General features: G+C 52.0%; 37 protein-coding genes (1 of these 37 cut by a window edge). 33 read left to right on the forward strand and 4 right to left on the reverse strand.

Features of this window, described 5'->3' with window-relative positions:
* Positions 1 to 49 precede the first annotated feature (49 nt).
* From cntE (WDY75_RS15415) to WDY75_RS15510, 20 genes are all read left to right on the forward strand, one after another.
* Entirely contained in the window at positions 50 to 1,282 is a 1,233-nt protein-coding gene (cntE, locus tag WDY75_RS15415) for a staphylopine family metallophore export MFS transporter CntE (RefSeq protein WP_231888088.1), read from the forward strand.
* 145 nt (positions 1,283 to 1,427) lie between these two features.
* A complete protein-coding gene (locus WDY75_RS15420) occupies positions 1,428 to 2,309 on the forward strand; it encodes a hypothetical protein (protein WP_006210267.1) in 882 nt (293 codons plus the stop codon).
* Positions 2,290 to 3,081: a hypothetical protein gene (locus WDY75_RS15425; protein WP_063479665.1), complete on the forward strand. Its 792-nt coding sequence runs from the start codon at positions 2,290 to 2,292 to the stop codon at positions 3,079 to 3,081. Before WDY75_RS15420 ends, WDY75_RS15425 begins: the two co-directional genes overlap by 20 nt.
* Positions 3,082 to 3,115: 34 nt before the next feature.
* Positions 3,116 to 4,414, forward strand: coding sequence for an opine metallophore biosynthesis dehydrogenase (locus WDY75_RS15430; protein ID WP_006210265.1), 1,299 nt, complete (start codon positions 3,116 to 3,118; stop codon positions 4,412 to 4,414).
* Between the two features lie 72 nt (positions 4,415 to 4,486).
* Positions 4,487 to 6,064 (forward strand): staphylopine-dependent metal ABC transporter substrate-binding lipoprotein, encoded by a 1,578-nt coding sequence (gene cntA, locus WDY75_RS15435; protein WP_063479664.1) that lies wholly within the window; start codon positions 4,487 to 4,489, stop codon positions 6,062 to 6,064.
* A gap of 41 nt (positions 6,065 to 6,105) precedes the next feature.
* Positions 6,106 to 7,038, forward strand: coding sequence for a nickel/cobalt ABC transporter permease (gene opp1B, locus WDY75_RS15440; protein ID WP_063479663.1), 933 nt, complete (start codon positions 6,106 to 6,108; stop codon positions 7,036 to 7,038).
* On the forward strand, positions 7,038 to 7,925 hold the full coding sequence (gene cntC / locus WDY75_RS15445; protein WP_006210263.1) for a staphylopine uptake ABC transporter permease subunit CntC: 888 nt from the start codon (positions 7,038 to 7,040) through the stop codon (positions 7,923 to 7,925). The genes opp1B and cntC overlap by 1 nt, the downstream gene beginning before the upstream one ends.
* On the forward strand, positions 7,906 to 8,715 hold the full coding sequence (gene cntD, locus WDY75_RS15450; protein WP_036638936.1) for a staphylopine uptake ABC transporter ATP-binding protein CntD: 810 nt from the start codon (positions 7,906 to 7,908) through the stop codon (positions 8,713 to 8,715). Before cntC ends, cntD begins: the two co-directional genes overlap by 20 nt.
* A gap of 1 nt (position 8,716) precedes the next feature.
* Positions 8,717 to 9,463, forward strand: a complete 747-nt coding sequence (locus WDY75_RS15455) for an ABC transporter ATP-binding protein (RefSeq protein WP_006210261.1) — start codon at positions 8,717 to 8,719, stop codon at positions 9,461 to 9,463.
* A 30-nt stretch (positions 9,464 to 9,493) separates the two neighbouring features.
* Positions 9,494 to 10,714, forward strand: coding sequence for a staphylopine family metallophore export MFS transporter CntE (gene cntE, locus WDY75_RS15460; RefSeq protein ID WP_006210260.1), 1,221 nt, complete (start codon positions 9,494 to 9,496; stop codon positions 10,712 to 10,714).
* Positions 10,715 to 11,414: 700 nt separating this feature from the next.
* Entirely contained in the window at positions 11,415 to 12,146 is a 732-nt protein-coding gene (locus WDY75_RS15465; protein WP_234972957.1) for an HAD family hydrolase, read from the forward strand.
* Complete coding sequence (locus tag WDY75_RS15470) at positions 12,133 to 12,990, forward strand: MurR/RpiR family transcriptional regulator (protein WP_063479662.1); 858 nt, start codon at positions 12,133 to 12,135, stop codon at positions 12,988 to 12,990. Before WDY75_RS15465 ends, WDY75_RS15470 begins: the two co-directional genes overlap by 14 nt.
* A gap of 29 nt (positions 12,991 to 13,019) precedes the next feature.
* A complete protein-coding gene (locus WDY75_RS15475) occupies positions 13,020 to 13,754 on the forward strand; it encodes an MBL fold metallo-hydrolase (protein WP_006210257.1) in 735 nt (244 codons plus the stop codon).
* Positions 13,755 to 13,800: 46 nt separating this feature from the next.
* On the forward strand, positions 13,801 to 15,384 hold the full coding sequence (locus WDY75_RS15480; RefSeq protein ID WP_063479661.1) for an ABC transporter substrate-binding protein: 1,584 nt from the start codon (positions 13,801 to 13,803) through the stop codon (positions 15,382 to 15,384).
* Positions 15,385 to 15,401: 17 nt separating this feature from the next.
* On the forward strand, positions 15,402 to 16,346 hold the full coding sequence (locus WDY75_RS15485) for an ABC transporter permease (protein ID WP_006210256.1): 945 nt from the start codon (positions 15,402 to 15,404) through the stop codon (positions 16,344 to 16,346).
* A gap of 6 nt (positions 16,347 to 16,352) precedes the next feature.
* A complete protein-coding gene (locus WDY75_RS15490) occupies positions 16,353 to 17,171 on the forward strand; it encodes an ABC transporter permease (protein WP_063479660.1) in 819 nt (272 codons plus the stop codon).
* Positions 17,172 to 17,183: 12 nt separating this feature from the next.
* The gene (locus WDY75_RS15495) at positions 17,184 to 18,179 is read left to right on the forward strand and encodes an ABC transporter ATP-binding protein (protein ID WP_063479659.1); all 996 of its coding nucleotides are present in this window, start codon (positions 17,184 to 17,186) and stop codon (positions 18,177 to 18,179) included.
* Positions 18,176 to 19,156: an ABC transporter ATP-binding protein gene (locus WDY75_RS15500; RefSeq protein ID WP_036638944.1), complete on the forward strand. Its 981-nt coding sequence runs from the start codon at positions 18,176 to 18,178 to the stop codon at positions 19,154 to 19,156. The genes WDY75_RS15495 and WDY75_RS15500 overlap by 4 nt, the downstream gene beginning before the upstream one ends.
* Entirely contained in the window at positions 19,153 to 19,965 is an 813-nt protein-coding gene (locus WDY75_RS15505; RefSeq protein ID WP_036638946.1) for a metallophosphoesterase, read from the forward strand. Before WDY75_RS15500 ends, WDY75_RS15505 begins: the two co-directional genes overlap by 4 nt.
* 261 nt (positions 19,966 to 20,226) lie before the next feature.
* The gene (locus WDY75_RS15510) at positions 20,227 to 20,832 is read left to right on the forward strand and encodes an HAD hydrolase family protein (RefSeq protein ID WP_231888129.1); all 606 of its coding nucleotides are present in this window, start codon (positions 20,227 to 20,229) and stop codon (positions 20,830 to 20,832) included.
* A 110-nt stretch (positions 20,833 to 20,942) separates the two neighbouring features.
* Here the strand turns inward: WDY75_RS15510 and WDY75_RS15515 are convergent, their stop codons facing one another.
* The gene (locus tag WDY75_RS15515; RefSeq protein WP_036638948.1) at positions 20,943 to 21,776 is read right to left on the reverse strand and encodes an ABC transporter permease; all 834 of its coding nucleotides are present in this window, start codon (positions 21,774 to 21,776) and stop codon (positions 20,943 to 20,945) included.
* A gap of 2 nt (positions 21,777 to 21,778) precedes the next feature.
* Entirely contained in the window at positions 21,779 to 22,735 is a 957-nt protein-coding gene (locus WDY75_RS15520) for an ABC transporter ATP-binding protein (RefSeq protein ID WP_197477135.1), read from the reverse strand.
* Positions 22,736 to 23,452: 717 nt separating this feature from the next.
* Between WDY75_RS15520 and WDY75_RS15525 the strand changes: the two genes are divergently transcribed.
* From WDY75_RS15525 to WDY75_RS15585, 13 genes are all read left to right on the forward strand, one after another.
* Positions 23,453 to 24,514, forward strand: a complete 1,062-nt coding sequence (locus WDY75_RS15525; protein ID WP_063479656.1) for a glycosyltransferase family 2 protein — start codon at positions 23,453 to 23,455, stop codon at positions 24,512 to 24,514.
* A 665-nt stretch (positions 24,515 to 25,179) separates the two neighbouring features.
* Positions 25,180 to 25,563 (forward strand): aspartate 1-decarboxylase, encoded by a 384-nt coding sequence (gene panD / locus WDY75_RS15530; RefSeq protein ID WP_063479655.1) that lies wholly within the window; start codon positions 25,180 to 25,182, stop codon positions 25,561 to 25,563.
* Between the two features lie 27 nt (positions 25,564 to 25,590).
* Complete coding sequence (locus WDY75_RS15535; protein ID WP_063479654.1) at positions 25,591 to 37,758, forward strand: non-ribosomal peptide synthetase; 12,168 nt, start codon at positions 25,591 to 25,593, stop codon at positions 37,756 to 37,758.
* A gap of 81 nt (positions 37,759 to 37,839) precedes the next feature.
* Positions 37,840 to 38,712 carry a CPBP family intramembrane glutamic endopeptidase gene (locus WDY75_RS15540; protein ID WP_063479653.1) on the forward strand — a complete coding sequence of 291 codons (873 nt, stop codon included), beginning with the start codon at positions 37,840 to 37,842 and terminating at the stop codon, positions 38,710 to 38,712.
* A gap of 4 nt (positions 38,713 to 38,716) precedes the next feature.
* Entirely contained in the window at positions 38,717 to 39,526 is an 810-nt protein-coding gene (locus WDY75_RS15545) for a CPBP family intramembrane glutamic endopeptidase (RefSeq protein WP_063479652.1), read from the forward strand.
* The gene (locus tag WDY75_RS15550) at positions 39,523 to 40,326 is read left to right on the forward strand and encodes a CPBP family intramembrane glutamic endopeptidase (RefSeq protein WP_063479651.1); all 804 of its coding nucleotides are present in this window, start codon (positions 39,523 to 39,525) and stop codon (positions 40,324 to 40,326) included. Before WDY75_RS15545 ends, WDY75_RS15550 begins: the two co-directional genes overlap by 4 nt.
* Before the next feature lie 14 nt (positions 40,327 to 40,340).
* Entirely contained in the window at positions 40,341 to 50,609 is a 10,269-nt protein-coding gene (locus WDY75_RS15555) for a non-ribosomal peptide synthetase (RefSeq protein WP_063479650.1), read from the forward strand.
* A 33-nt stretch (positions 50,610 to 50,642) separates the two neighbouring features.
* Positions 50,643 to 51,614 (forward strand): hypothetical protein, encoded by a 972-nt coding sequence (locus WDY75_RS15560; RefSeq protein WP_063479649.1) that lies wholly within the window; start codon positions 50,643 to 50,645, stop codon positions 51,612 to 51,614.
* A gap of 88 nt (positions 51,615 to 51,702) precedes the next feature.
* A complete protein-coding gene (locus WDY75_RS15565; RefSeq protein ID WP_006210232.1) occupies positions 51,703 to 52,371 on the forward strand; it encodes a thioesterase II family protein in 669 nt (222 codons plus the stop codon).
* Between the two features lie 20 nt (positions 52,372 to 52,391).
* Positions 52,392 to 53,672: an ACP S-malonyltransferase gene (gene fabD / locus WDY75_RS15570; protein ID WP_063479648.1), complete on the forward strand. Its 1,281-nt coding sequence runs from the start codon at positions 52,392 to 52,394 to the stop codon at positions 53,670 to 53,672.
* Positions 53,673 to 53,686: 14 nt separating this feature from the next.
* Positions 53,687 to 55,060 carry a M20/M25/M40 family metallo-hydrolase gene (locus WDY75_RS15575; RefSeq protein ID WP_063479647.1) on the forward strand — a complete coding sequence of 458 codons (1,374 nt, stop codon included), beginning with the start codon at positions 53,687 to 53,689 and terminating at the stop codon, positions 55,058 to 55,060.
* Positions 55,061 to 55,520: 460 nt separating this feature from the next.
* Complete coding sequence (locus WDY75_RS15580; protein ID WP_036638996.1) at positions 55,521 to 55,868, forward strand: DUF1048 domain-containing protein; 348 nt, start codon at positions 55,521 to 55,523, stop codon at positions 55,866 to 55,868.
* Between the two features lie 10 nt (positions 55,869 to 55,878).
* Positions 55,879 to 56,205, forward strand: coding sequence for a DUF1048 domain-containing protein (locus WDY75_RS15585; RefSeq protein WP_006210227.1), 327 nt, complete (start codon positions 55,879 to 55,881; stop codon positions 56,203 to 56,205).
* A gap of 210 nt (positions 56,206 to 56,415) precedes the next feature.
* On the opposite strand, the gene WDY75_RS15590 is transcribed toward WDY75_RS15585, so the two are convergent.
* Together WDY75_RS15590 and WDY75_RS15595 are read right to left on the reverse strand one after the other, a co-directional pair.
* Positions 56,416 to 57,336 carry a TIGR03943 family putative permease subunit gene (locus tag WDY75_RS15590; RefSeq protein WP_006210226.1) on the reverse strand — a complete coding sequence of 307 codons (921 nt, stop codon included), beginning with the start codon at positions 57,334 to 57,336 and terminating at the stop codon, positions 56,416 to 56,418.
* Between the two features lie 16 nt (positions 57,337 to 57,352).
* Positions 57,353 to 57,671: the end of a permease gene (locus WDY75_RS15595; protein ID WP_063479646.1), read on the reverse strand. 695 nt of this gene lie beyond the right edge of the window; 319 of the gene's 1,014 nt are visible here — the last part of the coding sequence; its start codon lies off the right edge, out of view — the gene reads right to left on this strand; its stop codon occupies positions 57,353 to 57,355.

Consider the following 57,671-nt stretch of genomic DNA (forward strand, 5'->3'; position numbering starts at 1 on the left):
AGTCACTCCTGTGATTAACTGCCAAATGAAGAAGGAGAGGGACGATATTTTGGATTCTTCAGAAGCGGCCAATGGAAAATTAAACCCCATGTCCTTTTCGTTTATCCGGTTTTATATGCTGGCCTTTTTATTTTTTGCAGCCAATTCGGCCTTGACGATTATTCTTCCCTTGCGGAGTGAAGCAGCCGGCTTGAATCAGGCTGAGATCGGGCTAATAATGGGGGCATACATGTTTACGTGTATGCTTCTAAGGCCTTTTGCGGCCCAACTACTTGGTAAGTATGGACCGCTGCGTGTGATGAAGTGGCTGCTGGTTCTGCATGCGACTACTCTGCTGCTGTTTGTTGTTTTTGATGTGAAATCGTATCTGTGGCTGCGGGCACTGCAAGGTGCGGCTACCTCATTTTTTTCTATGACGATGCAGGTTGGCATTGTCGAGAAACTGGAGGATAAAGACCGGGGGCAGGGGTTATCCATGTATACCCTTTTTACAATGGTTCCTTCTCTGGTTATCCCTATACTCGCCATACAAATTTGGGAGCACGCAAGCGAAATCTGGTTTACCGTACTGATGATCGGTTTAGCGGTGTTCCCAATCCTGATCGGATACAACGTGGACATGCCACGAAGCACGGTGCAGAATAAATCGTATTCACTCAGAGATATAGCAGGGTCATTCAGAGGAATGTTGAACAGCACACCACTGCTGATTAGTAGTTTGGTTATGCTGTTTGCTTCATGCGTATATGGAGCAACCGCAACTTTCCTACCACTGTATATGGTATCGGCAAGGGTGGCGAGTCCAGGAATATTTTTGACGATTCAGGGGTTTGTGGTTATTTTGTGCAGATTCAGCTTGCGCAAAAAAATCCCTTCTGACGGAAGCTGGAATACTTGGCTGATAGCGGGTTTACTTATTTCTGCCTCATTGGGAACCCAATTGCTCGCTCTGCTAGAGATGATTGGGCCGCTTGTGTACCTTTCTGCAGTGTTCAGTGGTTTTGCCGTAGCACTGCTGTACCCAATGTTAACCACATATTTGTCATTTGTATTACCTGCTGATTCCAGATATGTTCTTATGGGCATTTTCATGTCAGCCTATGATCTGGGTTTCTCCCTGGGCGGACTCCTAATGGGTATAATTGTACAAACAAGTTCGTACTCTACCATGTTTACAATCTGCACGTTTCTTACTATCACAGCCATGATTATGGTCATGGTTTTCAGGAAACAGATGGAAGCAGGCAATGAGATCAGATCTGCAATGAATGCTAAATCGTAAAGCCGCGAAAGTGCGGCTTGTTTTTTTTGGAAATTTCTGTTGACTATCTCATAGTGACATGCTATATTACACTTGTCCTTAATCGTAATGATTACGATTAATAAACAAACCAACTGATCACATATTGTAATCAAGGGAGCCCGGTATGAAGCATAAGATCGATTTTGTGAAATGCAACCCTACACAGAATATGACGGTACTGATTAAGAGCAAGCTTCCTCCCGATGACTATAAAGTCATTGCTGCTAAAATCATGTCCTACGACAATGTTTATGCTGAACAGGTTGGATTTATTGAACCGTTCCGGAAGGAGAATGCGGATGCGCGCCTACATATGGCTGGAGGTGAATTCTGCGGTAATGCCTGCATGGCTCTAGCTGCTTATTTAGCAAATGAACAGGGGTTAAATCAAAATGAAACAACCGAACTCCACTTACAAGTATCCGGTGTTGAGCGATTGGTGACTTGTCGGATAACAAAAAACAGTGGGGATTATCAGTGTCAAGTGGATATGCCGCTTCCGTTAACAATTGAACAAACTGTGCTAAACGACGGGAGTGACTCTTACGACATGATCGTTGTCAGATACAGCGACTTTGTCCATTTCGTAATTGAAGTCGAGGACATTGATACTGAAATGAAGAGGAAAATGTTAAATCTGGTTAAACTTATCGGTCCCTTGCTCGATACAAAGATGCTGGGCATTCTGTTATACAACATACGCACCAGTGAATTGGCTCCGCTGATCTATGTGTCGGATCTGGATAGCGCAGTATGGGAAAGAGGCTGCGGCTCCGGAACGGCTTCCGTAGGGGCTTACTTAGCCTGGAAGAATCAAAAAAGTATGGAGGCTGCCATCCAGCAGCCGGGTGGAACGATTCAAGTAAGAGCCTTCTACGATCAAGAGCGGTTGACTCAACTGGAAATCGAAGGAAACGTCGGCATTGTAGCACAAGGCATAGCATTCATCGAACAGGATGCAGACCATGTGGAGGGAGTGAGGAATCGTGAAATTAGCATGGTTTGAGCAGTCCGTGACCGATTATCTCTCAAGTTTTAAGTATTTCGCGGACCAGTTTGATTATTCGGCTGGACATTGTACGGAATTGGAGCAGCTCATTGACGATTATTCTGCGTTTATCATTGATGAGTCCAACCTCAGTAACTGGGAATTGCTGAAGGAACAAGGAATGGGTGGAATAAACGATCTTGTGGATGAGGTGAGAAAGCACTCTGCGAGATGCGTAGCCATTCTGGAGAAATATCGTGCGATGAAATTATTACAGGGAGATGCTGAGATCACCAATTATTTCAGAAATATTGAAGAATGCATCGAGAAGGAGTTCGGCAGCTTCCAGGTAACTTCCGCATCGAGTGTATTGCTGGTTGGCTCCGGCTCGTTCCCGATGACGGCATTGTTAATCGCTCAGCGTACGGGAGCTCAAGTGGTCGGTATTGACATTGACAACGAGGCCATTGAACTCGGATTGAAGGTTACTGAGAAATTGGGCCCCGGATTGAAGATTACTTTAAAAAATACACCGGTGGATCTCCTCGATGATATGAATGCGATTACCCATGTTATCTTCAGTTCTACGATTTCTAATAAATACGAAATACTGGATCAGCTGCACCCATTGACGAATGAACACGTCGTAGTAGCCATGAGATACGGAGACCAATTAAAGTCATTGTTCAATTATCCCATGCAAGATACGGATGTAAGCAAATGGAGACTGGTTGGTAACGTATTGCGCAGGAACGATATCTTTGACATTGCGTTGTACAAGAAAAGCTAGGTTCGCCATAAGGTAATCGATGTGAGGTGTTTTTATGGAAAATATGAAGCGAGTCTTATTATTGGGGACGGGACCTGCTGCCTTGCAACTGGCGGTTACTCTTAAAAGGGAATTTCGCTGCCGGCTCGGAATTGCCGGAAGGGAATCGGTCCGTTCCGCTGATTTCTTCGAATCACTTGCAGTAAATGATCAGAAGGTTTGCGTGAGTATTCAAAACAAAAAGCATCATGCTATGGAAGGCGAAGCTTGTATTGACGATGTATTTCGAGGCTTCGAAACCATTGAAGGGGCATGGGATAGTCTCTTTCTTGCAGTGACCACGGATGCTTATATAGATGTGATCCGGCAAATTCATCCTGACGTTCTGTGCAAGGTCAAAAGCTTAGTGCTGATTTCACCGACTCTCGGCTCCAATCAGCTGGTCTCCGGCTACATCCGGCGCTTGAATCCGGATGCGGAAATCATAAGTTTCTCTACGTATATCGGGGACACGAGGTGGATGGATAACAGGGTATCCAACCATGTCATCACAACGGCGGTTAAGAAAAAAGTCTTTATCGGATCTACGAGGGGACGTTCTCCTCTTATCGATGCGTTATGCCGTCTGCACAAGGGCCTCGATATAGATTTAGAAGTCATGCGGACGCCTCTGGAAGCAGAGGCGAGGAACATCTCGCTCTACGTTCACCCTGCTTTGTTCATGAATGATTTTTCACTAAGCGCCATTTTTGACGAATCGAATGACATTCCCAAATATGTCTACAAGCTCTTCCCGGAAGGGCCCATTACACAGAATCTGATCCGTAATATGCGATCGCAATGGAGCGAGATGATGAGTATTTTAGACAAGTTAGGGATACCAAGCATCAATTTGCTGAAATTCATGACCGATGATAACTATCCCGTACGGAACGAAAGCTTGTCGCGTGAGGATATCGAAGGTTTTAACCATTTACAGGCCGTTCATCAAGAGTATTTGTTGTTCATACGTTACGCTTCCTTGTTAATCGATCCCTTCTCGCAGCCAGATCAAGACGGGAAATACTTCGATTTCTCGGCGGTTCCGATTCGGAAGATATTTGTCAATAAGGAAGGAAGCCTGGATATCCCGAGGATGCCCAAGGAGGATTATTACCGGGTAAAGATCATCCAAGGCATTGCCAGAAATCTCAAGGTGAATTGCCCCACTATCGATCGCTTCATTGATACGTATGAGAACAAAATTACAAGTGTGTCGCTAGCTAATCAAGGCCGAGTATTGTCAGACGCCTTTCAGATCCAAAGTTTCGAGGAGGATCTGAAATGGATAGGCGAGGAGATGTCTAACGTATAGCCTTTTGCGTTTACATATAACAACCAGATAAATAGGAGGAAGACTGTGAGAAGAACAACTTTATGGCTATGGATGCTTATGGTTATGACCGCGCTTTTGGCTGCATGTGGAGCTGAGAATCAGGGAAGCGAGGACACAACCAAGCTCCAAGACGAAATCATTTATGCAACAGCGAAAGATATTCATGATATGAATCCACATTTATACACAGGATCGATGCCGGCTCAAGGAATGGTTTACGAATCACTGGTAGAGAACACAAAAGAAGGAATAAAGCCGCTTCTGGCGGAATCCTGGGACCTATCCGAGGATGGGAAGACGTACACCTTCCATTTAAGGAAAGATGTAAAGTTTCATGACGGGGAACCCTTTAATGCGGAAGCCGTCAGAATGAACATCGAAGCTGTGCAGCACAACGCGGATAAACATGCCTGGATCAAACTGTCGACCAAGATCAAGAGCATCAAGGTAGTGGATGAATATACCTTTCAATTGAATTTAAGCGAACCCTACTATCCTGCACTTGTTGAATTGTCTATGACGCGGCCTTATGTGTTCCTCTCTCCCAATGACTTCATTCAGGGAGAAACCAAGGATGGGGTGCAAGGACATAACGGAACCGGCCCCTACAAATTTACAGAACATAAAATCGATGAGTATGCCACATTTACCGCCAATGAGGAGTATTGGGGAGGTCAGCCAAAAATCAAAAAAATAACGGCAAAGGTGCTTCCCGCCGGGGAAACGACCTTCCTGGCTATGCAAAAAGGAGAGGTGAACTTCGTATTCACCGATGATCGGGGCGCAGACAGCATCGACGTCCAGGCCATGAATCACCTGGTTGACGCCGGAACCTTTCAATTGGTTCGAAGTGAAGCCATGAATACAAAAATGATCGTGGCTAACAGCAGCAAAGTAGACAGTCCGGTAAGTGAAAAGGCAGTGCGCGAGGCCATTTGGCATGCGATCGATCGCGAAACGATCAGCAAGGATATCTTCGAAGGAACCGAATCGGTGGCGAATCGACTCTTCTCATCCAACGTCAACTATGCCGATGTTCAGCTGAAGGAGCGTGGTTATGACCTCCAAGCCGCAGAGCGAATTCTGGAGCAAGCCGGTTGGACAAAGGACGGTGACGGTGATGCCAGAATGAAGGACGGGAAACGCTTGACCATCAAATTATACTATGACAGTAACTCAGCTTCGCAAAAAACGCAGGCGGAATATATTCAGAATACGGTGGGCGGGATTGGAATCAAGCTGGATCTCATCGGCGAGGAGTCGAGTTCCATTGCGAATCGACGCTCTACAGGGGATTACGAATTATTATTCAATCAGACCTGGGGATTGGCCTATGACCCTCAGAGCACGATTTTTGCATTCACTTCGGAAGCGTCATATCTGCATACAACCAAGGGAATCGCAGAAGCGGATCACCTCTATGACCTGATTCAGCAGGTTATGGGTTCTACCGACGAGGAAGTCAGAAAGTCGTTGTATGCTGAAATCCTGCAAATTGTTCACGATGAAGCGGTATTCATTCCGATTTCCAACGGGAGTGTCACGGTGCTGGCGCCCAAGAGCCTGCAAGGTATTGCATTCAAGCAAACTCAGTTCGAACTGCCTTTTGAGCAAATGTATTTTGAATAGTTCGGTCTGACCGCTGAATCCTAATTCGACAAGGAGTCCTTATGGGAAGTTATGTTGTAAAAAGATTACTGATCTCTGTTCCGATCCTGTTCATCATTTCGTTTCTGACCTTTCTGCTGAATAACCTGTCGCCCATGGATCCTGCAGAAGTCGTACTCCGGGCGCAAGAAGTTCCTGAGATAACGGAAGAACTGTTGGCACAGACACGCGAAGAGTTGGGAATGAATCAGCCGTTCCTGAAACAGTATGCCGACTGGATGCTGGCCAGCCTTCGGTTAGACTTCGGGGAGTCTTATGTAACGGGACAGTCTGTGTGGTCCTTGATCAGCCCGGCCTTTGTCAATACATTCAAGCTGACGATGGTTTCATCCGTCATCATTATCTTCATGTCTATTCTTCTGGGGGTTGTATGCGCATTAAATGAAGGGAAAATACTGGATCGATCCGTAAGAGGTGTCTCTTTTATTCTAACGTCGATGCCTTCGTACTGGCTTGCCTCGATATTGATCTGGTATCTATCGGTCCGCTTGGACTTGCTGCCCACCAGCGGTATGGACTCCTATCAGAGCTATATTCTCCCCGTCACCGTGATATCGGTAAGTTATGTGGGCATTTATTTCCGAAACGTCCGAAGTTCAATGCTTACCCAATTGGATGAAGGCTATGTGGTATATGGGAGAGCCTGCGGCTTGTCAGAGAGAAAGATTACCCAACATATTCTGAGGAATTCCCTGCAGGTGGCCGTGTCCATATTCTGCATGGCGATCCCTATTATTTTGGGGAGTACTGTCGTGATTGAGAACGTATTTGCCTGGCCGGGCCTTGGACGACTGAGCGTAAAATCCATCCTGAGCAGGGATTTTCCGGTGATACAGGCGTATGTTCTTATTTTAGCGGTAACCTTCGTGCTGTTTAACACGTTGTCGGACGTAATCAACGCTGCGCTGAATCCGAAATTAAGAAAGGAATTGTGATGAGCACACTCAAAAATTTGACTAGAGACAAACTGGCCAGCCTGTCACTAGTCGTTATCGCCACAATCGTTGTTGTCGGCCTGTTTGCTCCCTTCTTTGCGCCGCACGATCCTAACCAAGTCGATATGAAACTTCGCTTCGCTCATTCATCCTGGTCGTATTGGCTTGGCAATGATCATTTGGGAAGATGCATTTTATCCAGACTGATCTATGGGATACGTCCCAGCGTTCTATGGGTTCTGGCCACCATGTTGGCATCGGTAGGTGTTGGCGCCATCGTTGGTTTCATAGCAGGTTATTTCAGAGGAAAAACGGATGCGTTCCTGATGAGAGTATGCGATGTGATGCTCTCATTTCCAGGGTATGTGATGACATTGGCCGTTGTCGGCATTCTGGGCGCCGGACTTGAGAACATCCTGATTGCTTTCGTAGCCATGAAATGGGCATGGTTTGCTCGCGTCATCCGTACATCGGTTCTCCAGTACACGGAAAAGGATTACGTTAAGTTCTCAAAAGCAATCGGTATCAGCAATCGAAGAATTATCCTCAGACACATCGTTCCCGTGACCTTCTCCGATATTGCCGTCATTGCCAGCGGTTCGATGTGTTCCATGATTTTACAAATCTCCGGGTTGTCATTCCTGGGGCTGGGTATCAAGGCTCCCAACGCCGAATGGGGAATGATGCTTAATGAAGCAAGAGAGGTTATGTTCTCTCGGCCCGAGCTGATGTTAGCGCCCGGCCTGGCTATTGTGATTGCTGTATCAGCATTTAATTTTCTGGCGGATGGACTTCAAGTCGCGCTTGATCCTAAACGCATGAAGTCCGGCAAGCAGCCGCAAATGACAGAGGTGGAGAAACCGGCTTATGAATATGCTAGAGGTTAATCATCTGAAGGTATGGGATGCCAGCGAGGGAAGAGAAATTATTCGTAACATTTCGTTTCAATTGAAGCAGGGAACCTGTCTTGCAATTGTAGGCGAAAGCGGGAGCGGGAAATCATTGACGTGCAGATCGATCATACGATTACATAGGCCTTGGATTCGTCAATCCGGGGAGATCCTGTACAAGGGTGAGCATCTGGAACATCTTTCAGATAAAGCAATGCGAAAAATAAGGGGCAAACACATCGGCATGATCATGCAGCACGGTATGGGAGCGTTTGATCCGTCCTCCGTGGTAGGCGTTCATGTCCAGGAGACACTGAGAACGCATTATGACTGGAGCAAGAGTATCGCTGAGGCCAATATGAAGAAGGCGATGGAAAGCGTCATGCTGGAGCAGCCTATGGAGATTTTGAACAAATACCCACACCAGTTATCAGGCGGCATGCTCCAACGATTGATGATTGCACTCACACTTGTACTGGAACCCGATATCATCATTGCCGATGAACCGACCACGGCGCTGGATACGATTTCGCAATTCGAGGTCGTTGAGCAGTTCATCCGTCTTCGGGAAAGAATGGGGGCTTCCATGATCTTTGTGTCGCATGATTTGGGGGTCGTAAAGAAGATTGCAGATGAGGTTGCGGTCATGAAAAACGGTATCATCGTGGAGACAGGGAGCGTTGAAGAGGTGTTTACCGCACCTCGGCATCCCTACACGCAATACCTGGTCTCTACCCGGCTTGAGCTCAGCCATCATTTCAATGTGCTCATGAACGGAGGGATGTAATGTGTTAACCGTGGTGAACGTCGAGAAATCCTACCGGACAGGCGGCATGTTTACTAGAAACAAACAACAGGTTCTGCATGGTGTAAGCTTTGAATGCGGCAATGGCGAAAGCCTTGGCATCATCGGTGAAAGCGGCAGCGGAAAATCAACGCTCGGACGCCTAGTTTTGGGTATTGAACAACCTGACCGCGGCAGTGTTCTGTATGAAGGAAAGCCTGTAAGACACCGGCATGTGCGATCCGGCAACATGAGTGCCGTGTTCCAGGATTATTCGTCGTCCATTAATCCATTCTTTACCGTGGAGGAAGCAATCCTGGAGGCACTGGCTATGCAAAAACCACTTCAGTCTGACAAGAGGAGCAAAATCGATCTGCTGCTGAAGCAGGTTGGATTGGACCCTTCATATAAAATGAAATACGCCCATGAGTTATCCGGAGGAGAGGCACAGCGAGTCTGCATTGCCAGAGCCGTTGCCACAGAACCAAAATGCATTGTGCTGGACGAGGCGATCAGTTCCCTGGACGTATCGGTGCAGATTCAAGTGCTTCGGTTGCTAAAGGAGCTTAAAGAAATATATCACATGAGTTACATTTTTATCACGCATGACATTCAAGCTGCCGCTTATCTGTGCGACCGAATCCTTATATTCAAAAGCGGCAAAGTTGTGGAAACGGTTCGTGTTGAGCAATTAAAAGAGGTCGAGTCCGACTACGCCAAAAAATTAATGAAGCATTTGATTACGTTCTGACGTTTATTCGCAAGCAGGAGGAGAGTCATTGTGAGTGGAGCCATGTCTTGGCCATTTTTACGTCTATATATGCTGGCACTTCTATATTTCAGCGCCAACGCCTTGCTCAATGTTATAATTCCGCTCCAGGGGGCCGCTTGGGGAGCGAGTAGTACAACCATCGGCCTTGTCATGGGAGCGTACATGCTTACAACCATGTTCTTTCGGCCCTGGGCCGGGCAATTGATCCAAAAGCATGGACCAGTCAAGGTGCTGCGACTGATTCTTTTGGTTAATGGCGCTGCCCTGATTTTATATACGTTTACAGGAATAGGCGGATATGTCCTGGCTCGAATCCTGCAAGGCGTTGCAACCGCATTTTTCTCGATGGCGCTCCAGATCGGAATCATCGATGCGCTGCCCGAGAAGGAACGATCCCAAGGAATATCATTCTATTCGTTATTCTCCTATATACCCGGGATCATCGGGCCGGTGTTCGCTTTAAGCCTCTGGCAGGCCAACGGCATGGATGCCTTTACCGTCATCCTGATCAGCATCGCCGTCTGTACCGGAGTATTCGGTTACACGGTCAAGATGGAGAAGGAGCCGAATACTGGCGAGAAATCGTCCGATAGTTTTGGAGTGATGGCCTCATTCGGGCAAATTGTAAAGAATCCGCATCTGTTCAAATGCAGCGTGCTGATGCTGTCCGCATCGATCATATTCGGAGCGGTAACGACGTTCATGCCATTATATGGTGCACAGCTGAATAGCGGCAGCGCCGGCATTTATTTGATGCTTCAGGCCGCGGTTGTTGTTGCCTCGCGGGTTCTCCTGAGAAAGCGAATCCCTTCCGATGGCAGATGGCATTCGTCATTTATTATGGGTACTATGCTGCTTATCACCTTGGCTTCGGCATGCATCAGTTTGTCTTCAGCGAAGGGGGCCATTCTACTGTATGCCGGGGCCATTCTTATGGGCGCTGCGCAAGCACTGCTGTATCCCACATTAACAACGTATTTGTCCTTTGTACTGCCTTCTGCGAATCGCAACGTGTTAATCGGGTTGTTTATTGCCACGGCTGACCTTGGTGTATCGATGGGGGGAGCCCTGATGGGGCCCATTTCAGATTATTATTCGTACTCCACGATGTATTTCATTTGCGCTATTTTAGGCATAGTGATGATTGTGTTTTCGTACGAGAGAAGAAAGAGTTCCGATGAATCAGTGATCCGTGTGGATTCTAATGATGGTCCGAGTACCAAGGGCTGATAAACGTTCAATTTATTTAAAAGCCATGAAGAGATTGCAAGAAGCTGACAGTTTAGAACTGTCAGCTTCTTGTGATTGTTCGCAAGGATTTGGTAAACAGCGGAGAAGTAAAGTAAAGAGTTGAAGGTTGTTGCAACAAGAGGGGTGTTTGATAATGAAAGCGTAGCCAATTCCCATTTATTTGCCCTTCATCCCGGTAGTCAAATAACCCTAAAACTTTCTGGACAATCACCCGCCGTTCCAGATTGACGGCAATTTCGGAGGAACCGCCGCTAGGGGAACGATTCGGTTTCAAGCAGAAACAGGGGCAGTATATCAAATCTCTTTAATATAAAAGTTAAGCAAAGAAGTGCTGGCGCACCGCTTGCAAGACCGCGTGCTTCTTTTTTTTGTTTTAATTACGGTACTCTTTTGCTTGACAATACGAGAAACTGATGGATAGCCCAGAATTCCTTGAAGGCTGAGCAAGTCCTTTCACAATTAACCAACACTCAAAGATCTGGTTGTGACAGAGTTATTTGTGTAAACGCCGCAAATGGAGCTTGGGCAAGTTTTTACTAAAATCATCATTTGAATTATTTTTCGACAAATACTTTAACACTAAGATGTAATCATGAGTGAAGGAAAACAAACATTCATGTAGCTTATGAAGGAAATCCTACAAGAAAGAGCGGGTGCATCTATGATTAGGTTTATATGGTTGGATCTTGGTTATACCCTGGTCAAGACCCACCGGGAAGAAGTGTATTTTAAAACCCTGCAGGTCTTTGACGTCTCCAAAACGCTTGATGAAATCACAATTGCGTATCATTTAGCAGACAAGCTGTTCATGAGAGAATTCCGGGGCGTTCTGGGTAAGGACAGTCGATCGTTCATGCCTTGGTACGTGGGCGTGCTCAACTATTATCTTCAATTGAGTTTGCCTATTGAAGAGATAATTCAGGTGCAACAGCGGATATTAAAAGATTCAGTAACGGGTTGGCGTGCATTTGATTTTAGCAAGCCTACATTGAGGTATCTAAGAGAGTTAGGATACAAGGTGGGCTTAATTTCGAATTGGGACAACACGGCAAGGGAGGTACTCCGACGCAACCAGCTAGATGAAGAGATGGCTGAAATCGTAATTTCTTCCGAGGTGAAACTGGAAAAGCCAGATCCAGCTATATTTACTTATGCTTTACAGAAAGCCGGAGTAACTGCGCAGCAGTCCCTTTACGTGGGAGACAACTACTATGATGATGTACTGGGTTCGCGCCAAGTTGGCATGGAATCTCTGCTAATCAATCCTTACGGCAAACAAGGAATTGAGGAGCTTGATTATGAACGGGTTATTTCCAGTTTGGAGGAGCTGCCCGCCTATTTGGGTCACCCGCCTAAGCTCAATTTGTCAGCGTGCTCCGTCGTTGGAGGAACTTGTCATGTCGAGAATTGAAGACAAGATTGCTGAGCAGTTTGAAAGTTTGAGCCTTGGGAAAAAGAAAGTCGCTCACTACATCCAGAGTAATCTGCGTGAAGCTGCATTACAATCGGCACAACGAATTGCCGAGAAGTCGGATGTTAGCGAAGCTACCGTTCATCGGCTGGCTCAAGCACTTTCTTATTCAAGCTTCTCCGAGATGCAACAAGATTTACGGCGCATTGTAATTCAGGACCAGCGGGCGGTCCACAATTTTATTCAATCCACGAACCGGCAGGAACATTCGTGGCTGGAAAAGCACTTTACGCAAGAAGCTGAAAATATTCGCCAAACGATGATGCAGGTGGATCGGGCACAAATTCATGAGGCTGCGTCCTTGTTGTTGCAGGCAGATCGCGTTTGGGTTGCAGGCTGGAGAATGGGGTTGTCCGTCACATCTTTTTTCAGTTTTGTCATGAAATACATGCTGGGTAACTGCGAGTTAATTCCTCAAGGGGGAGTTGCGGAGTATGTTTCGTATATTAAACCGGGGGACGTAGTGTTTGCTTGCGGCTACCCGAGGTATTGTTCCAGAACGCTGAAATTATCCAGGCTGGCCAAGGAGCAACAGGCTAAACTGATCGTTCTCACAGATTCGGGTCTGTCCCCTTTTGCCAAGCTTGCTGATTTGGTATTGCTGGCAGAATGCAAATCCAACGGTTTTCTTGATTCATATACAGCCCCCTTAGCTGTAGTCAATGCTATCATCAATGAAATTTCTTATTTGGAGAAAGAACGGGTTCAAGGCAATCTTGAACGGATGGAATTGATGCTTAATGAGTTCCAAGACAGCTTTGAGTGGGTGCACAAACTCAAATGACCTCTAAAGAAGAGTAGAAAGGAAGCATCATGGAGCTTACAGTAATCGGCTATTGGGGAGCCTATCCCGCCAAAAATGAAGCAACCTCTGGCTATCTGCTTAGGCATGCGGACAGTGCGGTATTACTCGATTGCGGGAGTGGCGTCTTGTCACGGTTGCAAAATGAAATCAATTTGGAACAACTGGATGCGGTATTTATTACCCACACACATGCTGACCATTTTGCAGATGTTTATGCACTGGAGTTTTCCGCATTGGTGTTAACTCAGCTTGGTAAACGCACTCGCCCGTTAGATGTGTATATTTATGGGGAGAATCTAGCCAGTTTGAATTTTGCTTATCCTGATTATGTCCATGTGCATCCGATTGAACCGGCAAGAACGGTGAATGTTGGAGAACTGATGTTTTCATTTTCAGAGACTGTTCATGAAGTTCCCTGTTGTGCCATCAAAGCGACAACCCGGGAAGGAGCAAATCTAATCTATTCAGGAGATACAGGATATTGCAGCAGTTTTATTGAATTTGCGGAAAACGCTGACCTGCTTGTTCTGGAGTGCAGCCTCTATGATGTGCAGAAGGGAGTGCTGGATGGTCATCTTACTGCAGGGGAAGCAGGGGAGATTGCTCGCTTAGCCAACGCCGGATATTTGATCCTGACGCATTTTCCGCATTATGGCGACCAGCGGCAACTTGCCATGGAGGCAGCACGTAACTATAGCGGTCCTATCGAATTAGCTTATTCGGGATTGAAATGGAGCTTCTAGTATTCTATTAGAATAAAAATTCATATTCAGGGAGAGGATCTTTACCATGATGAGCTTGAAGAAGACATTAGTGGCGGGTTTGTCTACACTTACTTTATTTGCGGTAATCATTTCGGGATGCGGTGGAAATGCCCAACCAGCGGCAACGGGCAATAAGCCCGAAACCTCTACAGAAACGGCGGCAGAATCGGATCAGGATAAGGTTATGGAAGGGGGTACAGTAAGAGTAGCTATCGCTACCGAACCGGATAATCTGGACCCCTATCTTTCTGCAGCAACGGATACGAACTCTATGATGGATAACGTATTTGACGGCTTATTTGAAGCGGGTGAGAAGGGTGATCTCATTCCGGCAATCGCTGAGTCGTATGAAGTATCAGAGGATGGGCTTATCTATACTTTTAATATAAAAAAGAATGTGGTGTTCCACGACGGCTCTCCTCTTACGTCGGATGATGTTTCTTATTCTTATGCGAAATTGGCTGGATTGGATGGACAAGAGCCCCTGTCCTCCAAGTTCTCCGGCATTAAGAGCATCGAGAACCCGGATGAATACACCGTTGTAGTCAAGCTTAAAGAACGTGATGCTGCTTTTATGGCAGCTAATATCGTGGGTATTGTGCCCAAAAATTATGAGCAACAAAGCGAGAAGCCTATAGGAGCGGGTCCTTTCAAATTCGTGGAATATCAGCCCGGACAGCAACTGGTACTGGAAAAAAATGCAGATTTCTACGACAACGAGCGGATGCCCAAGCTGGATCGCATTGAATTTAAAATAATGCCTGACGCCAATTCATCGATCCTGGCATTGCAATCAGGAGATATTGATATGGTGCCAGGCGTTAGCGAACAAGGGGCTATGCAGTTAGGGGATGGCTATTCCATCGTATCTGGTCCGCAGAACATGGTTCAATTGATGGCTTTAAACAATTCGGTCAAGCCGCTGGACGATGTAAGAGTACGCCAGGCAATCAATTTTGCGATTGACAAGAATGTCATCATTCAAACGGTAGCAGACGGAAACGGTACTCCATTAGGTTCGAATATGAGTCCTGCGATGAAAATGTACTATCAGGAAGGGTTAGAAAGTCGCTATGAACCGAATATCGAGCAAGCAAAATCATTGTTAAAAGAGGCAGGCTATGAGAATGGCTTTGATTTGACGATTACCGTGCCTTCCAACTATCAATTCCATGTGGATACCGCTCAGGTCATTAGCGAACAGCTCAAGCAGGTTGGCATTCGAGCGGCACTCAAGCAAATTGAATGGAGCAGTTGGCTGGAGGATGTCTATAATAACGCCAAGTATGAGGCCACCATTATAGGTTTGACCGGAAAGCTGGATCCAAACGAGGTACTGGGGCGTTATGAATCAAGCTATGCAAAAAACTTCTATAAATTCAGTAATAGCGAATTTGACGATTTGGTGGGTCAAGCTCGAACCGAGCTGGATGAGAAGGCGCGAGCTGACCTTTACAAGCAAGCGCAAGAGCTGTTGACCGATCAAGCTGTAGCGGTATTTATTATGGATCCCGGCCGGAATGTAGCGATGAAGAAAAGCCTCAAAGGCTTTAAAATGTATCCCGTGCAAAAGTATGACTTCGCTCCAATGTACTTTACGGAAGAATAATTTAGGGGACATGCATCTTGAGATTTTATATTCGAAAGCTGATTATGCTGGCTGCTACTGTGTTACTGGTTTCGGTTATCACCTTTCTTGTGTTTCAGGTGTTGCCCGGTGATCCTGCTCAGATTATTTTGGGAGTGGACGCAGATCCGCATCAGTTGGCGGCGCTACGGGATACGATGGGTCTTGATCGACCTGTGGGAGAACGGTATGTAGCTTGGATTAAAAATGCGGCTGTGGGCGATTTGGGCGAATCACTACGCTACCATCGTCCGGTAACGGAGATTTTGGCAGAGCGGGTGCCTGTAACGGTTTCACTTGCGCTATTCTCCTTGGCGCTGACGCTGCTGATTGGTATTCCCTTGGGAATTCTTATCGCCAGATACGACGGTAAATGGCCGGCCGTATGGCTGTCCGCTTTCACTCAGCTAGGAGTAGCAATGCCATCCTTTTGGCTTGCATTTATTCTCATCCTGGTCTTCTCGGTTACGTTCCGTCTATTTCCAACGTATGGATATGTTCCTTGGGGAGAGAATCCGATTGCCGCTATACGTTCTTTATTTCTGCCGTCGCTGGCTCTATCCATTCCCGGTATTGCTGTTGTGATGAGATATTTACGCAATACTTTATTGGACCAGACTCGCATGGATTATGTACGAACAGCCAGGAGTAAGGGGGTGCGAGAGAGGGCCATTATGTACCGACATATTTTGCGCAATGCCCTAATCCCGGTGGTGACGATAGTGGGTCTCATCATTACCGATACCCTCGGGGGCAGTATTGTGGTAGAGAATGTATTTGCCCTTCCGGGCCTAGGGAACCTGCTGATTACTTCCATTGGCACTCGCGATTTGCCATTGGTGCAAACCCTTGTTTTGTACATTGCTATATTGGTAGCGGGGATCAATTTTATCATTGATTTGCTGTATAAAGTGATTGATCCCCGTATTCGAATAAAAAGGTGAGGAACGATGAACGTAAAATCATGGGTCCACAGCAAGCCGCTTGTCTTCGGCGGGGTGCTGGTTATTATGCTAATGCTGTTCATGCTGACAGGATTATTCTATACCCCTTACGAGCCCAATGAAATGAATACCTCGATGAGGCTGGCTCCGCCACAGACCAGCCATATCTGGGGAACTGACAATTTTGGCCGGGATATCTTCAGCCGAATTATGGAGGGAGCACAGACTGCATTTTTAATTGGTTTCTCCTCTGTTTTTATTGGTTTGTCCTGCGGTCTGCTGTTAGGGGCAATTGCTGGATATTTCGGAGGATGGCTAGATGAGTTGATAATGCGGTTCATAGATGCCATGCAGGCCTTTCCGGGCATCCTGCTTGCTATTATGCTGGTTTCGGTGTTTGGCCCGGGTTTGAACAATACGATATTGGCTTTAGGACTGATGAGTATTCCTTCTTTTTCTCGGATAGCCCGGAGTGGATTTATTCAATACAAGGAGTTTGACTTTGTTAAGGCTTCTATAGCCAAGGGAGCAGGACCATGGCGTATTATTATTCGGCATATCTTGCCCAATATGGTATCCCCTTTGATTGTTGCGGCGTCGTTAGGGTTCTCTGGTTCAGTGTTGGCGGAAGCCGGACTTAGTTATCTGGGACTTGGCGTACAGCCGCCGGACCCAAGTTGGGGACGGATGTTGAGTGAAGCCCAACCGTTCATTATGAATGCGCCGTGGTATGTCATCATAACCGGTGTGATCATGACGGCCATGGTATTAGGATTCAATCTGCTCGGTGATGGTATTCGGGATATTTACAATAAGAAGAGTTAGGGGGGAAAGCATGTGAAATCGGAACTTTTGGAAGTACGGGATCTGAAGGTGGCGTTTACCAGTAGGAAAGCTTCCCTTCCGGCGCTTCAGAACATATCCTTTGCATTGCGGGAGGGTGAAGTGCTCGGTATCGTTGGCGAATCAGGCTGTGGTAAGAGCCTGACTTCACTTTCGGTAATGGGATTATTACCCAAGGGGGCTGAGGTTACCGGCGGGGAAATTGTACTAGCGGGGAAAAATTTGTGTGAATTCAGTGCAGAAGAATGGTGCAAGGTTCGGGGCAAGCAAGCTGCCATGATTTTTCAAGATCCCATGACGGCCTTAAATCCCCTGGTTCCAATCGGCTGGCAGATTGCGGAAACGGCTATGGTCCATATGCCGGTTTCCCGCAAGGAAGCCCATAGGCTTGCTCTCGATATGATGGAGCGGGTGGGGCTCCCTCGTGCGGAGCAGTTATTCCGTGAATACCCACATCAATTATCGGGTGGTATGCGTCAGCGGGTGATGATTGCAATGGCGCTGATTTGCACACCACAATTGTTGATTGCTGATGAGCCAACAACTGCACTGGATGTAACCATTCAAGCACAGATCTTAAGTTTGCTACAAGTTATGAAGGAGGAGACCGGAGCAGCCATGCTTTTTATTTCACATGACCTGGGTGTCATTCGTGAGATTAGCGACAGGGTTATGGTCATGTATGCCGGTTATGTTGTAGAAGAGGCCCCGGTGAAGGAGTTGCTGAATGATCCGAAGCATCCTTACACGGTGGGACTGATGAAATCCATCCCAGATATTGAGCATAAAGACAAACCGCTGTATACTATTCCGGGCCGTGTGCCTTCCCTTGCAGAACGTGGAGAAGGATGTCCGTTTACAAGCCGATGTCCTCATGCGGAGAGTCTCTGCTTAACTCATGTGCCTTCGCTCACAGAACAAACAGCTAACCATTTCGTTCGTTGTCACCTGTATACGAATCCGGGGAGGGATTGGGAGGGGGACGAATGAATACGGCGTTGATTGAGGTTGAGGGATTGGTCAAATATTATGCCGTTCCAAGGCAAGGTCTATGGGAAAGCCAGCAGTATGTGAAAGCGGTGGATAACGTGTCGTTTACAATCCGTGAAGGCGAAACCTTTGGGCTGGTTGGGGAGAGCGGCTGCGGCAAATCTACAACGGGTCAATTGCTGGTGCGGCTGCTGCAGCAGACCGGGGGCAGCATACGTTACCGGGGTAGAGACGTTACGGGACTGGACCGCCGAGAAATGAGGATATTGCGGCAGGAAATACAAATCGTATTTCAGGACCCCTATGCCTCCCTAAACCCCAAAAAGCAGATTGGCTGGATCCTGGAGGAGCCGCTAATTATACATCGTATTGGCGATAAGCAGGAAAGACGGAAGATTGTCGCCTCTGTGCTGGAGCAAGTGGGGCTGGATAACAGTTTTCTGAAGAGGTATCCACATGAATTAAGTGGAGGTCAAAGGCAACGCGTCGGAATTGCTGCGGCGCTTGTCTTGAACCCTAAATTTATCGTTATTGATGAAGCGGTGTCAGCCCTGGACGTTTCCATTCAATCTCAAATACTCAATCTGCTTAAAGAATTACAACATCGGCATGGCTTGACGTATCTGTTCATTTCCCACGATTTGAATGTAATTCAGTATATGAGCGATCGAATCGGGGTGATGTATCTGGGGCGATTGGCAGAAATCATTGATGTTGCTCAAGCAGGAAGAGAACCGGTTCACCCCTATACACAGGCCTTATTTTCATCCATCCCCCAAGTGAAGGCAACACAGAGGGAGAGGATTTTGCTCCAGGGGGATTTACCAAGTCCACTTACTCCCCCAACGGGATGCACATTTCATCCTCGCTGTCCCTATGCCATGGACAGATGCCATCAGGAGATGCCGGAGCTGAAGCCCTATTCGACGGGAAATATGGTAAGTTGTCATCTATATGAAGGGGAGGAAATCAAATGAATCTGGGAATCATATCGGATCTCCATGTCGATTTGAACAAGCAGCCTCAAGATCTTCCTGTTCAGGAAGCACTGCTTGAGGTTGTGAAAGAGCGGGAATTGACTCATCTAATCGTTGCTGGAGATATATCTAATGATTCGCACCTCAGTTTGAGCGTGCTTCATGAACTGCGTGAGAGAAGTGGTATCCCGGTATTGTTTGTCCCTGGAAACCACGATTACTGGAGCAAAGAGAATGGGATTACCGATACTTGGGAAATTTATAAAGCCTATCAATCCTTCCCGGGCTGCTTAAGTGAGCAGCCATATATTCTGAACGATGAGTGGGTCGTAATCGGCAATACGGGATGGTATGATTACACATTGGGAGAGCCCACGTATGGGTCTGCCGATTTCGAGAAAATGAAATTTGCGGATCGCACATGGCAAGACAGCATCTATGTTCATTGGGGAAGAAGCAACTCCGACATGCATCGTTATTTCTACGAGGCAATGGAACGGGAGCTTGCCGAGCATCAAGGCAAACAGATCATCCTGGTAACCCATATGCTGGGGCACCCGTTCTTCAAAGTGCCGATGCCGCATCCAAGGTGGGAATACTTCAATGCCTTCCTGGGAAGTGCAGAATATGCGGATTTGTACGTCAAATATAATGTTCATTACGCCGTGATGGGACATGTGCATTATCGAAAAAAGCATGTCCACCAAAATACGGAGATGGTTTGTGCTTGCTTGGGGTATCGCCAAGAATGGACACAAGAAGTCGCATTAGATGAAATACGCAGCTGCCTGCAAGTCATCTCTCTTTAGAATCTATCATAAACTATCGTCCATATAAAAAAGAAGCGTCGCGACTGGATTAACCGGATGTGGCGCTTTATTTTAACTAAGATGGGGTATTTCCAGCATCATCTTAATAGGACCGAAAGAAAGGTACCTTAACTCGAAATTCGATGAGCTTGTTTGAGGTCGATGAGACTAATAATCTTTTCAGCAACCTGATGTTCGGATAAGGGAGTTTGTTCAGCAGCGGCTAATCAATTTTTGAAGGTGTTCCCTTTTGTAGACTACATGGTTTATTACAACGGTGCTTTAGCTACTTGCAAATCTAAGCAAAATGAGCGGCACATTAGTATCCCTATGGAGATTAGCCAACAGATTCATAAATTCATCGAGTTACGAGTACCTCATTCGATAATCTCATACGAGGTTCATGATTCATGGTATACGTGTAGACCAGTTCCCGATTCACAATGTGCTCAATTAGGTATCCGCTCGAATGACCCGAAACCCCAGGTTGTTGATAAAGATTATATAAGTTTGCTTTCCCCGACCAAAATATTGGTTCTAGGTTGCAGCACATGGGGGGATATATGCGAGCAATTCGGTGACCATGTGAACGTAATCGCAACCGATGGAGGAGTATTGGTCCAAATCATGCATAAATCAGCCTCAAAGGAAAAAGCCGTGCAATGGGTGTTAAGCGATATCGGAGTAAGATCAGAAAATGTAATGGTATTCGGGGATGACTTTAACGATTTAGGCCTGTTTCATATGTCGGGAGTTCCAGTTGCAATGGAAAATGCGATAATCGAACTGAAGAATTGTGCAGCCCACGTAACCGATTCAAATGATCATGATGGTGTTGCTGTTGCAATTGAGAGATTTGTAGTGTAATGCAGACCATCCATGACACTATACCGCAATAACTAGTAGGAAACAGGCAGCCGATACTATCGGCTGCCTGTTTTCTCGTTTTTTTTCGAAAAAAATGAACTGCGCTTTCTCTACTTCTCAACACGCCAATCTACCTTTTTCAAGATCAATATGATGGACAACAGCGAGAAAAACAAGAGTATAAGCGTGTTCCAGGCGACAGAGCCGGACCAGCCCGATATCAGTACCTCCCGCATGGCTTCAGCGGCGTAAGTGGTTGGAAAGATATAAGAGAACCATTGCAGGATTCCAGGCAATTGATTCATATCCACCATGACTGGTGTCAAAAACGAGATGAACATCATCAACGCCTGGACGAGCATATTTGTCAGTTGATGGCTAGGAGACCAGAAGCCGATCAGTACACCAGCGCCAACCACGCTAAAAACGGTGAGCAGCAATACAGGGACAAGTCCCCAACTGTAGTGGAATTGAATGCCGTAAGCAAGCTGACCAATCAGGGCCAGGATAATAAAAGACGGTACGCTCATGATCAAGCCGCGCAGCAGATTGGCGAAGATGAAGTTTACCTTGGCAATCGGCAGGGACGAATAGTACGTGAAGTGGCCTTGATGCTTCTGCCAAGATATCTCCTGGGCCATGGAATTAAGTCCCATAACGATTAAGCCGAAGAGCATATTCCCTGTAATAATACGTGTCATGACGGCTGGCGTTGGGTCAACCGTGAAAAATTTGAGAAACAACAGCGTTGTTAACGGAAACATGCATGCCATGATGAATATCCAAACCCACGCCTCGCGGATAATCGTGAATTGAATACGGGCCAGGATCAGCCATTCCGTAATTCTGCGTTGGATGATACTCTGCTCCTGGTGCCCTTGGAGAAAGACCGCTTCTTGCAGCTGCAAGTCATGGCTTTGCATGGATGGTTTTGCCTTTTCCATGTTTAGACCACCTCCGCTGTGACAGGTTTATCCTGTTCGTCATCGATATGAAAATAAACATCTTCAAGATTCGGAGGGACCAGCGAATATTCTTCAATCGGCAAATGCTGGTTGGTCAGGCAGTCAATCGCGTAGCTGGCGTTTTGCTTCTCAATCAGTGCCCGGATTCGGTTTTCTCCTATTTTGGTCCACTGTCCCAGCGCGCTTAAGCTTTCGCAAACATAATCGCTTTCGCCTAAGGAAGTCGTAATTTCCAGTTTCATCCGCTGATCGACCCTTTGTTTTAAGACAGTGACATGATCGATGGCCAATAGCTTGCCGTGATTTACAACTGCTACTCTGTCCACGACCTGTTCGGCCTCCAGCACGTTATGTGTCACCAAGATTACGGTTACTCCTTGGCGATTGCGTTCCTGAATCAGATCCCATACGAGCCTTCTCTTTTTAGGGTCCAGTTCATTGGTCGGTTCATCCAGGATCATGACGGGGGAAAAGCCGATCAAACATGTACCAATCCCGATTAAACGCTTCTGTCCGCCGGAAACGTTTTTGAGCAGCTTATGACGGAGGTCCTGCATTCCAAAGCGTTCCAACAATTCCTCTGATTGCTCTATGGAGGACTGCTTTGTCAATCCCCGCAATCTTCCTGTAAAATACAAGGCTTCCCAGGTTTTTAAACTGGTCAGGGCGTGAGGCTCTTGTGAGTAGTAGGCCACCTCTTGGGCAACTCGCTTGGTTTGTGTCTGTACGCTGGTTCCTTTGTAGCGTACCGTACCTGAGGTGGGAGCAAGATGACCTACCATTTGCTTGATTAGCGTGGATTTGCCTGCTCCATTCGGACCAAGCAAACCGAGAATTTCCCCTTGCTGAACGTCGAAACTTATGTTTTGATTGGCGACAACCTTTCCTTTTTTGTATGTTTTATCCACATGCTCTAATTGATAAATCATCTTCATCATTTTTCCCCTTTCAGTTCGAACTATGTTTTTGCTGCTGCGTGTCTAAATCAAGAGAGAGTATGTATTCTTTGACTGGTAAATGAGGATGCCTGAGTATACTTAACGGTATATCAACCGGCGCAATATAAAGATAACTTATTGCTATGACTAGAAGTGAGGGACGGCAGAACGGTTTTCGTCTCCGTCTCAGGACGGAGGCAGCATGCTGAAAATGTCTCTGGGGAGTATAGACGGATTAACGAAAAAAAAGATATTCGTCCAAATCTGAAGTATGAGATAGATAGGCAGGTACATTCAATTATTACAGCAGGCCAGTATTGTGCCTAGGGGAACTAATATTGTGCGAGTTCTAGTTCGTAAAACTTTGATCCTAGCATAGCAGATACACAGTCGATTTTTGCGAATTTTTTTGTAACTTACTTGCAACGGACTTCCGATAGAATGTGAGCAATCAAACAAACTTCTATTTTCGGGAGGAAATAACAGCAAAAAAAACTTATCGGCGAATATCTTAAAATGCTGCTGCGTGAGCATGGACTTAGCCCGGACGCCACTTTGTTGCTGGATGACTCCGAGTTGCGATAGATTCCAATTCAACTCACAAGCGGCTCATGCATAAACCACCGTATGCTGTTTGGACTTGACGGCTTCCCCATTCCCCATTTACACTGACGATGTTTTAAGGGCATATATTTTGTAACGATGGGAGTGAAACGAATGGAGCCGTTGATAAGCATTGTGATGCCTACGTATAATCGGGCGCACATCATTTCCGGCGCGATCGAGTCCATCTTGAGCCAGTCTTACGGCAACTGGGAGCTGATCGTCGTTGATGACCGAAGCACGGATCATACGAAAGAGGCAATCCGCGAGTGGGCGAGTAGGGATGCGCGAATTCGCTATGTGTGCAACGAACGGGAAAAAGGGCCGGGCGGCGCGCGAAACACGGGGATGCTGGCGGCGCGAGGCGAATATTTGGCGTTTCTTGATTCCGATGACGAATGGTATCCTTGCCATTTGACCGACAGCGTGAGCACACTTGCGCTGACAAAAGCAGCTATCAGCTTTGCGCTGTGGGTGGAACAGCACGGCGATATGACTTCCTACAACTTCGAGAACAAGGTGGAGCGACATTTGCTGCATTCGATGCGAACAACGTTCGAAATATGGAATGACGGAGAAACGATCATATTCGAAAAAGGATTGTTCGAGGCGTTTTTGTCTCATACACGCAATTTTTTTCAACTGAATACGATGGTATTCCGGCGGGAGCTGTTGGATGAAGTCGGCTTGATCAATGAGCATTTTTATCTGGGTGAAGATACAACCTATCTGCTCCGCTTTTTCGACAAATACAGAATTGCACTGCAAACCAAACCTCATGCCGTCTACCGGGAATCCCCCGATAGCCTCTACTTATTCTGCGACCGCTGGCAGCTTGATCCAGATACGATTCATCTCAACAAGGAAATATATATAAGAATCGAGGAGCTTAGCTTCAAATCTATCCAGGTCCGCGAGCACATACGGGAATTAGTCTCTCAGTCCGATTCCGTCAGCAAAAAAGCGAAACAACTCTATTATATCGACATCGGCATCGCAAGCAAATATTATACACTCAGCTATTTAAACCGTCACGATCGCAAAAAAGCGCTCCACTATTGCCGCCAATCCATCCGCTGTAAAGTTACGATTTTTAATATGTTTTTGTATGTTAAGCTGCTGTTTTCAAGCAAGAAAGGAAGTGCTTTTTTGCGCAGAGCTCTCAATCTCTGGTAGTACTGATCAAAAAAGTAAAGAAAATTTCCCCCTGTATTGTAAGTTTATCTCCCTATCGCAGGCAAAAGTTTAGCACTACTATAAGGGTAGGTTACAAGAAATTCCCTAATTTATGAGAATTATATTTTTTTACTGTAACACTTTAATTCATTACCGCTACACCTTAATACACACCAATTTCCCTCTTTGCAGCAATGAACTGCCTAGAATGATGAGCTGCTGCTATGTACAAGCCACGTTTTTAGTTTCTACTGCCAGGATTTTCGATCTACTGGAACCCGCACGATATCCTACACCTGCCTGATCAGCATGAGCTCGTTCAACAGCATGAGCTTACTGCCAGCAAGATTCCACACAAAAAAGTATGAGCTTGCCAGTCAACAAGCCCCCTCACAATCACATGAAATTGCCTATTCACCTTGATCCCACGCATAAGCATGAACTTGCTTGTTTTGCACAAACAGCTACAGTGGCAAGAGTTTGCCGCACAGATTCTTTTTAGAACGTCTTGTTGCACCAGCCTGGTCTTTTCGTTAAGTCAGAGAAACAACGCAGGTTTGTTTCTGGGTGTTCCTTAAAAAGAATATTTGGAAAATAACGTTCGTTTTTAAGAAGTTAGCTAAGTCTTATTTTTCCAAACACCACCCCACAAGGAGAGTGTATTCATGTTTAGAGAGATGCATAAGTCCAAAATTCACCATGCTGTCGTGACGGAGGCCAATTTGAATTATGTAGGAAGCATAACCATCGATCAGGATATTTTGGATGCATCCAACATCCTGGAGAACGAAAAAGTGCAGGTTGTCAATATAAATAACGGAGCCAGGCTGGAGACCTATGTCATAACCGGCCCAAGAGGCTCGGGTATGGTGTGCTTGAACGGTGCCGCTGCGAGACAGGTGCAGCCGGGCGACCGCGTCATTATTATTTCTTACGCGATGATGGAGGAATCGGTAGCCCGAACGTATCGTCCGCATGTTGTCATTTTGGACGAGCTTAATCGCATCGTAACGGAGGATTATCAAGAACTGCATTCCACAACGTTGTGATCAAACACAGAACGGGGGCTGGCGACGATGAGAACCATCCGTAATTTATCCGGCGTATTGCTGGAGCGCAAGGAAAACGATGCGGGAATTTTATTTTGCGAAAGCGGTCAGGAACGCCACTTGTCGTACGGCCAATTACTAACATTGGCCGGAAGAGCGCTCCATCTGCTGCGCGAGCAGGGCCTTGAGCCAGGCGACTTTGCCGTCTTGCAGACGGAAGATAATGAACGGTTTATCCTCCTGTTCTGGGCTTGTGTGCTCGGCGGCATTGTCCCCGTACCTGTGACCGCGGCGCGTACGGACGAAGGACGCAAAAAGCTGATCGAGGTATGCAAGCAGTTGGAAGCGCTTAGATTTTTATGCGATGAGGAGCTTTGGCCGGGAATTCAAGGCTACGCTTTGAAGCACGGAGAAGCGGAGGCGCTGGCCGGGCTTGAGTCTGGCAGCGTGCCGATTGCGGAGGTGCTTGCGGCGGCTGTGGATACTAACAGGCCCGAGGCGGAGCCTTATGACGCAGCCGAGACGGACACCGCATTCATCCAGTTTACATCGGGCTCTACCGGAGACCCGAAGGGGGTCGTGCTGACGCACGGCAATCTTCTGTCGAACATGCGAGCCATTATCCATGGAGCACAGTCGACGGAGCGGGATTCTTCCCTAAGCTGGCTGCCGCTGACGCATGATATGGGGCTCATCGGCTTTCATCTTTCTCCGCTATTTTGCGGCATGAATCAGCTGCACTTGCCGACCTCGACGTTTGTGCTTCATCCGATGAAATGGCTGGAGCTTACGCATAAGCATCGGGTGACATGCCTCTCTTCGCCGAATTTCGGTTATGTGCATTTTCTGCAGCATTGGAAGCCGGAAGGAGCGGCCGCATGGGATTTGTCTTGCGTCAGGCTGATATTTAACGGGGCCGAACCGATATCGGCTGCCCATTGCCGCGATTTTCTGGAGGCTATGAAGCCGTACGGGTTAAAGGGGAATTGCATTTTTCCGGTATACGGGCTTGCGGAAGCGAGTTTGGCCGTGACGTTCCCTGGGACGGAAGACTACCTGAATACCGCTCTGCTTGAGCGGCAATCACTCGCTGTCGGACAGCCTGTACGAATGGCTGCACACGGGGACCATACTGCGATCGAGATCGTCGAACTGGGTTTCCCCGTACAAGAGTGCGAGGTGCGCATTTGCGACGAAGCGGGAAAACCAACGGCTGCAGGCAGTATAGGCTTGCTTCATATTAGAGGCCGCAACGTTACAAGTGGCTACTATAAGCGACCTGATGTAAACAAGCAAACGATTACCCCGGAAGGCTGGCTGAATACGGGAGATTTGGGTTTCTTGCTGGAAGGACGTTTATATGTGACCGGTCGCATGAAGGACGTCATATTCGTCAATGGGCAAAATGTGTATCCGCATGACCTGGAGGCATTGATCAGCAGCCTGAAAGGGGCCGAAATCGGGAAAACGGCGATTGCTGCCGTTCAGGATGACATGACCAAACGGGATGCGATGGCTGTTTTTATTCAACATCGCGGCAAGATCAGCGGATTTGTACCGCTGATGACCGAGGTGAAAAAACGGCTGAACGGATCGGCCGGTCTGGACGTTGCTTTTGTTGTCCCTGTTCGGCGCATTCCGAAAACGACCTCCGGCAAAATTCAACGCTACGTATTGGCGGAAGCGCTGCGCGCAGGAGAGTTTGCAGAAGCGCTTGCCGAGTTGAAAGAGCTGGAAGCGGCGACCACGCTCGAGCTCTATGATGCGGAAGGCGGCGATGTCTTCCGTGGGGATGCCAGCTTGGAGCCGCTCACGGAAGCGGAAGAACGGATCGTGTCCGTCTGGCGTGAGGTGTTGAAAAAGGATGCCATAGGCCGAAATGACAGCTTTCTCGAGCAAGGTGGCAACTCGCTCAAGGCGGCTGATGCAGCCGCCAGGCTGCAAGAGGCGTTTGGCGCCCGACTTACGCTTACCGAGCTGTTTTTGCATGATACGGTGAGCTCGCTGGCCGTTTTACTGGAGCAAAGGGCACAGGAGAGCATGGGTACTGCCACAGGCGCTCCTCCACCGGTGGTTAAAGCAGAAGAGCGGACGGTTTATCCTGCGACCTCGGCGCAAAAGCGGCTGTTCATTTTGGAGCAGCTGAATCCGGGGCTGCTCAATTACCATCTGCCGTTTGCGGTTCAGGTGAAGGGCCCGCTCGATATCGAACGATTCCGCGCAGCATGGCGGGCACTAATAGAGCGGCATCCGGCGCTGCGATCGTCCTTTTATATGGAAGAAGGGCATGTGATGCAGCGCATCGAGCAGGCGATCGAGTTGCCGCTTGCGGTCGTTGACGGAAGCAGCTGGTCGGCGCATGACCTGGCGCTGCGTCAGCGCAGCTTCCTGCAGCCGTTTCCTCTGGAGAAAGGGCCGCTGCTGCGCATGGAGCTTGTGCGCCTGGAGCACGAGTCAAGCGTACTGCTGCTGGATATGCATCATATCATGACGGACGGAACGTCGATGGGCATTTTGATGTCCGATCTTACGAGGTTTTACGAAGGGAACCTACCTGAGCCGTTGTCCATACATAGTGGGGATATCGCGCTGTGGGAGGAAGCGGACCGAAATGGGGGCTGGCTTGCGGGCCAGAAGGTTTATTGGCGCGAAATCTTTCGGGATGGTGTGCCGTCTCCGGCGCTTCCGTCCCCCCGTTCAAGACCGCAGACGCCGAGCTATCGCGGGGCAATGGAGCGCTTTGAGCTGGAGCCGGAGCTTGCCGGATCGCTGCGGGCGTTGGCAAGACGCGAGGGCGTAACGTTATACACCGTCCTGCTATCCATTTATTATGCGCTGCTTGCGAAATATACGGGCGAATCCGACATCGTTATCGGCACGGCAGCCGCGAGACGGATGCGGCCGGAGCTGCAAGGCGTAGTCGGGATGTTCGTTAACATGGTTCCGATCCGCCTGCGCGGGCAAAGCGGCTTGCGCTTCGATCAATGGCTGAAGCAGGTCCACGGGGAGGCGCTGACCGCCATAGGCAACGGGGATGTGCCTTATGAAGAAATAGCCGAGCTGGCGAATGTTGAGCGGGTATATGGGCGGAATCCGCTGTTCGATTCGGTGTTTACGCTGCAAAATATGGAGCTGCCCGAATGGAAGAGCAAAGATGTTGTTTATACGCCCCAAGCGATGGACAGCGGCTCGGCCAAGTTCGACCTGACTTGGGAGTGCGTGGATAACGGCGTTAGTATCACATTTACGCTGGAGTATGCGCTGGATTTGTACGATGAGCGGGCCGCTGCGCAATGGGCCCGGCATTATGTAGCCTTGGCCCGGGCCGTCGCCGAGCAGCCGCATGCAGCGCTTGGCGAGCTTGATCCCGTCAATGCGCAGGAACGGGATCGTCTGCTCCGGCTTGGCCGTTCATTCGCCGCGCAGCCGCAGGAGCTGTCGCTGCACAGGCTGTTTGAGCGGCAAGCGGCGGAAACACCGCAGCAGATTGCCGTTGAAATGGGCGAGTGGACGTATACCTACAGCGAGCTGAACGAACGTGCCAACCGGTTCGCGCGCGTGCTTGCACGGTGCGGCGTTGCGCCGGGGGCGAAGGTGGCGTTATTGTTGCGTCGCTCGCCCGATATGATTGCGGCGATATTGGCTGTGCTGAAATCGGGAGCCGTTTATGTCCCGATTGACCCGCAATATCCCGAAGAGCGGATTTTGTTTATGCTCCGGGATACGGAAGCGCAGGTCATCGTGGCTGGAGCCGCGACGATGGAGATGGGTGCCCGGCTTGCCGGTGACAGCATCGATGTCATCGACATGGAAGAACTGGATACGAAATGGGCTGGCGAGTCCGGGCATGATCTGGACATCGATGGCGCTGGGGATGATCTCGCATATATCATGTATACCTCCGGCTCGACGGGCAAGCCGAAAGGGATTCTGACCACGCATCGCAATGTGTCCCGGATTGCCTACCATACCGATTATATAAGCATTTCGGAAAACGATGCGCTGTTGCAGCTTTCCAACTACGCCTTTGACGGTTCATCCTTCGATTTGTACGGTGCGCTGTTGAACGGCGCGAAGCTGACGCTGGTTGGCGAGGAAGAGGTTGCCGACGTTATGCGGCTGACGGAGCTGATCAAGGACAGCGGCATTACCGTGTTCTTTGTGACAACAGCGCTGTTCAATACGCTGGTCGATCATGGGCTGGAGTCGCTGCGCGGACTGCGTCATATTTTATTTGGCGGAGAGCGGGCTTCCGTGCCGCATATCCGCAAAGCGCTGCGCGCGCTTGGACCGGGTGTGCTGCTGCATGTCTATGGCCCTACGGAAACAACGGTGTTTGCTACCTGTTATCCGATTACTGAAACATGGGATGGACAAGGCACGGCCACCGTGCCGATCGGTGCGCCAATCGCACGTTCAGAAACGCTGGTGCTGAATGAGCAGGGCCGATTGCAGCCGGATTGGGTGCCGGGCGAGCTGTGGATTGCGGGCGACGGTGTCGCATCCGGTTATGTGAATTTGCCGGAGCAGACCGCTTCAAAATTTCGGCCGCATCCATTCCGGGAAGGTGAAACCGTGTACGGCACCGGGGATCTGGTTCGCCGCTTGCCTGACGGAAATTTGGAGTTTCTGGACCGAATCGACAGCCAGATCAAGCTGAGGGGTTATCGGATTGAATTGGGTGAGATCGAAAGCAGGCTGCTGGATTGTGCGGGCGTCAAGGAAGTGTTTGTGGCGCTGATCGAGAATGACGGCGCGCCTTATTTATGCGCTTATATCGTTGCGGAGCAAACAGAAGAGCAGGCAAGCGTTCGGAGCCAACTGACTGGAAAGCTGCCGGCATTTATGATTCCCGCCGCGTTTGTGCAGTTGGATAAGCTGCCGCTGAACGCGAACGGCAAGGTGGACATAAAACGTCTTCCTGTGCCGGAGCGCACGGCCCCCTATGAAGCGCCCGCGACTGATACGGAGGTCCTTGTTGCCGGATTGTGGCAAGAAGTGCTTCATGCAGGAAAGGTTGGCGCGGTTGACCACTTCTTTGAGCATGGTGGTCATTCCTTGAAAGCGGCCGCATTGACCTCGGCCATCTACAAGCATTGCCGGGTGCGCATGCCGCTTCAGGACATTTTCAAGCTGCCGACGGTCAGAGAGCAGGCGGCCTGGATCGACGGGGCAGCCAAGGAAGCGTACGAACCTGTTACGGCCGCGCCACAAGCCGCATCCTATCCGCTGAGTCCGCCGCAGCGGCGCATGTTTTTGGCGGAAAACATAGCTGATATCGGACTATCCTACCATATTCCGCTTGCGCTTAAATTGACGGGTACGGTTAATGAAACCGGATTTGGACAAGCGCTTCGGAAGTTGATCGAACGGCATGAGCCGCTGCGGACCTCCTATCACTGGATCGACGGTGCTGCGGCCCAGATCGTGCACGATTCGGCCGACTTTGTTCTGCAAACGGCGGAGCTCGCAGAGACGCCGCTGCCGGAATGCTTGAGACCGTTTTTCCGGCCGCTCAATCTTGGCTCCGTGCCGCAGCTCGCTGCATGTTATTGCCGGCCCGAATCGGAAGGAGCTGAGGCTTATCTGCTGCTCAACATCCATCACATCGCGGCGGACGGCATATCCGTTAAGCTGCTGCTGGAGGAGCTGGCCGATTTGGTCGACGGGGCAGAACTTGCGCCTCTGGCTCTGCATTACAAGGATTATGCTGTTTGGCAAGAGCGACAGTCCGGCTCAGAGCGGGCGAGGGCAAGTCAGGCGTTTTGGACGGAGCAGCTTGCTGAATCTTCGGCGCCGCTCGATATGCCACTGAATCGGGCGCGCGGCGACCGTCAGACATTTGCAGGCGATACGTATACCTTCTATATTCCGTCGGCACTCGTCGCAAGGATGAAAGAAATAGCCGCAAGCGCCGGAGCTAGCTTGAACAGCCTGCTTTTTGCGGCTTACGCGCTGCTGCTCAAGGGAACGACGCATCAGTCGGAATTTGCAATCGGTGCTTTGGCGGCAGGCCGGACGCATCCGGACACGGCCCGGATGATCGGCATGTTCAACCAGTTTCTGCCGATTCGGATGCAGATGGCGGACGAGCTGCCGATCTTGGCGTTTGTGGATGAGACCCATCGGCGTCTGCTTGCCGCATACGAGCATGGCGATGTCAGCTTCGAGCACATGATAGAAGCGACCCCGTATCCGCATGACCCTTCGCGCAATCCGCTGTTCGATACGATGCTGATTCTTCACAACCAGTTTGATGACGAGAAACTGGCGGTGCGCGGCAACGGTTGGAGCATGGAGCCTCTGCCTGTCAGCCACGGAACCTCCAAGCTGGACTTCAAGCTCGATCTGTACAGCGATGGCGAAGGCGATCTGCGGGCGGTGCTGGAGTATAATACGGGATTGTTCGATAAAGGCTCGATGGAGCGCTTGGCGGCGCGGCTGCTTTACATTTTAGAGCAAACGGCTGCCAGCCCCGACCTGATCTGTGGCGACGTTGAAATGACGACACCTGCCGAAGAAGCTGCCATTGCGGCATGGAATAATACGGGATCTCCGTACCCGATGGAGAAGACGATTCACGAATGGTTCGCCGAGTCCGCGCGGCGGTGGCCGGACCTCCCGGCGGTGCGATCGGCAGAAGGCTCGCTGACGTATGGGGAGCTTAATGAACGCGCTGAACGCATGGCTGCCGTGCTAAGAAGCAAGGGGGTTGCGGTCGAGACGATTGTGCCGATTGCCGCCCAGCGCTCGTTGTCCATGATGATTGCGATCATGGCGGTGCTCAAGGCGGGAGGGGCCTACTTGCCACTCGACCCGGAGCATCCGCCCGAGCGGATCCGCGGCATTCTGGAGGACACCGGAGCCAGTCTGCTTCTGGCGGGGACCAAATGGATTCGTACGCTCCCGGCCTTTCAGGGGGAAACGCTAGATCTGGACGCGCTTGCGACTACCGCCGCATCGGAGCTGCCGCTTGGCGAAGAAGAAACGGTTTTGCCGCCTCAAGCAGGCCCCGAGCATTTGGCGTATGTCATTTATACATCAGGCTCCACCGGCCAACCCAAAGGCGTTATGGTGGAGCACCGCGCTGCGATCAACCGGCTGCACTGGATGCAGACGGCTTATCCGTTGAATGAGCGAGACGTTATTTTGCAGAAAACGCCGATCACGTTTGACGTTTCCGTATGGGAGCTGTTCTGGTGGAGCTTTGCCGGTGCATCGCTTTATTTGCTGGAGCCCGGCGGGGAGAAGGAGCCAGCGGTCATGCTGCGCGAGATTGAGGAGCAGGCGGTTACGGTTATGCATTTTGTGCCGTCTATGCTGGGCGTCTTCCTGCCCTACGCGGCGGACAGCGGCAGAGGCGGCGAGCTAAGATCCCTGCGGTACGTATTTGCGAGCGGCGAAGCGCTCAAGCCCGCGCATGTCGCAGGTTTTTACCGCCTGATGGAGCGTGGCGGCAGCCAAGGACGGCTCATCAATCTGTACGGCCCGACGGAAGCGACCGTCGATGTCAGCTATTACGATTGCCCGGACGCTGGGGCGGGTGCGATTCCGATCGGCAAGCCCATCCAGAACATCCGGCTCCACATTGTGGACGAGCGGATGAGACCGCAGCCGATCGGTGTGTTCGGCGAGCTGTGTATCGCGGGTGCCGGTCTTGCGCGCGGATATCGCAACAGGCCGGATTTGACAGAGCAAAGCTTTGTTCCAAATCCGTTTGCCGCAGGAGAGAAGCTGTACCGTACCGGGGACCTTGCAAGGTGGCTGCCGGACGGCAATATTGAATATTTGGGACGCTTTGACCATCAGGTCAAGCTGCGTGGTCTCCGCATCGAATGCGGCGAGATTGAGCACGCGCTGCTCCGCCAGGCAGAAGTTCGCGATGCCGTGGTGACGGAGGTGATGGACCATGCGGGAGAGCCGGCGCTATGCGCATATCTCGTGACAGTGGACGGGGAGAAGCCGGAGGAAGTGAGTCTTCGGGATGCACTTAAGGAACTGCTGCCGGAGTATATGATCCCTACATATTTTGTAGCTATGGAAGCGTTACCTCTGAATCCGAGCGGCAAAACAGAGCGCAGCCGCCTGCCGGACCCCCGGTTCGCTGAACCGGTGGCTCACGGCGAAGCGCCTGCTACGCCAACGGAGCAGCGGCTGTCCGAGCTGTGGCAGGAGGTGCTCGGTCTGGCTGCAAGCGGGCCGGACGACCCGTCGGTGATCGGGAGAGAAGCCCATTTCTTTCAATTAGGCGGCCATTCCTTGCGCGCCGCACGGCTTGCGGGCTTGATCGAGCAGCGTTATGGAGCTGCATATGCATTGAAGGATGTGTTCGAGACTCCGCTGCTGCGGGAAATGGCGGCCCGCATCGACACCGCAGTCTCCAAGCCGGCCGTGGTTATTGCCCAGGCGGAAAGTCGGCCTTACTACCCGTTGTCACTCGCGCAGAACAGGTTGTTTGTGCTGCAGCAGTTTTATCCGGGCAGCACGGCCTACAATCTGCCGCTCGCGCTGAGCCTGACGGGAAAACTTGATCAGAATAGGCTTCGCGAGGCGATTCAGGGCTTGATTGACCGCCATGAACCGCTGCGCACCAGCTTTGACTGGGCAGACGGCAAGCCTGTACAGCGTGTCCATGAGCGGGTTTCGTTTGAACTCGCCGTGTTTGCCTTGATGGATGCAGCGGACTTGAATACATTTACGCGTGCGGTCGTCCGCCCGTTTGATTTGCGGAAGGCTCCGTTAATTCGGGCGTTTCTTGCGACAGACGGCGAAAGTCGGCATACGCTGCTGCTGGACATTCACCACATCGTCGCTGACGGCGTGTCCATGAATGTGATGGCGCGCGATTTCGAGCAGTTGTTTCGCGGCGGCTCCTTGCAGCCGCTGCCCATTCACTATAAGGATGCCGCCGTTTGGCAGCAGGAGTGGATGGCTTCAGTGGCAAGAGAGGAGCAAGAGCAATATTGGGTACTCCGGCTAGCGGGTACACTTCCTGTGCTGCAGCTGCCAACCGATTATCCGCGTCCGCCCGAACAAACCTTCGAAGGCGCCAAGCTTGAACTGCGAATACCGGCAGGGCTTGTCGAGGGCATCGAAGCGGCGGCTGAGCAATGGGGCGTTACGCCATTCCATATCTGGCTCACTGCTTACCATACGTTATTGCATCTGATGACAGGGCAAGACGATCTGATTGTCGGCACGCCGATCGCCGGCCGCTTCCATCCCGCTACCGAGTCTCTGGTCGGCATGTTTGTCAATACACTGCCGATTCGAAGCCAGCCATCTGGCGAGCTGTCGTTCAGAGCGTTTGCCGAGCAGCTCAAAGAAACAGTGCTTGCGGCACTGGATAACAGCTTGCTCCCGTTTGAGCACATGGTGACGATGCTGGATGTGCCGCGCGATCTGAGCCGCAATCCGCTGTTTGACACAATGTTTGTCATGCAGCATAGGGAGGCCGGACAGGTGGCGGTGGACGGCTTGCAATTTGAGGCGCAAGTGCCGGACCATCGCGTTTCGAAGCTGGACTTGACGTTTGAGATTGCGGATCAGGGCCCAAAAGGCGCAGCCTTGATGATCGAATATGCAACGTCGCTGTTTAAAGGAGACAGCATATGCAGAATGGCGGAATGGTATTTCCGTATTGTCGGTCTTGCACTGGCCGAGCCGGAGCAGTCGCTCGGAGGGATCGGACTGCAGGGCGCCGCTGAGGCAGAGAAGCAGAGCAAAGAGTTCAATCGTACGACAGCGCCGTATGCAGGCGGCGATACGGTGGAGGTTTACCTCGAAAGACAAGCGGTGGAAACGCCGCAGGCCGTTGCGGTTACGGCGGAGGACGGAGTTTTGACGTATGCGGAATTAAACCGGAAGTCAAACCGGCTGGCGCAGGCACTCAGACGGCAAGGTGTCAAGCGCGAGGATCGCGTGGCCGTCGTAATGGATCGCAGCCTGGAGATGATGATTGCAATCTTTGGCGTGCTAAAGGCGGGCGGAGCTTATGTGCCTGCCCCGCCGGGCTTGCCGCCGGAACGAATACGCTACATGCTGGACAATTCCGGAGCCGAGCTTGTCCTGACGCAGGACAAAGCCTCGGAAGAGCTGGAGACGTTCGCGTCATTGATGGACGTTCATGAGGCGCTGGCGCAGGAATGGGACGACTCCCCTGTGGAGAAGCTGCATGATTCACGTTCGCTTGCCTATGTGCTGTATACCTCGGGATCGACCGGACAGCCGAAAGGCGTCATGATCGAGCATCATTCCGTTGTTAACCGGATCGGCTGGATGCAGAAGCAATATGGACTGGACGCAAGCGGAGTCATTATGCAGAAAACGCCGATTACCTTCGACGTATCGGTCTGGGAGCTGTTCTGGTGGAGCTTTGCGGGAGCCAAGCTGGTCCTGCTGCCTCCAGGCGGCGAAAAAGACCCCGCGCTTATGATGGATACGATAGCGCGGCATGGCGTAACAACGATGCATTTTGTGCCGTCCATGCTGCACCTGTTCCTGGAGCATCCGAACTTGCTGCGCGGCGAGGCCAGGCTGGAGAGCCTGCGTCATGTGTTCGCCAGCGGCGAAGCGCTGACTGCGGATCAGGTGCGGCGGTTCCGCGAGCGGATCGGAGTTCCATTCGATGCCAGACTTGTGAACCTGTACGGCCCGACCGAGGCGACGGTGGACGTTTCCTTTTACGATTGCTCTGATGGCGATATTCCGATCAACGATATTTCGATCAATGTACCGATTGGCAAGCCGATCGACAATATTTCGCTCTATATCATGAGCGGAGCGATGAAGCTCCAGCCCGTCGGCATTGCGGGGGAACTATGCATATCCGGCGTGGGCCTGGCGCGAGGTTATATCGGCCGGCCCGATTTGACGGAAGAAAAGTTCGTCGATAATCCATTTGCGGCGGGCAGTCTGATGTATCGAACAGGAGATCTTGCCAGATGGCTGCCTGACGGAAGAATCGAATATTTGGGCCGAATCGACCATCAGGTGAAAATAAGGGGCCAGCGTATCGAATGCGGGGAAATCGAGCATGTGCTGCGCGGTCATCCAGCGGTTTCGGAAGCGGTGGTCATGAAGCGGGATGCCGCGAGCGGAAGCGAGTATTTATGCGCGTACATCGTTTGCACCGAACCTGTGGACCTTGAGGAGTTGCGGGATTTTTCAGCATTGCGCCTGCCGGATTATATGGTTCCGCTGGCCGTGATGGAACTGCCCGTTATGCCCCTGTCTCCAAACGGCAAAATCGACCGAAAGGCGCTGCCGGAGCCGGAGCTTAAGACGGGTAGCGGCACTCCGTTTGTTGAAGCGACAAGCGATAACGAATTGGCGATTGCCGCCGTATGGCGCGAAATTCTGCAAAGGGACGACTTCGGCATCCATCATCGCTTCTTCGATGCCGGGGGAGACTCGCTGCTGCTGGTGCGGGCGCATCAACGGCTGGAGACGTTATATCCCGGCGTTCTCGGCGTAACGGATCTGTTCACCTATCCAACAATCTCATCGCTTGCGGCGTATTTGGAGTCGAGAAATCGGGAGCTCGCGAGCTGGAGCTGGACCGGTCTGCTGGTGGCAGACGACTGCGTCAGCAGCGGCTATGCCGCGGAGCGTATCGGCAGCGTTCAGTTCCAACTGGACCGGCTGGTTGCGAAAGGACTTGCGGAACTTGCAGCATCCCGCTCGGTGACGGTTGAAGCCGCGGCGTATGCCGCATATCTGTACTTCTGGCGAGGAGAGTCAGGCAGCAGTCGGCTTGTGCTTCCAGCCATGACGGATAACGGTCTGATTGCTCCGAAGGAAATCGACTTTGCAGAGGTGCGCGATTTCGATACGTTGCTGCGGCATGCCGCCAAGCGGGCGAGCGCAGGAGAATGTTACTCCGTGCGACAAATCAGAAAGCACCCGCAAGCCGAAGCCGGATTTGTCTTGTTTCCGTTATTTGCAGGAACAGCGCAGCACGGGTTCAAGGAGCGGGAGACGTTATTGGAACGATTCGATGTTGTGCTGTATATGGATGGCGCTGCAGCGCCAAGCGGGGCGGAAGGGCCAGAGCTTGGTGGGGTGTGGACTTACAACGCCCGACGCCTCGGCAAGGAGTCGGTGCTGGATTGGGCTTCCGCTTATCTGGAGCTTCTGTCGAGCGTGGTCGAGCAATATCGCGCCACAGCAGACAGTGCCGTCTCGAGGGCGTAGCATGGGTCAAGCCTTTGGACAAGCTGGACTGCGCCCGAGACTTGAGCATACATCTGACAGAAGAAAGAAAGGAGCTTTCCTGTGAAAAAAGTGTTGTCCGTGATAGGGAATATCGCGCTTTATATTGGGGTCTTTTATGCGCTGCTCTATCTGCTTCGCTCGACTTACCATTACGAAGCGACGCTGACTTTTGCTGAGTTTCTGGATCGCAACCCGGCTATGTTTATGGTCGTTCTGTTCACGCTGATTACGCTTGTGTACATGCTGATCTTTCGCATCAAAGGATGGATCTGGCCTCATGCGGAAAAAAATCTGTTCCGCGCGTCGGGCTTCAAGCGGCTGAGCGCCTCGCGCGTCTTGCTCATGATCGGCCTGGGTCTTGCGGGAAGTTTGTTCAGCATCGGCCTTATCGTCATTGATGATATTGCACGGCAATTTCCGTCCATTCCCGCGCTGGTTGACGATCTGATCAGTGGGGATTCAATCTGGTACGTCATTCTTGGCGCCGGTTTGATTGGGCCGGCATTTGAAGAAATATTGTTCAGGGGCCTCATTTTCAGGGAGCTTCGCCGGGTTATGCCGGTATATGTGGCCTTGGTGCTGCAAGCAGCGGCTTACGCCTACTTCCAGCCGAGCGCGGCCCTTTCAATCATCAGCATCGGTTCGGGCCTGATTTACGGGGTGCTGTATTTGCGCACCGGGTCGCTGTGGGCACCGATCCTGGTACAGAATACGGCCATGGGCACCATCTTTCTATTTAAATACATCGGGTTCTACGAATGGTTTGACAAACTCGGCGATGTTTCGCTGTATATCATTACAGCGCTCTGTCTGGCGGCGTTGATTGGAGGTTCCGTCTATGTCTGGCGTTCCTCCGGCAACGGCGGCATCGGCACACGTGCCGGTCAAGCACTGACGGCTGACGTGCCGCCGACAGCACAAAAGGGGGGCTAACCGCATGAAGGCATGGGGAATGATGCTGGCCCGCGTGGCCGTTGTTATCGGGCTGTATTTTGCATGGTTTTTTACCGTGACGACATTTTTTTTCGATTATCTTTACCCCAGAAGCACGTGGTTTGAACAGAACACGGTAACCGTCATTATTTTGAACGATATGGTGGGTTTGCCACTCATGCTGCTGGCCTGGAGGTTTATATTCAAGGAAAACCTGTTTAAGGCGGCTAAGTTTCGCGTGATGAGCGGCAAATCGGTGGCCATCGCTTTATGGATCGGGCTTGGAGCCGGCCTGTTTACAGTCGCATTCTCCCGACTTCCTGCCATTGCAACGGACAAGTATCAGTTCCGCGAATTGTTTGATTACCTGAACCGCGCGGAATGGTATGTATTTCTGGTTTTCCTGATTCTCGGAAATATTTACAAGGAGACGTTGTTCAGAGGCATTCTGATGAATGAATTCAGACGCGTGCTCCCGGTCTGGATCGCCATTGTGATTCAGGGCGTGTTATACGGAGCGCTGTTCTTTTTCGGAGACATTCCGCTGTCGCTGTATGGTTTTCTAGGCGCGGTTATTTTTGCGCTCTTGTATGTCTGGTTTAAATCCATCTGGGCGCCGATCGCAGCGCAAGTTGCCTGTCAGGGCAGTCAGTACCTGCTGTGGCATTACGGGCCGGAGACGACGGATGTTACTATGATGTCCACCTGGATGGCTGTGGCGGCCGTCATGATTGCGGTTGGCATATTCCTTGCGGTCAAGCATCGCTCTTCGATCTCCGCGCCGTTGTCTTCTGAGGCGGTGACACCTGTGTGAAGGGATTACGAATAGCGGGAAATACCGTATTATATTTGGTCATTTATGCGGCGATTGTAATGCTTGTGAATCAATTGCTTTACAACGGGATCAGTAATTCCGTGCTGAAAGAATGGATCAAAGGCAATTCCGGCATTGTACTGATTGTATCCAATATCATTGTACTTGCCGTCTATCTTCCGCTGCTGCGCTGGCAAAAAATTTCACTGAAGGATCTGGGGTTTGTTCCTCCGCGCAGGGGATCGCTGCTGCTGTCCGCAGGGACGGGCATCTGGCTCGGCTTGTTTATTGCCGCGTTTGCCCGTCTTCCGTGGATAAAAGCAACGTTTCCGGCCATTTCGGATCTGGTCGCTTTTGTCGCCGGCGGCAGCCTGATTATTTTTATGCTCGGCAGCTTGCTGCTGGGATCTTTGCTGGAGGAATGGCTGTTCAGAGGCATGCTGTTTCATACACTCAGTCAATCTCTTTCGATTCTGTGGACGGTTCTGCTCCAGGCCGTATTGTTCGGCGCGGTATTTATGAATGTGACGGTTGGCGCATTTGCGGCACTGGGCGCGATGCTTTACGGTGCCGTTCGCGCGGGCTCGCATTCGCTTTGGGGGTCGCTTGCGGCCCATGTGTGCAGCACAGCCACCTTGTATATCGTGCTGCAATGGGCGGGCGATTGGCAGTCCGGTACGCTTGGATTATTAGCCATGATCAGCGGACTTGGCATTGCGGCGCATGTGTTGCTGCTGCTGCGCGGGAGCGGTGGAAGGGCAGAAAAAGAGCAGGCCGTCAGCGTTTCCATTACTAGCTAGGGGGGAATAGTGTCATGTTTCAACTGGATTTGCTGGATACCAAAAAGGACACATCCGGGCGGAAGGGGCGGAGCGGGGGCTCCGTCTCCAATGTTTCCCTCAAGGATATTGCAATTGTCGGGATATCCGCCAAGCTGCCGCGCGCGGAATCGCACGATGCCTTCTGGGAGCTTCTGCAGAGCGGCAAGGATCTGGTAGGCGAGTTTCCGGAGTCCCGCAAGGAGGAATTGAAGCCGTATTTACGCCGCATGGAGACGCAAACTGGCTCCGTTTCCTTTTTTGACGGAGCGTATATCGAAGATATTTCAGGTTTTGACTATTCTTTTTTCGGACTTTCGCCCAAGGAAGCCTCGCTGATGAGCCCGGCGCAACGCCTGTTCCTGCAGACGGCTTGGGGCGCGGTTGAGAACGCGGGGTACGGCGGAGATGCGCTGCACGGTTCGCGAACAGGCGTCTTTATCGGCTATAACGGGGACATGCTGCATGATTACAAGCGAATCATCGAAGCGCTGGACCCGGAGGCCTTGTCCATGGCGGCGCCCGGCAATCTGAGCTCCATGATACCGAGCCGGATTTCGTATTTGCTTAATTTGCGCGGACCGGCGATCAGTGTGGATACCGCCTGCTCCTCCTCGCTGGTAGCGGTCCATCTGGCATGCCAATCGATCCGCAGCGGCGAATGCGAGGCAGCGATTGCGGGCAGTGTCAAAATTAACGTGCTCCCGCTGGATACCGGCATACGCCTTGGCATCGAGTCAAGCGACAGCCGGGCCAGAACGTTCGACGACTCGGCGGACGGAACGGGTATCGGCGACGGCGTGATTGCGCTGCTGCTGAAGCCGCTCTCCCGCGCGCAGGAGGATGGCGACCACATTTATGCCGTCATCAAAGGCAGCGCGATGAATCAGGACGGCAGTTCGGTCGGCATTACTGCTCCGAACGCCCTCGCGCAGGAGGACGTCATTGCGCGTGCCTGGCAGGATGCGGACATTGATCCCGAAACGGTGACATACATGGAGGCGCACGGCACGGGCACCCCGCTTGGCGACCCGATCGAAATCGACGGGCTGACGCGCGCCTTCCGGCGATATACCGACAAACGCCAATTTTGCGCGATCAGCTCGCTGAAAACCAATATCGGCCATCTCGACCATGCCGCCGGTATTGCAGGGCTGCTCAAGGCGATCCTGTCGCTTGTCCACAAGCAGCTTCCGCCAACGCTTCATTACCGCTCGCCGAACCGCAACATTCCGTTTGTGGATTCGCCCGTTTATGTCAATGACGAATTGACGCCATGGGAGACGGACGGCGAAGCAAGAAGATGCGGAGTAAGCGCGTTTGGCATGAGCGGGACCAACTGCCATGTTGTGCTGGAGGAGGCCCCAGCCGGAATACCTTCGGGCCGCTCGGACAGAGCGGAGCTCTTCTGCTTGTCCGCGCACAGTTTGACGGCACTGGAGCGGCTCGTGCTGCTCATGCGGGACTGGGCTGCGCAGCATCGCAGCGATGAGAGCGGCAGCCTGGCCGATCTTTGCTACACCTTGGCCGTCGGCCGGGGAGCCCATCGGTATCGGCTGGCGATTGTGGCAAGCCATTGGGAAGAGCTTGCCGAGACCTTGCATGCAGCAGCCAAAAGCGGCTTGGCCGGCCTTGCGCTGCCGAACGTTCGTTTTGGGACGGTCAATACGGCACCAGCCGGGAATATGCGGCAGCAACCCGTTCCAGACGAACGGGAAATAGAAGCGCTGGAGATGGGCCAACGTTACGTGGGCGGATACGAGATCGACTGGAAGGCGTTCTACCTAGGACAGCGCCGCCATCGGCTGCCGCTTCCGACGTATCCTTTCGATTCTCCCCGTTGTTGGGTGCAGGAGGCGCGCGCCGGAGCGACGCTTCACAAACCATTTGCGCACTGGAGCGGATATTCGATCGGTGGAGATATTCCCGAGGAGCTTGGGCAAGAAATGAACGAGACGTTTGACAGATGGCAAGCCACGCTTCGGCGGAGCGGCGGGATGAAGAGTCAGCGCCGCCGCGGCGTTGCGTTAACCGGGGAGCGTTCCGGTCTGGAATGGGAGCAGCATGTCGCAGATGTCTGGGGTGCGCTGCTCGGTTATGACGAGCTGCCTGCGAATGCCGATTTTTATGAACTTGGCGGAGATTCCATTATTGCGCTCAAAATTGTAAATCAGCTCAGCGAGCTTGCGGGTATTCACATTCAGGTGGCGGATTTGTTAGGGCATGCGGATCTGCCTTCGTTAACGGTCCTGATCGAGCAGCGGCTCAGGGAGAACGGCGTTACGACAGCGCAAAGAACGAACAATCGAAACAACGTTGAGCAAACGAAAGCCGCTCAAAACAGCAGACACGAGGCGAACGGCGAGCATGGCGGACAAGCAGTGTCCATTAGCTTTGGCCTGGCAGGAGCAGACGGGCATGGCAGGCTGTTGACCGGCCAAGCCTCCGACTCTTTGTCCGGACATAGATTGGAGCCGATTCCAAAGGCGGCACCGCAAGAGCATTATCCGGTGTCATCCCCGCAGAAACGCATGTATTTGCAGCAGCAGGCGTTGCCCGAAGATCGCAGCTACAATTTGCCCGAACTATTGCACTTGGACGGGGACATTGATGCAGATCGACTGGAGGCCGCCTTGCAAGCTATCGTGGAGCGTCACGAGACGCTTCGCACCAGCTTCCACGTCATCGACGGCGAAATCAGGCAGCGTGTTCATGCCGCCATACCTTTTCACCTGGTCCGCAAGGAGGCCGATGAAGCGGAAGCAGACGGCCTGCTGCAAAGCATGTTCTTGCCATTCAGGCTCGATAAGGCTCCACTGCTTCGTGCAGCCTTGCTGACGCTGGGACCGGAGCGCCATGTGCTTTTTATTGATATGCATCATATTGCATCCGACGGCATGTCGGCGGGTATTCTTTTGTCCGACCTGATGACTCTATATCAGGGCGGTTCGTTGCCGCCACTGCCGCTGCAATACAAGGATTATGCGGTATGGCGGGAGAGCAGACCGCTCTCCGGAAGCGCCGAACGGTATTGGCGCGAGCAATGCCGGGGAGACTGGCCGACGCTTGCGCTTCCGACCGATGCCCCGCGACCGCCTGTCAAAGGCAATCGTGGCGAAACGTTTGACGTTTACGTCGAGGCCGAATTGATGGCGGCTGTGCGCAGCCTCGCGGCCGAATCGGGCACGACTCCGTTCATGGTGCTGCTATCTGCGTATTACACTTTCCTCGCCCACTATACGGGGGCCGAGGACATTGTCGTCGGCACGCCGATTGCGGGACGGACAAGGCGCGAACTGGAAGCGGTCGCGGGCATGTTCACAGGCACGCTGCCGCTGCGCGCCTATCCGCGCGCGGACAAGCCGTTCAGTGCCTTTTTGTCCGAAGTGAAAGAGATGGCAACCGGGGCTTACGCCCACGCTGATTATCCCTTCGAGGAAATTGCGCAATGGATGGACAGAAGGGACGCTAGCCGGAGTCCACTGTTTGACACGATGTTTATCATGCAAAATCTGGGTATTCCAAAGTCTTCATCAGCGGGATTGTCGTATCGCCACCAGCGCTTTGAGCATGGCACGGCCAAATATGATTTGATGATTCAGGCTGTGGAGCATGGAGCGGAATTGCGGCTTGTTGTGGAATATAATACTGATTTGTTTCACCGCGCGACAGCCGAGCGGTTCATGCTGCATTATGTGCAGCTGCTGCGCAGCTTGACGCTCCGTCCGGGCGCCGCGCTCGGCGAAGCGGAGATACTGTCGGAGTCGGAGCGTCTGCATATGCTGGCAATGGGGGCCAGACGCGAAGCTGACTTTCCGCCGCCGCGCTGTCTGCATGATTGCTTCAAGGAGCAGGCGTTGGCCGTTCCTGATTTGCCAGCCGTATCTTGCGGCGGTGAATCCATGACTTATCAGGAGCTGGATCGCCGCACCGATGCGCTGGCGCAAACCTTGCGCGTCAAAGGTGTAGGACGCGGCAGCGTAGTCGGCGTCATGGCGGAGCGCTCCATCCCCATGTTGACCGCTATGCTCGCGGTTATGAAAGCCGGAGGCGCATATATGCCTGTGGATCCGCATTATCCCGGAGAACGCATCCGCTATATGCTGGAGGACAGCGGTGCGGAGCTGGTCTTCGCGGACAGCGCGCATTCCGTAGCCGCGAGCAGTGTGCCAGCCTCCTTGCAGGTGCTGGACATGGCGGATGAGGCGCTGTTCTCCGGCGGAGACGAAGCTGCCACCGCATGGCCGCGAGACGCCGCCGATCTGATGTATGTCATTTATACTTCCGGTTCTACGGGTCAGCCGAAGGGCGTCATGGTGCCGCACCGTAGCTTTTACAATTTCGGACATTCGCTCAGGAGGTTTTTCGACGGACAATACGGTGAGAGTGACAGATGTCTCAGCCTGACCAATATTTCGTTTGACGTCAGCGTGGCGGAGCTGTTTATGCCGCTGATGTTCGGGGCTTGCACGGTGCTCTACCCGGAGCCGACACTGCTTGACCCGCGGCGAATTGCCGAGGTGATTGTGGGTGAGCGCATTACATTCGCTTATTTGCCTCCGTCTTTGCTGAAGGAGGTTGCGCGGCTGCTGGAGCAATCGGCTGCCGCGATTACGCTGGACAAAATGCTCGTTGGGGTTGAGCCGATTCAAGACGAAACGCTGGAGCTATATACGAAGCTGAATCCAAAGATTCGGATTATGAACGGCTACGGACCGACGGAGGCGACGGTTTGCTCTAATATGTACGCGTACAAGCCGGGCGCTTATCGCGGCGGCTATGTACCGATTGGCGGCCCGATGCACAATGTGGAAATTTATATATTCGGTTATGGCGGCCAGCTTGCTCCGATTAATGCAGCCGGGGAGCTGTATATTGCCGGCAGCGGTCTTTCCGACGGTTATGTGAACAAGCCGGACATGACAGCAGAGCGCTTTTTGCCCCATCCGTACCGTGAGAGCCGCTACATGTATCGCACCGGCGATATCGCGAAGTGGCTGCCGGACGGCAACGTGATGTATGTGGACCGGGCCGACCAACAGGTGAAAATCAGAGGTGTGCGGATTGAAATGAATGAGGTTCGTTCGCAATTGATTTCCTTTCCCGAGGTGGAGGATGCGGTTGTGATCGTCCGCGAGCAGGCAAGCGGCAACAAGGAGCTGTGCGCGTATGTGGTCGCTTCGGACAAACTCCCTTCGCGGGAATGGCGAAGACGGCTGAAAGACAAGCTGCCGGAGGCGATGATTCCGGCCTATATCGCGGCAATTGATGCAATACCGCTGACGCCGAATGGGAAAGTGGACCGGCGCGCCTTGCCGGAGCCGGAATTCGGGCCTTGGGAACGGAGAGAGGCAGAGCTGCCGCGAGACGGGATGGAAGAGCGCGTTGCCGCCATTTGGAAGGAAGTGCTGGGCGATACGGCTGGGCCAATCGGTATTCACGACGACTTTTTCGAGCTTGGCGGCCACTCCTTGAGGGCTGCGGTACTGGCGGGCAAGCTGGAGCAGGCGACGGGAGCCCATGTTCCACTCAGCCTGATATTCGAACTTACCTCCATTGCGGAAATGGCCACCTGGCTGAAGGAGCGGGTCGATGCCGCTGCGGTGGTCGAGCCGATCCCGAAGGCGGAGCGGCGGGAGTGGTATCCGATGTCGCGCGCTCAGCGCCGCCAATATATGATGCAGATGCTGGGCGGTGACGCCACCATGTATCATGTGCCGTTCGCGCTCCGCTTGCAGGGCAGGCTGGATGCGGCGCGGCTGGAAGACGCGTTTACGGCGCTGATCGGTCGCCACGAAAGTTTGCGGACAACCTTTCATATGACAAAGGACGAGTTCAGGCAAATGGTTCATCCGCCGTATGACTTTAAGCTGGAGACGCTTGACCCCACAGCGATCACCAGGGACGAGTTCCTTCGGGGAGCGCCGTCAGACTTTGCTGAGGTGACGCGTCTGATGGAAGTCTTCCAGCGCCCGTTTCATCTGGACAAGCTGCCGCTGCTGCGGGCAGGGCTGCTCCGGTTGAACGAGGAAGAGCATCTGCTGCTGCTGGATATTCATCACATGATTACGGATGGTGTATCCTCCGGTTTGCTGGTGAATGAGCTGTCGCGGCTGTATGCCGGACAAGCGCTGCCAGAGCAGCGCGTACAATACAGCGATTATGCGGTGTGGCAGGAGGCCGGATTTGCCGATACCGCTTATGCGGAGCATGAGAGGTACTGGATGGAAATCTTCGAAGGCAAGCTTCCTGTGCTGGAGCTGCCAACGGATCGACCGCGGCCGTCTCTGCCGAGCTATAAAGGCCGCCGCCATTCGTTCCGGCTGGACGCAGTGACAACCGCGGCGGCGCGAAAGCTCGCGCGGGAAGAAAAGACGACGCTGTATACGGTGCTGCTGGGTGCTTTTGCCGCGATGCTGGCCAAATACAGCGGTCAGACCGAAGTGATTGTGGGCACCCCCTCCGCCGGCAGGGAGCATGCCGATACGCATGGCATGATCGGCATGTTCGTCAACACGCTGGCGCTGCGGACAAGGCCGGAAAGACTCAAGACGGTAAGAGCTTATATAGCAGAGCTGCATAACCATGTCGTTGAGGCGCTTTCGCGCCAAATGTATCCTTTCGAGGAGCTGGTCGAAGGGTTGAAGATTGATGCGGACAGAAGCCGCAATCCTTTGTTTGACGCCATGTTTGTCTTGCAAAATATGAACCGGCCAGTGATGGAAGCAGGCGGGCTCGTCTTTGACGAAATACCGTTCGAGTCGGGGACAAGCAAGTTTGACCTGACGCTGGAAGCGGTGGAGCGGGAAGCGGAAATCGAGCTGCAGCTGGAATATGCAACGGATTTATTTCATGAGGAAACGGCGCGACGCATGGCGGAAAGCTATGCCGTACTCGTGCAGGAGATGTGCAGATCGCAGGGTCGCACGGTTGGCGAGCTTGAGCTGATGAGTGAGAGCGAGCGGAAGCAATTGTTGGCTATATTGGGTGGAGGAAGCATACCGGTACAGGCCGCAAGTAAAGAGGGGGGCAATGGCAGGATGGAAACTCGAGCAGACAAGGACATGACAGAGCGGCAAGTAGGCCCAGGTGCGGTTTCCGCGCAAGCAACGGCGGAATGGACGGGGTTCGTGCAGGAAGTGGAGTGCCAGGCGGCGCGCACGCCGGATGCGGCGGCGATTCAATTCGGCGCGGAGATGGTGACGTACGCCGAACTGAACGAACGCGCGAATCGGCTTGCCCATTCCTTGCGGGCGAAGGGTGTGGGGCCTGAAAGCATGGTCGCTCTAATGGCGTCCCGCAGCCCGCTGCTGCTTGTCGGTATTCTGGGTGTTCTGAAAGCCGGAGGCGCCTATGTCGCCATTGATCCCGCATACCCGAAAGAAAGGATTGACTGGATGCTTGAGGATTGCGGCGAAGCGCTTCTGCTGACGGAAAAAGCATATGCGGGAGTCGCAACGAGAGCCGCTGCCGAGATGTATCTGGACGATCCGGAGCTGTATGCGGCGGACAGAGGCAATCCGGAATGTATCCATAAGCCGGACCATTTGGCGTATGTGCTGTATACGTCGGGCTCGACCGGGCGCCCCAAAGGTGTGATGATCGAGCATCGCGGGCTGGCTCATTTCATCAGTGGCTTCCGTGAGCGGATTCCGTTTGAGAAGAGCCAGCGCATTCTGGCGATGGCATCGGTCTCCTTTGATATTTTTGTCGTTGAAAATCTGCTGCCGCTTACGCTGGGTATGCGGATTGTATTGGCAAACGAAGAGGAACGGAGCGACGCCGCTTTACTGCAAGGCCTGATCGACAAGCACGGCGTCGATGTGCTGCAAATTACGCCTTCGCGCTTCAAGTGGTGGATGGATCAGCGAGGCGAAACGGACGGCTTGCACAAGCTGCGCATATTGATGATCGGGGCGGAGCCGCTGACGATTGATGTGCTCGGCAGGCTGCGCGCAGCTACCGGAGCCAGATTGTTTAATTTGTACGGTCCGACGGAGACGACGGTGTGGACCTCCATCCGTGAAGTGACTGAAGGCGAGGACATATCGATCGGGACACCGATTGAAGGTTCTCTCATGATGGTGCTTGACGAAGGAATGAAGCTGCAGCCGACCGGTGTGACGGGCGAAATTTGCATTGGCGGACCGGGCGTCGGGCGTGGGTATCTCAGCCATCCCGAATGGGATGTCGCTTTTGTGCCGAATCCGTATGTGCCGGGCGAACGCATGTATCGCACGGGTGATCTTGGACGCAGGCTTGAAAATGGGGAGTTTGTCTATGGGGGGCGCCGCGATTTCCAGGTGAAAATCAGGGGTCACCGGATTGAAGTCGGTGAAATCGAGCAGCAACTGCTTCGCCATGAGCAGGTGAAGGAAACGGTTGTCACCGCGTTTCAGGAAGAGGATGGGGAATATGCGCTTTGTGCGTATGTTGTCCTGCAGAACGCCGCGGCAACAGATACGGAGCAAGGCGACGAGGCGCCATCCGGCAGGTTGCCCGCGCAGCTGCGTGAATATCTTCGTGACAAGCTGCCCTCCTATATGCTTCCGCCCTTCATGGTCGTTCTGGATGACATTCCGCTTACGCCAACGGGCAAAATCGACAGAAGGGCGCTCCCGAAGCCGGAACCGTCCGATGCGAACACACGAGAGCTCGTTCCGCTGTCAACGGATACCGAGCGCAAGCTGGCGGAGATTTGGAAGGATCTGCTTGGTACGGATGTCATCAGCGCCAAGGACAGCTTTTTTGAGCTTGGCGGCCATTCCCTGAAGGCGGCAGGCATGGTCAGCCGCATTGCGGAACGCTTTAGCATTCAAATGCCGCTGCGCGAGATTTTTATGAATCCTACGCTTGAAGGTTTAGCGGCCCATCTGGATACTAGTGAAACCGTGGCTACCGCGCGCATTCCGAAGCAGCCGGAGCTCGAGCACTATCCGATGTCAAGAGCGCAGCGCCGCCAATTTATGATGGGGCTGATCTCGGGCGAGGCAATGATGTACCATGTGCCGTTCGCCGTGCATATGCAGGGCAAGCTCGATGTGGAGCGGCTGGAGGAAGCTTTCCTTGCGATGATAAGCCGCCATGAATCGCTCAGAACGACATTTCATCACGAGGAGGACGAGTTCCGTCAACGTGTACATGCAGAGCCGGTATTTACGCTGGAGCGGGGCGCCAGGCTGAGAATGGCTGCGGTCAAGCTGCTAGGGAAAGGCGGAGACGAAGGATTGTTCGGCGGCATCAGCGCACTGATGGAGCGCTTTATCCGTCCGTTTGATCTCGGCAATCTTCCGCTGTTCCGGGCAGGATTAATCCCGCTTGGCGAGGAACGCCATCTGCTGCTGCTGGACTTTCATCATATTATTACTGACGGCGTCTCCGTCAGCGTCCTGCTGCAGGAACTGACCACGTTGTACGGCGGCGGCGAGCTTCCGGAGCTGGATATCCAGTACCGGGATTACACGGTATGGCAAGAAGAACAGATCGGCAGCGAAGCCTATATGGGGCATGAGCGCTACTGGCTGGAGGCGTTCGAAGGGGCGCTGCCGACGCTTGAGCTCAAGTCGGCCTTGCCAAGGCCGCAACTGCAAAGCTTCGAGGGCGGTCTGATCAACTTCAGACTGGATGAAGAGCTGACACTTCAGATCAAGGCATTTGCACGTGAGCGGGGCACGACGTTGTATACCGTGCTGCTCGGAGCTTATGCGATGCTGCTTAGCAAATGGAGCGGTGAGGAGGATATCATTATCGGCACGCCGGTAGCGGGCCGCAATCATGCGGGACTGGAAGGGTTGATCGGGATGTTTGTCAATACGGTCGCGATTCGCAGCTTTCCGGAATCGTACCGGACCGTGGGCGACTATTTGTCTGAGCTGCACGAGGATGTGCTGCGGGCGCTGGAGCACCAGAATTATCCGTTCGAGGATTTGGTGCAAAAGCTGGGAATCGATCAGGATCGCAGCCGCAATCCACTGTTTGATACGATGTTTATTCTGCAAAATATCGATCGCGTCGCTTACCGTTCGGGCGGCATTGAATTCGACCCTAAGGAGTTCGATCCGGGCGTAAGTAAATTTGATCTAACGCTTGAGGCGCTGGAGCAGGACGGCAGGATCGATTTTGCGCTGGAATATGCGACAAGTCTTTTCCGGGAGGAGACCGTCCGGGCGCTGTCGCATGATTATGCGGTGATCCTACGCGCGCTGGTAGAAGACGGAGCACAGAATAGAATCAATGCCGTGCTTGCAGCAAGCAAGCTTGTATGAACCAACATTCTAAGCCTAAGGAGGCGGCGAACGATGAAGCTGTCCATGAAAAGGAAACCGTTTAACGAGTTTTGGATGAACTGCATGCTGAACCAGGCGTTCTCTATTGCGGTGTCGGTGGAGCCCAGCTATAGGGATGCGGCGTATTTGAATATTTACCGTTACTATCCTTGGGAGGCCGCAACGGACAAGGATTTCCGCTACCCCACCATTGACACACTGTATTATATGGACGATCCGGTCAGATTTCCGCTATCGCAGGTGTTTCGCTATACCGAGCCTGGTCATTTCCGCAGCAAGGAAACGGTGCTGGAAGAAATCAGGGCGATGCTTGCGGGCGGACGCAACTTGAGCGTAAACGTCGATCTGTATGACTGGCTGCCGGGCAGTATGGCCTGGAAAACATTCCATTGGTATCATTATTCGCTGTTTAACGGATACGACAAGGAGCGCGGCATCTTCTACGTCATTGACGATACGCTTGCGGGCTACGAGGAGCACGAGGTGCCGGAGGAAAGGCTGCTCAAGGCGTACGGCAACTCGGAATACAACGTGAATCCGGACTATTTGGGGCCTGCCTTCTACGTATACAACCTGCATGAAAAGGTTCAGCCCTACGAGTTGAGGCTGGCTGAAGTGGTGGAAAATGCGGAGCGGCTGGCGAGAGAGCTTGGCAAGTTCTCCATAGAGGGCATGTGGAATGTAGATTCCGAACCGGAGAAGAAGCAAGCTCATTTGACCTATGGCCTTGTCGGCGTCAACATCATTTGCAACCGGCATATCGCCAACGTGTCGCTGCTCCGCTCCATGCGGGAGAAGAACCTCATCGGCGAAGCTCTGTTTGAGTCGCTGTCCGGTCAGCTTGGCGCAGTGAGGGACGGATGGGATCTGGTGAAGGACCGTTTTGTGACAGGAGACTTTGAACGGGGCAGAGAGCTGGCGCTCGCGGATGAATTGTTCGTGAAGGAAAAAGCGTTCTGGACAGCGCTTGTCGCCGGGGCGTAGAGCCCGATTGCGTCAATATGTTACCCGGGAGGCGGGCGTTATTGCGATATCATTAATTTGTTTGCCATATGCTGGTGGCTCCGCACAAGTGTACAAGCGCTGGACGAACCAGCTGCATCCTGACGTGCGTCTGGTACCGGCCGAACTGGCGGGCAGAGGAAGCCGCATGGGCGAGCCGTTCTATGCGGACACGGCGGAGGCCGTGCAGGATTTGCTGCCGCTGGTGCAGAAGACGGCGCTTGGCTCCGATTCATATGCTCTATTCGGCCACAGCATGGGTTGCCTGCTCGGGTATGAGCTGCTGCATGCGCTGCGGGAGGAAGGATTTCCGCTGCCTGTGGCAGTCTTCCTCTCCGGCAGAGGGGCGCCGCATTGTGAGCAGGTGGAGACTCGCCGGATTCATATGCTTCCGGAAGAAGAGTTTCTTGATGAATTGAAACGACTCGGCGGCATGCCGGACGAGCTGTTCCGGCATCGGGAGCTGCTGGATCTGTTTATGCCGATCTTAAGAGCCGACTTCAGACTTGTCGGTGAATACGAGCATCGAATGCGGGCGCAGCTTCCGCTCCGGCTCACCATCTTGAGCGGCAAGGATGACGGTTGCGTCAAAGGCCCGCTCGGTGAATGGGGGCGTTATGCGACGGGAGGGTGCGAGCTGATGCTGTTTGAAGGCGGTCATTTTTTCCTGCATGAGCAGGAACAAGATGTTGTAGCGGTGATAAACAAAATTCTGACCGAGGCGCTTGCCCCGATCTGACCTTGAGGAGCGTGATGAAGATGCTGAACAAACATGCGATATGGTTTCCTGGTCAGGGCTCGCAGCGCGTCGGAATGGGAAGAGCGCTGAGCGAGCGGTATGCGGTTGTCAAGGCAACGATACAGGAAGCGAATGAGGCGCTGGGCATGGGTCTTGATAGCCTGATGTATGAGGGACCGTTGACGGAGCTGACGCGGACGGACAATGCCCAGCCCGCCATTCTCGCGCTTGGCGTGGCGATGTACCGCGTCTACAGCCGGGAATGGGGATACCTGCCTGCGATGGCTGCCGGCCACAGCCTGGGCGAGATTACCGCTTTAACCTGTGCGGGAGCCATAACGTTTCCGGATGCGCTCCGGCTCGTGCGCAGCCGCGGCGAGTTGATGCAAAGGGCCGCCGCGGCAGATGTCGGCGCGATGGCCGCCGTGAATGGGCCGAGTTCCGATGTTGTAGCCAATGTATGTCTGGAAACCAGCGTACGCTGCACGGATGGAAGCCGTATGGTTGTGGTATCGAATATGAATTCAGATTCACAAACGGTGATTTCGGGACACAAAGAGGCCGTCCATGAAGCCTCCGAAAGACTCTTGACCCATGGAGCCGAAGTCATTCCGCTGCAGGTAAGCGCGCCTTTCCATAGTCCGTTAATGGCGCCGGCGGCGGCACAATTTGCCGAAGTGCTGAGCTGCGTCTCGTTTGGAAAAATGGCTTTTCCCGTCGTTTCCTCCTTGACGGGTCTGCCTTACGGGAATACAGCGGAGATTGGGGGTATGCTGGCAAGGGGATTGACAGACCCCGTCAATTGGCAGTCCGTCCTTGCATTTCAGAAGAGCATTGGCATTGCCGCTGCCGTGGAGCTGGGTCCGGGCCATGTATTGAAACGGCTGGCTCCAACAGACGGACAACGCGTATTCGCTTTTGACGACAAAGAGGATGAAGCATACCTGGCTGAAGCAAGTTTGCAAGCGGACGCTTATTCCCTTGAATTGCTTAATCGTTGTCTGGCTATCGCCACTTGCGTCCGCAACCGCAACTGGAACGCAGCCGAATATGAACAAGGCGTCGCTTCTCCTTACCGCGTTGTGCAGCAGTTGGTCGATCGGCTGCGGGAGACAGGAGAGCAAGTGGCGGAGGCACATGTACGACAAGCACTGGTGATGCTGGAATCGGTGTTTCGTACCAAAGGTACGTCCGCCGAAGAGCAGCAGAGGCGGCTTGCAAGGCTGCAAGGTGAGTTCGGCCTGCGCAGCTTGCCAGGGATTTCTCCTGCCGACCGCCCCTACGCGGGCAGTTTATTATAGGAAGGAGTGCGGTCATGGGTGCCCGGCTGGTCAATGATGAGTTGAAACAGGATGGAGCTCGGCGTGGCTCGGAGCTGCCGTCTCCTGTAGAGATTTTGCAGGAATTGATCCGCTTCAATACAACCAATCCGCCGGGCGAGGAAGCCGCATGCATCATGTATATCCGGCAACTGCTTGAGGATGCGGGTATTGAGACGCAGATAGAGGCGCTTGATCCAGCCCGGCCCAATCTGCTGGCGAGGATGAAAGGGAGCGGGGAAGCACCGCGGCTGCTACTGTACGGGCATGTCGATGTCGTTGGCGTCGATAAGCAGGTCTGGAGCCGCGAGCCCTTCGGGGGCGAGATCGAGGGCGGCTTCGTCTGGGGGCGGGGCGCTCTTGATATGAAAGGCGGCGTGGCGATGCTCGTATCGGCTTTCCTCCGCGCGCATGTCCACAAGCTGCCGCTGCGCGGTGATCTCATTCTGGCGATTGTCAGCGATGAGGAAGCAGGGGGCGACTACGGGGCTTCTTTTCTGGTAGAGCGGCATGCCGATTATTTTGCTGGCGTTAAGTATGCGCTTGGCGAATTTGGCGGCTTCACGTTCCATGCGCTGGGGAAAACCTTTTATCCGATTATGGTGGCGGAGAAGCAGCTATGTTGGCTCAAAGCGACAATCCGTGGAGAAGGAGGCCACGGCTCCATGGACAAGTCGGGAGCCGATTGTATGGCGCAACTGGGAAATATGCTTCAATCGCTCAGCAGGAATAAGCTGCCGATCCGTGTGACACCGGCGGCCCGGTTGATGATTGAAGGGATGGCCGCTTCGCTGCCGTTACTGCCAGCGCTGCTGTTGAGAGGAATGCTGCGTCCCCGCTTAAGTGGTCTCATCCTGAAAGTGTTGGGGGAAAAGGGCGGGATGTTCGCCCCGCTTCTGCGTAATACGGTCAGCGCAACCGTCGTTCGAGGCGGGGAGAAAATTAACGTTCATCCAAGCGAAATTACGGTTGAGCTGGATGGCCGAACGCTGCCGGGCGTCACTCCGCAGCAATTCATTGACGAGCTTCGCCGATTCACGATTCCTGATTGCATCGGGCTGGAAGTGCTCCGCCATGATCCATGCGCAGCAGCTCCCGACATGGGGATGTTCGGTTTACTGTCCGATGTGCTGATTGAAGCGGATAAGGAGGCCGTTCCGGTGCCAATGCTGCTGCCCGGAGGAACGGATGGAAGATGGTTTGGTAGGCTCGGCATCCAAACCTACGGCTTCCTGCCAATGCCGCTGCCCAAGGACATGCCGTTTACCAAACTGATTCATGCAGCGGACGAACGTATCCCCATAGAAGCGATTCGGTTCGGTACGGATGCGATTTACCGGGTTCTGGAGCGGTACGGCGTGCAGCCGTGATGCCCTCGAAAACGTATTGAATATTAGCACATTACGTTTTTATTAGCGCTTGAAATGCAAATGAGCATTTCAAGCGCTTTTTGCATATTTCAAGTGTGACGACGGGGAACAATGCAGCCCGCCTCCAAGTCGGCCCTGTACTCTGAGAAGATTAACGGAATTTCAAGATGTAAAAAAGCGGGGACCACTTCGGTGCGGAGTGCTCCCTCGGGTATGTTATACCGAGCAACGTTATTGACAAACCAACTACTACGTGATACTTTATAGAGGTAGTAAGTATGAATTAATACCAGCCATACTAAGTAGCGCTGATTGATTGTTCTGGTTAACCTGACGGTAATGCTCAATCGCCTGCTTGAGGGCCGTTGTTTTTGAAATTATAAACCGCAATAAGTCCTGCGATTTTCAAAAAACGGGAGTTCGTGCCATCAAAAATCGACGAGTCAAAGGAGAGAAATTAATGAATTTCTGGGAAAAAATCACCGGCAGCGACATGACAAAAGAGATGAAAGATTTTGAATCGCGAGTCAAAAAGCTGCCAGCAGATTATCAAGCGGCATGGGAACAAATTAATGCCAATCTTTGGCTGCACTCCGATTTCACTGGTCGCAACCTCATGCCCATTCTTGATGGTGTGCTTGGCCTGCTTGAAGAAACGGCGACGGACGGGCAGCGTGTCCAGGAGGTTTTAGGTGACGATATTCCAGGCTTCTGTTCAGCACTGGCTGGCGGAGAAGGGGCAAAGTCTTTTCGCGACAAGTGGCGCGAGCAACTGAACCATAATATCGCTAAAAAACTAGGCAAATAGGAGGGATAACATGGGAATAAAAGATATGATTGAAGGCAAAAAAGAGTGGCGAGCGCATGTAGCGCGTGTCAAAGCGCTCCCGCGAGAGTATCAGATTGTTTATAAAGAGATCCAAAAATATTTCTTTAAGGTCGGTCCTGTTGAGCTAAGCGAGGGAACGGGTTTGCTCTCGGGGATACTCGATCTTTTTGAAGAGGGCGCGTCCCTGGGGAAAGGCGTGCTCGAAGTGACGGGCACTGACGTAGCGGCTTTCTGCGACGATCTGATTAAAGATTCAAAAACGTACGCAGATATCTATCAAGAAGCTACCAAGGCCACAAAAAAGGCTACGGATTAAAGAAAACTACAAGGGGACACAAGAAGTCTTCAAAACGAGGTTAGACGGAAGCAGCGGGTGTGGAAGAGAATCGAGCTAAAACTGTTCATTGAACGAGAAAGTAATACCGTCTGTAATAGTATATGACATCCTGCTTAAGAACGCCGAGCTCTGATCGACGTTCTTTTTCTATTGTACATAATCCGGTCACGGGCATGTGGCTCCGGTCCACTACTCCAGAAGATTGTTAAAATTGTCTACGTAAGGGTACACATAAGGCGTTTCCGGAGCATCAACCGTTTGAATAAGTTCCCCATCCACTTTCACGACATCAAGATCATTGTAGCTGGTTTTTCCGATGGTTCCCGTTACTCGAACCCAAGTGTCTTTCTGCAAAGTCGCAGCGGCAGCATCCTCAACGATGATCCCGTAGGGGGTGGCGTCCGCAGAACAGCATTGAACAGCCAGCCTGGAGAGGATGAACTGATTGGCGGCCATATCGGGTTCTCGATAGACAAACCCTGTAAGCTCAACCTTTTTTCCTGTCAGAACATCGGCGTAGAGACTGAACGTTGTCAGATATTCCATAAAACCGGTATCACTTACGGTGACAGAAGAAAGTTCGTTGATTTTCTTGCCAAACTCCGCAAATTCCTCTAAATGCTCATGCTCCGGAAACGCTTCACGCTCCATCGGAATGTCTTGTTCAGAATCGGATGAATCCATTTCTTCCGGTGCAACTGACGGAACGTCTTTTGGCAATTCCGCATCCAGTCGAACCGGGGTTAAATTCATTCCTTTTATCGAAGCAACATTGCTGGCCATGATGGTGTTGGGCAGGAGAAAGCCCAGCAGTAACGGAAAGATGAACAATGAATAAATCCCGACATTCGATTTAATTGATTTGGGCGGGCCGCATTGGCAGTCACACATGGCGCTGCGTTTTCGGGCAGTTTGCATGGCCAGGTATGCCTGAGTGCCACTGAGAAGAAATAGCCCGACTGCAGCTAACTGGATAAAGATTTTCATTCTGGGTGCAATATAATACATTAACGTCCCCGTCTTGACGAGATAGACAATAAAACATAAAAAGCAGAGCAGGATGATCGCCCGTATCCAGTAATGGACGGCTTCATTTCGCTGGTGTTCCACTTGATGCACTCCTCCTTTAGAACATCATTTGTCCAAGCGCAATCGAGAGAATAAAGACCGTAACGCTAGTAAGAACGATCAGGAATAAGACAAAGCGCTTGTTGAAGACAGACAGCATCATCAAGGTGCTCTTGAAATCTACCATAGGCCCGAATACCAGGAAACTGATGATAGAGGATGCGGAGAATGTCTGCAGAAAAGAAGAAGCAACAAAAGCATCCGAAGTAGAGCAAATCGACAATATAAAGGCAAATGCCATCATGAACAGATGGGAGCCGAGCTCACCCTGTCCAAGTTGAACGAGAAGTTCTCTAGGGATGAATGACTGAATGGCT

Origin of the sequence: Paenibacillus glucanolyticus (genome assembly GCF_037333485.1) — a bacterium.
GTDB lineage: Bacteria > Bacillota > Bacilli > Paenibacillales > Paenibacillaceae > Paenibacillus_AQ > Paenibacillus_AQ glucanolyticus.

Excerpts from the sequence above, each read along its gene's own strand:
- WDY75_RS15420 (WP_006210267.1), top strand. The coding sequence starts at position 1,428 with ATGAAGCATAAGATCGATTTTGTGAAATGCAACCCTACACAGAATATG.
- WDY75_RS15430 (WP_006210265.1), top strand. The coding sequence starts at position 3,116 with ATGGAAAATATGAAGCGAGTCTTATTATTGGGGACGGGACCTGCTGCC.
- cntA (WP_063479664.1), top strand. The coding sequence starts at position 4,487 with ATGCTTATGGTTATGACCGCGCTTTTGGCTGCATGTGGAGCTGAGAAT.
- opp1B (WP_063479663.1), top strand. The coding sequence starts at position 6,106 with ATGGGAAGTTATGTTGTAAAAAGATTACTGATCTCTGTTCCGATCCTG.
- cntC (WP_006210263.1), top strand. The coding sequence starts at position 7,038 with ATGAGCACACTCAAAAATTTGACTAGAGACAAACTGGCCAGCCTGTCA.
- cntD (WP_036638936.1), top strand. The coding sequence starts at position 7,906 with ATGAATATGCTAGAGGTTAATCATCTGAAGGTATGGGATGCCAGCGAG.
- WDY75_RS15470 (WP_063479662.1), top strand. The coding sequence starts at position 12,133 with ATGTCGAGAATTGAAGACAAGATTGCTGAGCAGTTTGAAAGTTTGAGC.
- WDY75_RS15475 (WP_006210257.1), top strand. The coding sequence starts at position 13,020 with ATGGAGCTTACAGTAATCGGCTATTGGGGAGCCTATCCCGCCAAAAAT.
- WDY75_RS15480 (WP_063479661.1), top strand. The coding sequence starts at position 13,801 with ATGATGAGCTTGAAGAAGACATTAGTGGCGGGTTTGTCTACACTTACT.
- WDY75_RS15490 (WP_063479660.1), top strand. The coding sequence starts at position 16,353 with ATGAACGTAAAATCATGGGTCCACAGCAAGCCGCTTGTCTTCGGCGGG.
- WDY75_RS15500 (WP_036638944.1), top strand. The coding sequence starts at position 18,176 with ATGAATACGGCGTTGATTGAGGTTGAGGGATTGGTCAAATATTATGCC.
- WDY75_RS15505 (WP_036638946.1), top strand. The coding sequence starts at position 19,153 with ATGAATCTGGGAATCATATCGGATCTCCATGTCGATTTGAACAAGCAG.
- WDY75_RS15510 (WP_231888129.1), top strand. The coding sequence starts at position 20,227 with ATGGTTTATTACAACGGTGCTTTAGCTACTTGCAAATCTAAGCAAAAT.
- WDY75_RS15515 (WP_036638948.1), bottom strand. The coding sequence starts at position 21,776 with ATGGAAAAGGCAAAACCATCCATGCAAAGCCATGACTTGCAGCTGCAA.
- WDY75_RS15520 (WP_197477135.1), bottom strand. The coding sequence starts at position 22,735 with ATGATGAAGATGATTTATCAATTAGAGCATGTGGATAAAACATACAAA.
- WDY75_RS15525 (WP_063479656.1), top strand. The coding sequence starts at position 23,453 with ATGGAGCCGTTGATAAGCATTGTGATGCCTACGTATAATCGGGCGCAC.
- panD (WP_063479655.1), top strand. The coding sequence starts at position 25,180 with ATGTTTAGAGAGATGCATAAGTCCAAAATTCACCATGCTGTCGTGACG.
- WDY75_RS15535 (WP_063479654.1), top strand. The coding sequence starts at position 25,591 with ATGAGAACCATCCGTAATTTATCCGGCGTATTGCTGGAGCGCAAGGAA.
- WDY75_RS15545 (WP_063479652.1), top strand. The coding sequence starts at position 38,717 with ATGAAGGCATGGGGAATGATGCTGGCCCGCGTGGCCGTTGTTATCGGG.
- WDY75_RS15555 (WP_063479650.1), top strand. The coding sequence starts at position 40,341 with ATGTTTCAACTGGATTTGCTGGATACCAAAAAGGACACATCCGGGCGG.
- WDY75_RS15560 (WP_063479649.1), top strand. The coding sequence starts at position 50,643 with ATGAAGCTGTCCATGAAAAGGAAACCGTTTAACGAGTTTTGGATGAAC.
- fabD (WP_063479648.1), top strand. The coding sequence starts at position 52,392 with ATGCTGAACAAACATGCGATATGGTTTCCTGGTCAGGGCTCGCAGCGC.
- WDY75_RS15575 (WP_063479647.1), top strand. The coding sequence starts at position 53,687 with ATGGGTGCCCGGCTGGTCAATGATGAGTTGAAACAGGATGGAGCTCGG.
- WDY75_RS15580 (WP_036638996.1), top strand. The coding sequence starts at position 55,521 with ATGAATTTCTGGGAAAAAATCACCGGCAGCGACATGACAAAAGAGATG.
- WDY75_RS15585 (WP_006210227.1), top strand. The coding sequence starts at position 55,879 with ATGGGAATAAAAGATATGATTGAAGGCAAAAAAGAGTGGCGAGCGCAT.